The organism is Neolewinella persica DSM 23188, from assembly GCF_000373105.1.
GTDB classification, from domain to species: domain Bacteria; phylum Bacteroidota; class Bacteroidia; order Chitinophagales; family Saprospiraceae; genus Neolewinella; species Neolewinella persica.
On the sequence record NZ_KB890419.1, the window covers coordinates 1 to 57,671 of the forward strand.

At 52.4% G+C, this 57,671-nt stretch carries 54 protein-coding genes and 2 tRNA genes (1 of these 56 running past the window's edge); 35 read left to right on the plus strand and 21 right to left on the minus strand.

Translation table 11 applies throughout. The annotated features are described in order from the left end of the window. The 4 genes from B036_RS28185 to B036_RS0105550 all read left to right on the plus strand — a co-directional run. On the plus strand, positions 1-247 hold a 247-nt coding region (locus B036_RS28185), incomplete at its 5' end, for an integrase core domain-containing protein (RefSeq protein WP_020567698.1). Between the two features lie 12 nt (positions 248-259). Next, entirely contained in the window at positions 260-874 is a 615-nt protein-coding gene (locus B036_RS0105540; RefSeq protein ID WP_020567699.1) for a hypothetical protein, read from the plus strand. 27 nt (positions 875-901) lie between these two features. Then, on the plus strand, positions 902-1,108 hold the full coding sequence (locus B036_RS0105545; protein WP_157472046.1) for a hypothetical protein: 207 nt from the start codon (positions 902-904) through the stop codon (positions 1,106-1,108). A 217-nt stretch (positions 1,109-1,325) separates the two neighbouring features. Further along, the gene (locus B036_RS0105550; protein ID WP_020567701.1) at positions 1,326-1,601 is read left to right on the plus strand and encodes a hypothetical protein; all 276 of its coding nucleotides are present in this window, start codon (positions 1,326-1,328) and stop codon (positions 1,599-1,601) included. A 115-nt stretch (positions 1,602-1,716) separates the two neighbouring features. Here the strand turns inward: B036_RS0105550 and B036_RS0105555 are convergent, their stop codons facing one another. From B036_RS0105555 to B036_RS0105575, 5 genes are all read right to left on the minus strand, one after another. Continuing rightward, complete coding sequence (locus tag B036_RS0105555) at positions 1,717-2,445, minus strand: hypothetical protein (RefSeq protein ID WP_020567702.1); 729 nt, start codon at positions 2,443-2,445, stop codon at positions 1,717-1,719. Positions 2,446-2,681: 236 nt separating this feature from the next. Further along, positions 2,682-3,362: an SH3 domain-containing C40 family peptidase gene (locus tag B036_RS31685; RefSeq protein WP_052333917.1), complete on the minus strand. Its 681-nt coding sequence runs from the start codon at positions 3,360-3,362 to the stop codon at positions 2,682-2,684. A 13-nt stretch (positions 3,363-3,375) separates the two neighbouring features. After that, positions 3,376-3,924 carry a hypothetical protein gene (locus tag B036_RS0105565; protein WP_020567703.1) on the minus strand — a complete coding sequence of 183 codons (549 nt, stop codon included), beginning with the start codon at positions 3,922-3,924 and terminating at the stop codon, positions 3,376-3,378. 15 nt (positions 3,925-3,939) lie between these two features. After that, on the minus strand, positions 3,940-4,308 hold the full coding sequence (locus B036_RS0105570) for a hypothetical protein (RefSeq protein ID WP_020567704.1): 369 nt from the start codon (positions 4,306-4,308) through the stop codon (positions 3,940-3,942). A gap of 30 nt (positions 4,309-4,338) precedes the next feature. Continuing rightward, positions 4,339-4,998 (minus strand): hypothetical protein, encoded by a 660-nt coding sequence (locus B036_RS0105575; RefSeq protein WP_020567705.1) that lies wholly within the window; start codon positions 4,996-4,998, stop codon positions 4,339-4,341. Between the two features lie 541 nt (positions 4,999-5,539). Between B036_RS0105575 and B036_RS0105580 the strand changes: the two genes are divergently transcribed. The 5 genes from B036_RS0105580 to B036_RS0105600 all read left to right on the plus strand — a co-directional run bounded on the left by B036_RS0105580 (position 5,540) and on the right by B036_RS0105600 (position 8,959). Beyond that, the gene (locus tag B036_RS0105580) at positions 5,540-5,833 is read left to right on the plus strand and encodes a hypothetical protein (RefSeq protein WP_020567706.1); all 294 of its coding nucleotides are present in this window, start codon (positions 5,540-5,542) and stop codon (positions 5,831-5,833) included. 109 nt (positions 5,834-5,942) lie between these two features. Then, the gene (locus B036_RS0105585; protein WP_020567707.1) at positions 5,943-6,182 is read left to right on the plus strand and encodes a hypothetical protein; all 240 of its coding nucleotides are present in this window, start codon (positions 5,943-5,945) and stop codon (positions 6,180-6,182) included. Positions 6,183-6,221: 39 nt separating this feature from the next. Beyond that, entirely contained in the window at positions 6,222-7,196 is a 975-nt protein-coding gene (locus B036_RS0105590; RefSeq protein WP_020567708.1) for a hypothetical protein, read from the plus strand. 61 nt (positions 7,197-7,257) lie between these two features. After that, positions 7,258-7,683 (plus strand): hypothetical protein, encoded by a 426-nt coding sequence (locus B036_RS0105595; protein ID WP_020567709.1) that lies wholly within the window; start codon positions 7,258-7,260, stop codon positions 7,681-7,683. Between the two features lie 181 nt (positions 7,684-7,864). Further along, positions 7,865-8,959, plus strand: coding sequence for an HNH endonuclease (locus B036_RS0105600; protein ID WP_020567710.1), 1,095 nt, complete (start codon positions 7,865-7,867; stop codon positions 8,957-8,959). A gap of 424 nt (positions 8,960-9,383) precedes the next feature. Here B036_RS0105600 and B036_RS0105610 read toward each other — a convergent pair whose 3' ends face one another. Both B036_RS0105610 and B036_RS0105615 read right to left on the minus strand, forming a co-directional pair. Then, positions 9,384-10,526, minus strand: coding sequence for a phage integrase SAM-like domain-containing protein (locus B036_RS0105610; RefSeq protein WP_020567712.1), 1,143 nt, complete (start codon positions 10,524-10,526; stop codon positions 9,384-9,386). Between the two features lie 170 nt (positions 10,527-10,696). Continuing rightward, positions 10,697-10,771 (minus strand) — tRNA-Val (locus B036_RS0105615). 243 nt (positions 10,772-11,014) lie between these two features. Here B036_RS0105615 and B036_RS0105620 point away from each other — a divergent pair. Further along, positions 11,015-13,117, plus strand: coding sequence for a TonB-dependent receptor (locus B036_RS0105620; RefSeq protein ID WP_020567713.1), 2,103 nt, complete (start codon positions 11,015-11,017; stop codon positions 13,115-13,117). Positions 13,118-13,244: 127 nt separating this feature from the next. Here the strand turns inward: B036_RS0105620 and B036_RS0105625 are convergent, their stop codons facing one another. The 6 genes from B036_RS0105625 to B036_RS0105655 form a co-directional block, all read right to left on the minus strand. Then, positions 13,245-13,904 (minus strand): CBS domain-containing protein, encoded by a 660-nt coding sequence (locus B036_RS0105625; RefSeq protein ID WP_020567714.1) that lies wholly within the window; start codon positions 13,902-13,904, stop codon positions 13,245-13,247. 174 nt (positions 13,905-14,078) lie between these two features. Continuing rightward, positions 14,079-14,951 (minus strand): NINE protein, encoded by an 873-nt coding sequence (locus B036_RS31690; RefSeq protein ID WP_020567715.1) that lies wholly within the window; start codon positions 14,949-14,951, stop codon positions 14,079-14,081. A 150-nt stretch (positions 14,952-15,101) separates the two neighbouring features. Next, positions 15,102-16,361, minus strand: coding sequence for a PP2C family protein-serine/threonine phosphatase (locus tag B036_RS0105635; protein ID WP_020567716.1), 1,260 nt, complete (start codon positions 16,359-16,361; stop codon positions 15,102-15,104). A 22-nt stretch (positions 16,362-16,383) separates the two neighbouring features. Further along, complete coding sequence (locus B036_RS0105640; protein ID WP_020567717.1) at positions 16,384-17,079, minus strand: response regulator transcription factor; 696 nt, start codon at positions 17,077-17,079, stop codon at positions 16,384-16,386. Between the two features lie 265 nt (positions 17,080-17,344). Continuing rightward, positions 17,345-18,628 carry a sensor histidine kinase gene (locus B036_RS0105645; protein WP_020567718.1) on the minus strand — a complete coding sequence of 428 codons (1,284 nt, stop codon included), beginning with the start codon at positions 18,626-18,628 and terminating at the stop codon, positions 17,345-17,347. Between the two features lie 543 nt (positions 18,629-19,171). Beyond that, the gene (locus B036_RS0105655; protein WP_020567720.1) at positions 19,172-20,212 is read right to left on the minus strand and encodes a DUF2268 domain-containing putative Zn-dependent protease; all 1,041 of its coding nucleotides are present in this window, start codon (positions 20,210-20,212) and stop codon (positions 19,172-19,174) included. 222 nt (positions 20,213-20,434) lie between these two features. Here B036_RS0105655 and B036_RS0105660 point away from each other — a divergent pair, with 222 nt between their 5' ends. Further along, on the plus strand, positions 20,435-21,517 hold the full coding sequence (locus B036_RS0105660) for a quinone-dependent dihydroorotate dehydrogenase (RefSeq protein ID WP_020567721.1): 1,083 nt from the start codon (positions 20,435-20,437) through the stop codon (positions 21,515-21,517). Positions 21,518-21,549: 32 nt separating this feature from the next. On the opposite strand, the gene lptB is transcribed toward B036_RS0105660, so the two are convergent. Both lptB and B036_RS0105670 read right to left on the minus strand, forming a co-directional pair. Next, positions 21,550-22,290, minus strand: coding sequence for an LPS export ABC transporter ATP-binding protein (gene lptB / locus B036_RS0105665; RefSeq protein ID WP_020567722.1), 741 nt, complete (start codon positions 22,288-22,290; stop codon positions 21,550-21,552). Positions 22,291-22,349: 59 nt separating this feature from the next. Beyond that, entirely contained in the window at positions 22,350-23,546 is a 1,197-nt protein-coding gene (locus tag B036_RS0105670) for a S1C family serine protease (protein ID WP_020567723.1), read from the minus strand. Positions 23,547-23,710: 164 nt separating this feature from the next. Here B036_RS0105670 and B036_RS0105675 point away from each other — a divergent pair, with 164 nt between their 5' ends. The 5 genes from B036_RS0105675 (at position 23,711) to B036_RS0105695 (ending at position 28,717) form a co-directional block, all read left to right on the plus strand. Further along, complete coding sequence (locus tag B036_RS0105675; protein ID WP_020567724.1) at positions 23,711-24,292, plus strand: hypothetical protein; 582 nt, start codon at positions 23,711-23,713, stop codon at positions 24,290-24,292. 114 nt (positions 24,293-24,406) lie between these two features. Further along, on the plus strand, positions 24,407-24,700 hold the full coding sequence (locus B036_RS0105680) for a DUF1223 domain-containing protein (RefSeq protein ID WP_157472048.1): 294 nt from the start codon (positions 24,407-24,409) through the stop codon (positions 24,698-24,700). A 69-nt stretch (positions 24,701-24,769) separates the two neighbouring features. Next, positions 24,770-25,522 carry a UDP-2,3-diacylglucosamine diphosphatase gene (locus B036_RS0105685; RefSeq protein ID WP_020567726.1) on the plus strand — a complete coding sequence of 251 codons (753 nt, stop codon included), beginning with the start codon at positions 24,770-24,772 and terminating at the stop codon, positions 25,520-25,522. A 324-nt stretch (positions 25,523-25,846) separates the two neighbouring features. Next, positions 25,847-28,216, plus strand: coding sequence for an alpha-ketoacid dehydrogenase subunit alpha/beta (locus tag B036_RS0105690; RefSeq protein ID WP_245557444.1), 2,370 nt, complete (start codon positions 25,847-25,849; stop codon positions 28,214-28,216). Between the two features lie 429 nt (positions 28,217-28,645). Then, positions 28,646-28,717 (plus strand) — tRNA-Gln (locus B036_RS0105695). A gap of 57 nt (positions 28,718-28,774) precedes the next feature. Here the strand turns inward: B036_RS0105695 and B036_RS0105700 are convergent. Then, on the minus strand, positions 28,775-31,792 hold the full coding sequence (locus B036_RS0105700) for a VPS10 domain-containing protein (protein ID WP_044101938.1): 3,018 nt from the start codon (positions 31,790-31,792) through the stop codon (positions 28,775-28,777). Positions 31,793-32,184: 392 nt separating this feature from the next. On the opposite strand from B036_RS0105700, the gene B036_RS0105705 reads away from it, so the two are divergent. Further along, the gene (locus B036_RS0105705; protein ID WP_020567730.1) at positions 32,185-35,022 is read left to right on the plus strand and encodes a T9SS type A sorting domain-containing protein; all 2,838 of its coding nucleotides are present in this window, start codon (positions 32,185-32,187) and stop codon (positions 35,020-35,022) included. A 1,078-nt stretch (positions 35,023-36,100) separates the two neighbouring features. Here B036_RS0105705 and B036_RS0105710 read toward each other — a convergent pair. Continuing rightward, positions 36,101-36,916, minus strand: coding sequence for a 2,3,4,5-tetrahydropyridine-2,6-dicarboxylate N-succinyltransferase (locus B036_RS0105710; protein ID WP_020567731.1), 816 nt, complete (start codon positions 36,914-36,916; stop codon positions 36,101-36,103). 315 nt (positions 36,917-37,231) lie between these two features. Here B036_RS0105710 and B036_RS0105715 point away from each other — a divergent pair, with 315 nt between their 5' ends. The 7 genes from B036_RS0105715 (at position 37,232) to B036_RS0105740 (ending at position 43,620) form a co-directional block, all read left to right on the plus strand. Continuing rightward, on the plus strand, positions 37,232-40,126 hold the full coding sequence (locus tag B036_RS0105715) for a CHAT domain-containing protein (protein WP_083926145.1): 2,895 nt from the start codon (positions 37,232-37,234) through the stop codon (positions 40,124-40,126). Continuing rightward, positions 40,123-40,620, plus strand: a complete 498-nt coding sequence (locus B036_RS28200; RefSeq protein ID WP_020567733.1) for a cupin domain-containing protein — start codon at positions 40,123-40,125, stop codon at positions 40,618-40,620. Before B036_RS0105715 ends, B036_RS28200 begins: the two co-directional genes overlap by 4 nt. Positions 40,621-40,696: 76 nt before the next feature. After that, complete coding sequence (locus B036_RS0105725) at positions 40,697-41,155, plus strand: hypothetical protein (RefSeq protein ID WP_020567734.1); 459 nt, start codon at positions 40,697-40,699, stop codon at positions 41,153-41,155. 92 nt (positions 41,156-41,247) lie between these two features. After that, entirely contained in the window at positions 41,248-41,403 is a 156-nt protein-coding gene (locus tag B036_RS33435; protein WP_157472049.1) for a hypothetical protein, read from the plus strand. Positions 41,404-41,511: 108 nt separating this feature from the next. Beyond that, positions 41,512-42,534, plus strand: coding sequence for a M28 family peptidase (locus tag B036_RS0105730; RefSeq protein WP_071596758.1), 1,023 nt, complete (start codon positions 41,512-41,514; stop codon positions 42,532-42,534). 209 nt (positions 42,535-42,743) lie between these two features. After that, positions 42,744-42,929: a hypothetical protein gene (locus B036_RS0105735; protein WP_020567736.1), complete on the plus strand. Its 186-nt coding sequence runs from the start codon at positions 42,744-42,746 to the stop codon at positions 42,927-42,929. A gap of 7 nt (positions 42,930-42,936) precedes the next feature. Next, positions 42,937-43,620 carry an RluA family pseudouridine synthase gene (locus tag B036_RS0105740; protein ID WP_020567737.1) on the plus strand — a complete coding sequence of 228 codons (684 nt, stop codon included), beginning with the start codon at positions 42,937-42,939 and terminating at the stop codon, positions 43,618-43,620. Here B036_RS0105740 and B036_RS28205 read toward each other — a convergent pair. After that, complete coding sequence (locus B036_RS28205; protein WP_169435034.1) at positions 43,613-44,173, minus strand: DinB family protein; 561 nt, start codon at positions 44,171-44,173, stop codon at positions 43,613-43,615. The genes B036_RS0105740 and B036_RS28205 overlap by 8 nt on opposite strands. A 98-nt stretch (positions 44,174-44,271) precedes the next feature. Here B036_RS28205 and rsmG point away from each other — a divergent pair, with 98 nt between their 5' ends. Beyond that, positions 44,272-44,907, plus strand: a complete 636-nt coding sequence (gene rsmG, locus B036_RS0105750) for a 16S rRNA (guanine(527)-N(7))-methyltransferase RsmG (protein ID WP_020567739.1) — start codon at positions 44,272-44,274, stop codon at positions 44,905-44,907. A gap of 267 nt (positions 44,908-45,174) precedes the next feature. Here the strand turns inward: rsmG and B036_RS33440 are convergent, their stop codons facing one another. Continuing rightward, positions 45,175-45,336, minus strand: coding sequence for a hypothetical protein (locus B036_RS33440; protein ID WP_020567740.1), 162 nt, complete (start codon positions 45,334-45,336; stop codon positions 45,175-45,177). 102 nt (positions 45,337-45,438) lie between these two features. On the opposite strand from B036_RS33440, the gene B036_RS0105760 reads away from it, so the two are divergent. Beyond that, complete coding sequence (locus B036_RS0105760) at positions 45,439-46,650, plus strand: hypothetical protein (protein ID WP_020567741.1); 1,212 nt, start codon at positions 45,439-45,441, stop codon at positions 46,648-46,650. Continuing rightward, the gene (locus B036_RS0105765; RefSeq protein ID WP_264758366.1) at positions 46,634-46,981 is read left to right on the plus strand and encodes a Fic family protein; all 348 of its coding nucleotides are present in this window, start codon (positions 46,634-46,636) and stop codon (positions 46,979-46,981) included. Before B036_RS0105760 ends, B036_RS0105765 begins: the two co-directional genes overlap by 17 nt. A 64-nt stretch (positions 46,982-47,045) precedes the next feature. On the opposite strand, the gene zwf is transcribed toward B036_RS0105765, so the two are convergent. Further along, on the minus strand, positions 47,046-48,578 hold the full coding sequence (gene zwf / locus B036_RS0105770; protein WP_020567743.1) for a glucose-6-phosphate dehydrogenase: 1,533 nt from the start codon (positions 48,576-48,578) through the stop codon (positions 47,046-47,048). A 165-nt stretch (positions 48,579-48,743) separates the two neighbouring features. Here zwf and B036_RS0105775 point away from each other — a divergent pair, with 165 nt between their 5' ends. The 7 genes from B036_RS0105775 to B036_RS0105805 all read left to right on the plus strand — a co-directional run bounded on the left by B036_RS0105775 (position 48,744) and on the right by B036_RS0105805 (position 54,607). Next, positions 48,744-49,187, plus strand: coding sequence for an RpiB/LacA/LacB family sugar-phosphate isomerase (locus tag B036_RS0105775; protein ID WP_020567744.1), 444 nt, complete (start codon positions 48,744-48,746; stop codon positions 49,185-49,187). Between the two features lie 396 nt (positions 49,188-49,583). Beyond that, positions 49,584-50,213 (plus strand): HAD family hydrolase, encoded by a 630-nt coding sequence (locus B036_RS0105780; protein ID WP_020567745.1) that lies wholly within the window; start codon positions 49,584-49,586, stop codon positions 50,211-50,213. Between the two features lie 55 nt (positions 50,214-50,268). Then, positions 50,269-50,874, plus strand: a complete 606-nt coding sequence (locus tag B036_RS0105785; RefSeq protein ID WP_264758367.1) for a serine hydrolase domain-containing protein — start codon at positions 50,269-50,271, stop codon at positions 50,872-50,874. Between the two features lie 116 nt (positions 50,875-50,990). After that, positions 50,991-51,395, plus strand: a complete 405-nt coding sequence (locus B036_RS0105790) for a hypothetical protein (RefSeq protein WP_026231729.1) — start codon at positions 50,991-50,993, stop codon at positions 51,393-51,395. 278 nt (positions 51,396-51,673) lie between these two features. Beyond that, a complete protein-coding gene (gene carA, locus B036_RS0105795; RefSeq protein ID WP_044101907.1) occupies positions 51,674-52,777 on the plus strand; it encodes a glutamine-hydrolyzing carbamoyl-phosphate synthase small subunit in 1,104 nt (367 codons plus the stop codon). A gap of 118 nt (positions 52,778-52,895) precedes the next feature. Further along, positions 52,896-54,191, plus strand: a complete 1,296-nt coding sequence (gene eno, locus B036_RS0105800) for a phosphopyruvate hydratase (RefSeq protein WP_020567749.1) — start codon at positions 52,896-52,898, stop codon at positions 54,189-54,191. Positions 54,192-54,280: 89 nt separating this feature from the next. After that, a complete protein-coding gene (locus B036_RS0105805; protein WP_020567750.1) occupies positions 54,281-54,607 on the plus strand; it encodes a hypothetical protein in 327 nt (108 codons plus the stop codon). A gap of 97 nt (positions 54,608-54,704) precedes the next feature. Here B036_RS0105805 and B036_RS0105810 read toward each other — a convergent pair whose 3' ends face one another. Continuing rightward, positions 54,705-57,257, minus strand: coding sequence for a T9SS type A sorting domain-containing protein (locus B036_RS0105810; protein WP_020567751.1), 2,553 nt, complete (start codon positions 57,255-57,257; stop codon positions 54,705-54,707). Positions 57,258-57,567: 310 nt separating this feature from the next. On the opposite strand from B036_RS0105810, the gene sucD reads away from it, so the two are divergent. Next, positions 57,568-57,671: the 5' end (the start) of a succinate--CoA ligase subunit alpha gene (gene sucD / locus B036_RS0105815; RefSeq protein WP_020567752.1), read on the plus strand. 769 nt of this gene lie beyond the right edge of the window; the window shows 104 of its 873 coding nt (coding positions 1-104); the start codon lies at positions 57,568-57,570; its stop codon lies beyond the right edge, outside the window.

A 57,671-nucleotide genomic window follows, 5' to 3' on the forward strand; every position in this document is an offset into this window, starting at 1 on the left:
TGAGCTCAAATACATACAGCCGGGCAAACCTTCCCAGAATGGTTTAATGGAACGACTTAACAAGACCTTACGCGTTGAATGCCTTGATCTGAACTGGTTCCAATCTCTAGTGGAACTGAACGAGCGCATACAAGAATGGTCGGTAGTTTACAATCAGGTACGGCCACACAGCAGCATTGGATACAAATCACCCGTAAATCACGAGAAATCAAAACAGAATTTCTACTTTAGAGTGGTAGCGGCCTAGGGGAAGCGTACAATGGGATATTTCTCTAATAAGTTCAAAGTAAGCACGGCGGCCATATCGGCCAATGGCAGGTACCGGGCTTTCGCCACCGGTACGCGGATCCTCAACGGCGGGCTCACCTTTGCCTTCGGCTTTATGTGGGGCGCGTACATCATCCCCACGGGGCACCCGACCTTGTCGGCAATTCTTGGCGGCATCGCCTTCGCGCTCATCTACGACGTGGCGGCCTTCGGTTGGGATGCTGCCGGGAAGCGGAAAGGCATCAGCCCCGAGCAACGCCTGATTTCTGACAACATGGCCAGTTTCAGTATGTGGAGCAGCACGGCCATCAGTGCGGTGCAGCTGATCCTCACTACTCCCCTGGTCGACCTGTCTTCCATGCACGAGGGCATCGGTATGGCGGCGCTGGCGCTCACTACGCTCTTGTTGGCGGCGCACTTCGTCCAGGCCTTTTCCTATGCAAAGCTTTCGCCAGAAGCCGTAAAGGCCCGCATCGATGCGGAACAACTGTCTACCCTGGAGGCCATGTACCGTGCCCAGCGCATCGAGCTCAGCGAGAAGATCCAGGAGCGGGTGGCGGAGCGCATGGTCGAGAACATCGACCGCTTCGCCGAGCTGGAGACATAAAAGGAATGGAAGCGACTGATGACGGACATGGGCCATGCGCAAGATGTGGCGCGGCCGCAGGTGCAAGGAAAGGACAAGAAAGCAGGCCCCTCCACCCCGCCGCAAGACGCCATCATCGATGACGGCACCATCACTGCCACCGTAGCCGAAAAGGACATCATCGACCTGGACGACGTCTTGACGGGAAACGCCCGTGCCGCCCAGGAGCAGAACCTGAATATGGCGGCGGGGTAAGCATCGAGGGCGAGCGCATTTGCCCTCACTGTAGCAAGGATATTTCCTACCGACTAGCCCGCGCAAAGTTCTGCAGCCCACGCTGCCAAAAGAACTTCAATGATTCGGTTAAGGTCCGATGGAAATGTGCCTGACAATCAATCAACTAAAATTTTAATACCCGGTCATCGGCGGGCCATTCTTATGCCTGCTGGTGACCGACAAAACCATCTCACTGATGAAAAAGAAGCAACAATCAAAAGAGGCTCAAGGACTCAACGTACGTACGTACTTTGCCGTAGTCGCCACCATCATTCTACTGTTTTATTTGGGCCGGCAGGGCTATCAGGTGCAGCAGCCGGAGAATGATACCACTACTTTGGGGATGACGCCTGGGGCTGTTCGGGCTTTTTCTGAGGGGGCTACTGTTCTTCCGGTTGGTAGGGGTGAGGTGCCGGTGGGGGTGCTTAGGCTTAATGGGGAGACTTTTGTTGTTTATGGGGTGGGGGAGTGAAGAATCAGATAGGTCTTCTAAACCGTTGACTGTGTTTAGATTAAAATAAATTCAACTAATGTAAATTGTAGGATAAGGTTAATTAACCGCTAGCCATATTACAAATGAATGCTAACTATTGACAGACGGCAGAATCGTTAAATGGCAAGCCATTTTCTTCGCAATGTTTTTTGTACCAATCATACCATTCAGTATTGATAAAGCATGCTTTAGTAAAATCATAGTTTACACAATATTCATTATGGCTGTCACAATATGGAGCAGGGACTTCGCAATAAGTTCCTGCTCTAGTTTTACCTAGGTTTTGTGCTTCGTGAAATCCTATAATTATTAACTTGGATCCTGAGGGAATAGAGCGGTGGCAAACGAACTCTTCAAATGCGGCTCCCCCTGCCCAATAAGCCCTTGTCTTATATGGAGTGTTATCTAAGGCTCTCACTCGTTTGTTAGGCTCATCAGTTTCTGGTATATGAGGTGGTTGGTTCATCTGTGCACATGATTGCGCACTTCCTACTCCTAGAACTTCAACAAAAAAGGTCTCATGGAAGTCACAAGATAACTTAGGCACAAAAAGTACCGCTAAAGAAAATACTATAAATACAAAGAGCAGAGTCGCAAATGCACCCGCAAGTATGTTGCGAATTTTTATACTGCTTTTGCTGAAAAAATTTTCAAACAAACCCACTAAGAATATTAAAAACAACAGAACAATAAAAGTTAGAAATATTTGAGTTAGCGATGCATCGCCGCCAAAATCATTCTTGATTGCGACATATAATCCCGATATCGCCACTAAGATTTGTATGATTCGGGCAATTGTAGAGTTCGTTTCTGTACCTTTCATTTTAGATGTGGTTGATTTTATAAATCATTTTCTGTTATAAGATGGTTGAAAAGAGTATGTTTTTACAAACAAAATTGTATGGTTAACAACTTAATCGTTCTTTTTTTCAAGAATCTGTCTACAAAGGCTACGTATTTGTTTATCAGTTGGGTGGCGAAAATTGTACCCTTAGTCCTTCGATAGTTACACCTACATTGGCTATTAGAAATCAGGGTAGAATGAAGCTTCTTAAGCCCTTACGGTAGACGATAGCTAATCAATTCATAATATTTATTATTGATAGGGTAGCTACTTATTTTAACGTATCCAGGGCGACCTTGATTTCCACCCAAAACAAGTATTCTGTTTTCGTTTTCAGGGTCAGGTCCTAAATAAAAGCCTACATGCCCCCCTGCAAGCTTTCCTGATTTATCAAATCTTTTAAACACGCAAATAGAACCTCTAACAGGATCTGTAGAAACGCCCCATTCACGCCAATCTAACGCCCATGCTGAATCTGTGCCTTCGTAACCTGATTTTTCCATACACCAGTTAACAAAACCCGAACACCACGGAGTTTCATCGGAATTCTCATTCATTATGTCCAGTGATAATTCACATGATCTTAAATAGTGTAATATTCTGTAGTTCTCGTACGGGTCAGGCAGTTCTGCTGTGTTTATTTCAGCAAAAGCAATCTTCAACCATAAAAAGTCATCTGCGTCAACTAAATCAATATCAGGAATGCCGACAAAGTATTTATATGAAGACCATCCCGACTGTCCATTGCTCCGTTGGACATTAACCCAATAGTATTCACGTGAAAAATTTAATACTTCAACTACTTCGCCTAGAATTAACGCACCTATTGGATCAGAATCTCTACTAGGCGTTGGGCGAAAATTTAACTTTTGCGTATTTACTATAAGCTGCTTCATTATTCGGGTTTGTTTAGTTAGTTATTAATAAGCCTACAAGGACTCCAACGGCTAGGCCGGTCCCCAGCATATCTATCTTTTTCCAAAACGAAGCCTTTCTCGACTTGTCAATTTGGCTTAATGATAAATCTAGAGACTTGTTAGCACTTGCTAGAGATCGCTGAGTTAAGTCAAGTGTGCTTTCTAGATTAGTAAGAGAAGCCTTCATTGATTCACTAGACTTATTGTATAGACGTGACTGTTCAATAGATTTGGCCTCAAGAAGGCTAAAAAGAACGTCGTTCTCGTTTAATATTTTCTCGTACTTTAAGACTATATCGTCTAGGTTAGGAATATTTTTGTTATTCAAAGCACCTCTTATTTCTTCATAAAATTTATACCTAAGTCCATTAACCAAATAAATTCTATTTGCTTGAGAAAGAACAACCGTCCCTTTACCAATCTCTATCGGAGAGGACATAAGCGTGTCATATTGAGGCCCAATTGTAATGGTGTCGTTGTAACTCTGACTAGCGAGGTCCAAGTTGACAAATAGAAGCAATGTAATTATGATGTATTTCATATTAAATTGTGTATTTTATTCAAATTGCTTAGACTTTTCTCTAAGATGACTTAATATTTCACTTAATCTTTTCATTTCTCCTCTTAAACGTTGTCTTTCATCCCAATCTTTTGGACTTTTAAGCTTCTTAACTAGGAGGATTGAATCAATAGATGCTTGCAGTGATTTGTTTTTATGGTCATAGACTCCGATCGATTTTTTAAGCGAGATGATTTCTTCCTTTGCATTTTGCGTTAAGGTGCCTGCTGATTCCAATTCTGATTTAACATTCATTAACCCAATTTTTGCTTCCTTAAGGTGAGAGTCAAATGTGAAAACCTTAAATAAGGTAATAGCCCCAATTATGAGCAACGAAATAAAGATTCCTGATTCTATCTTCTTCATCTTTCCAATGCATTTTGTGTAAAAATATTATTATCGATCAATTTGTTTTATATAATATATTTTTCCGGAAGGATTAACCCCAATTTCTTCAGACACTTGTACTGTGTCCCTTGACTTTAACTTGTTACCTCTGGTTTCACTAACTTGTAGGAAATCGTAGAGAATAGCATGGTTTCCATCTGTTGTGTTCCTGGTATCTATTGAGTTAATGTCAATAGTAGTTTTTATTTTTCTTTCATTGTGATCTCTTATTAGGATGCTTTCTACTTTTGCGAACGTAGCCTTCTCATCCTCATAGAAGTTATGCATAGGGAAGGAGAATATTTTAGTCAATTCACGGTAGTCATTTGACCTTAAAATCCTGTGGTAATTAAGTAGTAGTTCTCTCGCTTTAACGTTAGTCATAGTACTAGAAGTAAACTCATTACATGAATCAACTGTAATCGGTTTCAACAATATCAAGATTACGAATATAACAAAAGGCCCACCTGCGGATATGATTTTCGAATTGTACTCAATGTTTCCAATAATGATTGCAGCAAAAGCTGCGCTAGCTAAAGCAAATAAAGCTGGATAAATGCCTGCGAGAGGCTCTCCTAGACATTCCTTGTTCAACGCGATTCCTAATAGGATTAGCAACAAAGCAAGCCCTGCCACAAATGAAATAAGTTTAGTCTTTGTCGCGTCCATAAATTGAAAACATTTGCCACACAAACATTTGCTTAAAAAAGCTATGTGTAAAATAAAGATAATGAAATAGTAATACTATTTAAGAATATTAAATAACATTATTTGTAATCGTCTCTATTTTAGACGATTCAAAATGCTTGAGTCAACTCCGTACAACGAAAATGTGCCATGCACAGTTCTATAATCCGGAGTTTGGTCGGACACGGAAAAAATGATATTTTAGAATTGATACTGGTGTTCTTCTATCCGAAACGCCCTGCGCATTGCGTGAATATTCAATATCCACACGACCCTAAAAAAGCCCCCCAGTTCGGCCGAACATGGGGGGCTTCATATATCGCTAGTGTACATAGCTCTCATTGCACAACGAAGATAGGGAAACGCAAGGACATAAACACAATATGTTGCATGTACTTGCCCGTTGCGCCGTACGTATGTATATTTGTAGTAATATCCTTGAGCAAAATTGAGGCGTAATTGAGGCATTATTAAAGCGAAATTCAGGCAGCATTGCCACGTTACCTCATTGTAATTAGTCCCCATGTCTTCTTCTCCCAACCTGCCGCGCGCCGCGCGGCTTCCCCGCCTCGTCACCAAGTACGATCTAATTACGTATTTCGGTGTCTCCTACAAAGTATTGTGGTCCCGTATCCTCACCGATGACCTGTTGGAAGGGTGGGGCTTCCCGTATGCGGGCCTGAAACGGTCCCGTAGCCTTCCGCCGGGCCTCACGGCGCGCATTTACCGCCACTTCAACATCACCGACCTCGATGCGGACAACGCCCTGTCGGAGGAAAAAACCACCGGTGGCCATCGCGCGCCGGAAGATTTTTGATGCCCTAAAAAGTTTGTAGCACCCGGGTTATCCCTGGTTTTCCGGGGGTGCCCTTGTTGGCTGCCGGGTTGAATTCATTGCCTCATTATTGTGGAGCAATAGAATTCGGATGGGTCAACTTCTGAAAATAGCCGCTGTCCTGGCCCTCGGGTGGAAACTCTTCGGAGACCAGGTCAGCGGTGCTATTCTCGATGGTATCGAGTATAGGTTCTCTACGCTTCGGCAACGGAATTTCCGTACGAAGCTGGAGCAAGGGGAGTTGTACGGCTTACTCCGAATTGAATTGCTGTTCAAGCAGTCCTTGGGGCTGAACCTGTCGGCGCAGCGGCTCACATTGCAGCTCAGCTAACAGGGACAACACCTGGGGAAAGTATCGGTAAACGAACCGGTGCAGCTGCCGAATGCCACCACCATTCCTATTCCGGTAGATGTGGTTATCCGTGGCGGCGCTTTTCTCGACCGGCACGAGGCTTTCCGTCGGGCCTGCGCTGACGGGATGACGGCCGAAGGTCAGGGCTTTTGTGAGATACCGGCAAAGATTGTGGATGTCGACCTGGCCACCGCCAAAAAGATAGCGCTGGAAAGCAACACCCTGAGCACCAAGGAAACTGACTTGGAGCGAGCAGTCTTTTACCGGCGCCAGCGTTCAGGGGGCGCGGACGCGGGTGCAATGATGGCTTTAGCAAAGCGCCTGGAAGGCCGGAACGCAAATACCATTCTGGCATTCTCCTACCTGAATCCAGCCGGCCGTACCTGGGCCGCATTGCAAGCCCTGGAGAATGGCCAGGCCGACAGTAAGAACGTCCTTAAATCGATCGGCCGCTGGATCGGTAAAGCCCGAATCAAATACCCGCAGCTGACCAACAGTCACGAAGACGAGCTCTACACTTGGTTGGTACCGCAAAAGGGCTACGGCTCCGCCCGTGGCCAGGTGAACAGTGAAACGAAGTTTTCCGATCGGCTGGCCAGCATCATCAACCGCCGGACCACCTTCGGCCAGCTGGAGGAACGGCTGAACATTCAGGCGAACATTACCCGGAGCCCGGTCGAGCAGCAATACAACGCGCAACTCGAAGCGGCTAAACAAGAAGTTACCGATCGGGATAAAGAACTGAAGGAGAAGATCCGGATGCTGGCCAGCCGTGGCGCAACGGAGGCCGAAGTTTCCCGAATCACCGCACCGATCGAGGTAGCCCTGCGCCGGGCCCGCCTCCAGTACCAAAACCTGATCGCCAAAGGCGACCAGGTGAGGGAAGCCGCCCGTAATGAAATATCGCTTTTTTCTGTAGGCAGTACGGCCCCTGCTTTTCCCTGGTTGGGAACTGCAGTTGTGGCGGGGCTCGTCTACGCTGCTACGAGATAGGAGTTTTGACCCGCTCCGGATCCTATTGCGAATCATTTTTTCAACCCAAAATGTATTTCGCATGAATATTTCCACCAACCGCCTGGGCTACGACGAAGTAGTCGACACCCTGGCCGATTCCATCACCGTTTACCGCAAAATCTCGGAACCACTCCGGGACGGCTTCCAGTTTCCGGATCTGCTTTCCTTATATGATGCCTACCCGCACCTACGAGAGATGTACGACGACCGGCGCACTTTCGCCGCTCAGTTCATCGATCTGACTGCAGAGGAATCCATCGCCGTGTTGGATGAGCTGTCTGTCCGCACTGGTGTACCACGTGACCGGGTCGAGCAGGTCGCATTCCGCGCCTTCAGCGTGGCTGGACGCACTTACCGTCTTGTTCGCCACAACCTGGCTGAGATCCAGGACATCCGGGAAGAGGCTAGTCTTATATTCCGTACTGAGCAGGGTGAGGGTGTTGGATTACTCAACGCTGCGGCTTAGTCTACTTTCCTATACGCATAGTTGTTATTTACGTTATGCGTTTGGGATGGCCGCTTCTCCCTTGTGGGGGAGCGGCTGTTTTGGATTTGTTCAGGTGTCGATGAGCTATGGCTGAGCTTAGACTAAGGTGTTATTAACCCCTAAGCAACTTTCTTGTGGTTGCTGGCTGTTCCTATTTTGGTTGTACATATCTCCTTATGAAGAGATAGGGACCACTCTAACCGCTTTCGCTAAAATAAAAACAGCAATTATGAACAGGTGTTACATTACAGGTGCCGAAATAACCGAGGAAAACAAGTCGGTTGAGCATATAATACAGAACTTTTTAGGAGGGAAATTGAAGTCCAGTTCAATATTATGTGAGGAGGGGAATAATAGTTTAGGTGATACAATAGATGCCGAATTGTCACGGCAAATATATCTTCCAACGTTACTTAAAATCAAGAGAGAAAATGGAAAACCTAGAAAAATACGTGGCTTCAATAAGGAAGGGAGGCAATACAACTATGTGGATACCGGGATAGCTAAAAGGGCTCCGTCGAAACCAATTATATCACAAGATGAAAATGGGAAAGAAGTTTGGGAATTCCAGGAATCTCAAGAGAAGGATGTTATCAAAGCTATTATGAAGCGCAACCCTGGAATGTCTGAGGAAGAGTTGAAAAAGAGGTTAACTTATACTCAATTGAATAAGCCCGAAGAAATTTTTTTTGAAAACCACCTTAACGTTATTTCAGGAAAAGACGCTTTTAGAGCTATTGCTAAAATTGGCGTAAACTTTTATTGTTGTAACGGGGGAGACTATGGTCAAATCAATCAATCAATCGATTTTGTTAAAGGTAATGTGGATGATGAGTTTCCATGTGTTAGGTACTACTACCCAGAGGAAGTCTACAGTAGAACAAATGAAAAAGAAATTTCCCATGTATTGAGGTTAGTCGCGGACCCTGTTGAAGGTGTTGCATACTGCTATATTGAGCTATTTAATGCGCATAATTTTTTAGTAACGCTGTCGCTGAATTACTCGGGTGAAGCTCTGGATGCTACTTATGTATTTGACGTGACCTCAACTGAGGTTCTGGATAATACAACAAGAGATCTAGACTTGACTAAGAGAGATTTAATGTTGTTGCCACATCCAGCTCCATCAGATGTAGAGCAAAAGTATTTTGAAAGGCAAGATCGGTTAGCTCAGCTTATGGGGATCGAAATAACTAGGAAGTCCGCAGATGAAGTGATGAAATTTCTTCCCAATAGTGGGAAAGGGAAATTGTAGCGTATTGCTTTGACACACACATTGGTCATGCGACGGTAAGGTTCATGCTCTGATTTTGGGTTTACATTTCCTCCTTTGTGAAGAGTCGCTTCTGTTTGTTTTTTTTAAGCTATTTTGAATAATGGAACACATTTTACCAACATGCCTAATGATCTTGTCAGGCCTTATGTTCTATATTCTTCGTCAGCACAGTTTTCGGGGGAAGGATATACAGAATCGAAGCCTCGAAAAAAAATCGTTCGTTGATGTTTTTGAAGCCGCAAAAGAGGGGGTGAAGTTACCCGAAATAGAAGAGGAGAGAGAGCAAAAAGCTTTTGAGGAAGAATGGTATACTCGAAATCAACCGTTAGTGTCATCGATCGCATTTTGCGCTTTTTTGGTTGGAACATTCTGGAATCTAATCTTAGCTCTTATGTAGAGAATTCTACTGAAAAAACGCCCGGCCCGCACTAAGCTGCGCCAACTTAATCCCCCCAGCCAATAGATACTGCTTTAGCGTAACCTCAAACTTCCACCCCCCCAACTGCATGATCTCGCTAAGCGGGACACCAGACAGAAGCAGATTGGTGGCCGCGCTCCTCCGCGCCGTGTGCGTAGTCACCATTGACGATTTGGGAATGTTCCCACCTCCAGGGCCGGCCATATTGGTCAGGATGCCAGCCATGGCCGCGATAGTCTTCAGTTTGCGGTTGGCTTCCTGGTTGGTGTCACCGCTGAGGTTGTAGTTGTTTTTCTTGATCAGGTCCAGGGCGGCGGGCTTGATGGGGACGAAGCTCACCGTCTCCGTTTTCTCGGCGATGTTCTTATAATAGTGGTGGCCACCGTGCTGGGTGATGTTGGCTTCGCAGATCCGGACGCTGTCGCCGTAGCGGAGGACCATATAATAGGATACCAGAAACCGATCGCGTTCGCGCTCCAGGCCGGGCCGGCTGCTGAGGTTCAGGTCGGCGATGGCCTCGATCTCCTGCGCCGTCAGATAAATTTTGTCGTTGGGCCGAATCCGTTCCGCCTTGAAGGTTTTGGCTTTGAAAGCTACGTTGGTGTGCAGCTCCTGGTCGAGGCCCAGCTGCATGAATTTTTTCAGGTGCTTCACGTGGTTGGCTACGCCGGATCTGCCGGTGCCGGTTTCGCGGAGGTACTTAGTGAAGTCGGCGTAAAACTTCAGGTTGATGTCTTCGAAGCCGATATCCTTCAGGTCCCGGGCTACGGAGTAAGCCTGAAGCTTATTCCGGAAGGAGATGAATTTTTTCCAGGTGCCGGGCTTCAGGTCTTCGCGGCCGGCCTGGCAGTCTTCGATGTATTGCGCTACGAATCGAATCAGGGAAGAGCTCAAGCCCAGCAGCTGGCCTTTAGCTTCCGTCTCTAGGCGGGTGAGGATTCCGTTGATCTTTGCGGCCAGGGGAGCGGTTTTCTTCAGCCGGCCCCGGCGTTCGTCCCATTCCTTGGGGTGCGCGTGGAATTCTGTTTTCTCAAATCGGCGTTTCCCGTCTGCGTAGATGGAAACTTTAATATTGCAACTCCCGTCACGTCGGGGTTTATACTTCCAGAGGATGGCGCGGACGGTCATGGTCAACAGTGTTTCAGCGGGTCAACAATAGGATAACAATTGCTCCCAAATGTACACATAAAGCCCTCGTTAAACACGAATTGTTTGATAAAAACAGGGCAAAAGAAAAGCCCCAACCCAGATTGTTACTGGATTGGGGCTGAATTGTCCAACTTTTGTTGGAAATGAAGTGGGCAGTGAGGGGCTCGAACCCCCGACCCCCTCGGTGTAAACGAGGTGCTCTAAACCAACTGAGCTAACCGCCCTTCTTTAAGGGACCGCAAAGATAATACAGTCTGACAATACTGTGCAAGTTTTTGTGAAGAATGTTTTAAACCGCCCTTCAATCAGGGTAATGTCAGGAAATCGCAGCGAAGTTGCGAAGTGCCGGGCATTGCTCTTTACATACCTTACCTTGCATCCTGCGACCGCGCCCTTACTGAGTCTGAAGTCAGGTAGTCAAGGAGTCAAACAGTCGTGTGCCTGATGTTCTACGCTTAAACACTACCATGAAGCAACACTACTTTCTCGCCCTCTCCCTTTTGTCCCTTTTCGCCCTTTCCCCCTTACTTGGTCAGGATACCCTAAGCTTCGGCGGTATCTACGAGCTACCCGGCGCGGAAGTCCGCGCCACCTACACCCCGGTATCCCCGCTGGCACAGAGCTTTACCATTGAGGAAGTCTACCGCCTGCCGGGTACCTTTTACGATCCCGCCCGACTGGTGGCCCTACTGCCTGGGGTAGTGCAAACCAACGACCAGGCCAACCACCTCAGCGTACGCGGTAACACGCCCAATGCGAACCTCTGGCGCATTAACGGCCTTGCCATCGTGAATCCCAACCACACCGCCAACGCCGGTACCTTCTACGACTTCCCCACCCTCAACGGCGGCGGTGTCAATGCCATCTCCGCCCAGATGCTCGACAATTCCGGCTTCCTGGCCGGCGGGCTGCCCGTAGAATACGGCTTCGCCACCGGCGGTACGTTCGATCTCCGCCTGCGGCCCGGCAGCAAGACCAAACGCAAATACCAGGCCCAGGCCGGCTTCATCGGCTTCGACCTGATGGCCGAAGGGCCGATTGGCGCCTCCGGCCAAACCAGCTACCTCGTCAACGGCCGCTACAGCTTCACCGGCCTGCTGGCCGATATGGGCGTCGATTTCGGCGGTGAGGAAATCCGTTTTGCTGATTTTAATGGGCATTTGCACCATCAGTGGGAAGGGGGGGAACTAAGCCTGTTCGGTATTTACGGCAATAGCAGCAACAATTTTGCCGCGCCGGATCCGGCCGAAGAGGACCTGACCGAGCAGAAAGAACTGTTCAATATTGATTTTACCAGCCAGTTGTCCATTGTTGGCCTCAGCGCTAGTCAGCAAGTCGGCGCGGGAACGGTTACCGCTGGCTTTTCCTATTCGGAGACTGCGCCGGAAAGAGATCAATCTTTTCGGGAAGAAGATAACGGTACTGCAGATTTGCTCGCTAAATACAGGTTCGTCAACGCCAACTTGCAATACCGCCAGGCCATCAGTGATAAAAGTGAAATTCGGGTTGGTGCGGAGTGGTTGGAGCAATCGGCGCAAAATAATTTTTCCTTTAATCAGTTTGGGTTCAATGGAGGTACCGAATTTTTTAATTTCTTTACCAGTTCTTCCGCCATTAGCCCTTACGTTGGACTGAAGACCATCATTGGCCGTACGACGCTTGACGGTGGATTGCGCTACGAGCGCTACTCCGGGACCATCGAAGGATCCGTCATCGCCCCAAGGTTAAACGCGAGCTTTGGGGTCGGGAAAAGTCAAATCAACCTGACGGGGGAAGTACTTAGTCGTGCGCCTCTGCTAACCGCTGGCAACTGCGACGGTTGCTTCGGAAGCCGGAAGCCGATTGCTACTTACCAGCTTAGTGCCGCTTACGGCACAAAACTCGGAACGATCAATACCAGAGCAACGGTATTCTACCAATATTCCCCGGATGATCTCGCCGCCAACGTAAACGGTTATTTGGTGAGTGCTTCTTCCGTCCTGGAACCTGATCCCAACCTCAATTTTTCCACCGAGGCACAGAGCCAGCGTTATGGCCTCGAACTGGAGGCAAGCGGTGGCCTGAAAACTAAGGGATGGTACTACCGGGGTAGCATCACTTTACTCAACGCCGAGACTTTTCAAACCAACGGAGGTTACCAAAAAGACCGCTATGCCGTAGATTTTATCACCAAACTGACGCTGGGCCGCGAATGGCCGGGGATGGACCGCAAAGAACGGCAGCGAAGTTATGGACTAAACTTAGCCCTCGTCGCTCATGGTGGAGAACGCTATGGTACCGTAAATAATGGAGGACGACCATCCCCTATTAATATCCGGCGCTACTTTACTGGACAGTCCCTCTCCGCCGGATTTGTAAACGACCTCGGCACCTACTTCCGCCCCGACCTCCGCCTCTACAAAACCAAAACCCGCGCCAAAACCACCACCACCCTTGCCCTCGACCTCCAGAACGTCGCCGGCATTGAGAACGTCGGTAACGTCTACTACGATGCTTTCCTGGAGCGGCCGAATGAGCGGTTGCAGTTGGGGTTGATTCCGGTGCTGAGCTATCGAATAGTTTGGCGATGAGAGCTCGTCGGCCGAGGCGGGAGGTACGACCTGACTCGTCCGCCGAGCGGGTGGTTGCAATCCGGTCGGCGGACGAGTCAGGTAACGATTCCGCTCCGCTCCATCGTTTCCGCCTCGGCCGACGACCTTAAACATCAAGATAATTCATGAGGTGATCAAACCGCTCCCGCAGCCCATCAGTGAGCTGCTTCTCGTTGAAGCTGGCCATCACTTTATAATTGAAGCGTTCCAGCGTAGCCAGGATGGCTGCAATGTTCTGGCTGTTGACTTTGATGGTCACCTCCAGCCGGTTGGTCCCCTCGAAGGAGCGAACGAAGCTGCTCAGGATCACCGCCCCTTCACTTTCCACGATGCGGGAAATTTCGGAGAGACTGTAATCGTGCCGTAGTACTTCCAACATAACGATGGAGCCTTCGCTGGAGAAAGTGCTGGACTCTCCGAAGTGCCGCAGCAGGTCCTCATTGGTGATCATACCGAGGTAACTGCCTTCGCGGTCAATGACCGGTACAACCGTCAACTTGTACTCCGTCAGGATGCGCATCACATCGTAGAGGTGATCGTCGGGGAAGACCGAAGGGGGATGCACCGGCAGGCGGTAGCTGCTCACGGGCTCGAGCGCATCTGAATCCAGAATGTCATCTTCTGAAATGACGCCAATAAGCTCTCCGGCATCAACGACGGGGAGGTGGCGAATGTAAAATTCATTCATCACGCCAAGGGCTTCCTCGCCGGTATCGGAGGGGGTGAGGGGAACCAGGGCGTCGGAGATAAGGGATTCAGCGGTCATGGTTAGTTTTCAGTTTTCAGGTGTCAGTTTCAGTAGTCAGGATTCAAGGGGCGGAATCCTGACAGGATAGCTTTCAGGGGTGATTAATAGCGAGGAGTTGAATGCTGAATTCTGAACGCTAAGTACTGAATCCTAAACACTGAACCCTGAGTGCTGACCCTTGAATCCTGACCCTTATCCGAGAAGTCGTTTCTTCTGTGTAGCGAACTCTCCTTCGGTCAACAGGCCTTTTTCCCGCAGGGTAGCGAGGCGCTGGAGTTGTTCGAGGAGGTCGTCATTAATTTCGGGTAGTTCAACCAGGGCTTCCTGCTTGATGGGGTTTTCCAGTACCACTTCCTCGGCGGTCAGGTCGGGGGAGAGACGGAAGCCATTGGCTTCAAAGGCTTCGTAGCGGGCTTGTACGCGGAGGAAGGCGAGGCTGTCGTGGGTGCGTACGCGTTCGAAATCGGAGAAGCCGAGGGCTACCGCGCGGTCGAGATGGTAGAAGGCCTTGTCGGCGTCCTCCTCACAGGAGTAGGAGCAGGCGACGTTGAAATGGGAGGCGACGTCGGAGGGGTTTTTCTCCAGCGCCCGCTCAAAGGCGATGATGGCGCGGTCGTATTCGAAATCCTTAAAGTATCGGAGGCCTGCCTGGCGTTCGGCCACGCCATCATTGGGAACCTGGATGGGGCGGGGAGCCTGAAAGGGGGCCGGGGTGGCTGACGGTCCGCGGTTGGATCGTTGTGTTTCCCGACGGCGTTGTTCGCGCATCTGGCGTTCGCGCTGGCGCTGTTCGTGGCGGCGCTCCCGGTCAGTCATCGGCTTTTGATGGCGGGTTTCCTGCCGGGTCGGCTGCGTAGGGTTGTATTGGGCCTTATTGTACTTAGCGTCAAAGGTCTGCTGGTCCATGCTCAAAAAAGAGATGGCATCGATCACGCCCAGCACCAGGCCGAGCGGTGGAATGATGAGGTATAGAATACCCAGGCCTACCTGACCAAGGTAAAAGCGGTGTAGCCCAACGGAGCCACCAAAGAATGCGAGTACGGCCGAGAGATTTTTTTCCTTCATGTGTCACGAGTAAACGACTAAAGAGGCACTTTCGTTCTGAAACTTACGGATTTTCGACGGTTGGGTGACAGAGGTCGTTGAATGGATGCTTTTCAGGGCGCGGCCGCAGGTGCAATTTAGGACTTTAAAAGCAAAGGGCAGCACTACCCACTACCCAGTAAACTCTTCCCCGAAAATCCGACAAGTAAGCACCGTAAGATCATCCGGGAACTCATTGTGCTGCCGGAAGTCGTTGAGCTTCGCTACCAGGGAATCGTTGAAAGATTTGGCCGAACGCCCGTGCTGCCGCCTGACGTAATCGTAGAGGATTTCCTCATCAAAATTCTCCCCGGCGGGGTTCTGCAGGTCCGTCAGCCCATCCGTATAGGTAAGGATGAGTGCCTGATGCGGCAGGGTAACGGTGCCAACCTCCAGCATCGGTAATTCATCGATGGTGCCGAGCACCATGGTGCCCTCCGTGAGCAGTTTGATGCCGCCTTCGTGCACCAGCACCGGAGGAGGGTGTCCGGCGTTAACGTACGAAAGCTCGTGCTTCTCAATGTCGTACTCGGCCACAAAAAAAGTGACGAAACGCTCCCCGTTGGTGATCTTGTAAACGGCGGTGTTGATCTCTTTTACGAAGTCGTAAAGGCTGGTTCGCTTCTTGATCAGCGTGTGGAAATTGGCCTGAAAGTTGGCCATCAACAGGGCGGCACTTACACCCTTCCCGGTGAAGTCACCGATACAGAACACCAGCTTCTTGTCGTCAAATTCCTGAAAGTCGATGTAGTCACCTCCAACCCCCAACTTCGGCTGGTAGATGGTGCTGATCTCATAAGCGTCCCGCATCGGAAACCGCTCAGGGATGAGCATTTTTTGGACTTTGGCGCCCAGGTCCATGTCTGCCTCCAGCCGCTCCTGCTCGATCTGCCGGCGGAAGAGCCGCTTGTTCTCAATGGCTACGGCGATCACGTTGGTAATGGTGGTGATGATCTGCACCCGCTCAAACATGTCCTCCTCTTCCTCGAATTCGCCGATGAGGATGTAGGCGATGGGCCGCTCTTTGTGCAATACTGGCACCACTTGAACGAAGTTGGCGAAAAACGAACCTTCCGGCTCGCCGTCGATCAGCCCCGCCCGGGTAAAACGCTGCATTTCTACACCGAAATCAATCCGGGGAACTTCAATGTCGTCTAACCCGATGGAGGTGGCAATCAACCATTGTTTGTCATCCGTGCTGTTTCTTACGAACAGGGCCATCCGCGTCAGGCGAAGTTCCTTGCGCAAAAAGGCGCTGTACATGTCAAAAAGATCCTCCGCCGCAACGTTGTTGTTGATCGCCTGGGTGATCTGCAGCAAGCGCTGCACCTGCAGCTGGCGCAGGTGTAGTTCACGTTCTAGACTTTGTAAGCGGGTAACTGGTTGAATCATGTGCGGGCGTAAATATAGCACACTACTCAATGATCAGACTAAAGCCCACCCCATGAATGTTCTCGATCCGGATGCGGGAGTCCTCTTTAAGGTACTTCCGTAGCCGACTGATAAATACATCGAGGCTTCGTCCCAGGAAGTAATCGTTCTCCCCCCATATTTTTTCGAGGATGTCCCCGCGTTCACTGACTTCGCCCCGGCGGCTGCCGAGGTAATTGAGCAATTCCGCCTCCCGGCGGGTGAGGCGCCGGGGCGCTTCGTTCTTATAGGTCAGTTGCAGCTTGTCGAGGTCAAAGGTGTAATCCCCGATCCGGCGCGGATCGAAGGCCGGTGAAGACGGCCGGACCTTGTTTCGGCGCAGGAAAACTTCAATCTTCAGAATCAGCTCCTCGATGCTGAAGGGCTTGGTGATGTAGTCGTCAGCCCCCAGGCGCAGGCCCTGCAACCGGTCTTCTTTCAGGCTCTTGGCCGTGAGGAAAAGAATGGGTACGTCCTGGTTTTTATCACGGATACGCCGGGCCAACTCAAACCCGTCAATGCCGGGGAGCATCACGTCGAGCAGACACAGGTCGTAAGGGAAGTCCGATTTGCTGATTTCCTCCATCGCGGTGTGGCCATCTGAGCAATGCGTGACGGTAAATTCACTCAGTTCGAGGTTGTCACGGGTGACGAAGCTCAGGCTTTCGTCATCCTCAACGTAAAGGAGATGGGCTTTCATGGGGAGTGGTTTGATGGATGTTAACTTGATCAACGGTGAAACCCCCTCCCGAACCCCTCCCCACGGGGGATGGGCTTCTTGAAAACGCTAACGCGTTTTAGACTGCTGGCGCTAAGCGCCGATTTGCTTCCCTCCCCCGTGGGGAGGGCTAGGGAGGGAGTTTCTAAAGGGGCGAAGTCAGAATAATTTGTGATTAGTTTTTAGCTTCTAAGTTAGTGGTAGGTTCTTATTTGGTGGGTGGGGCGAGTTGATCATTTTAGCATTCCTAATTATCCAGCAGGTTAATTTTTAAGTGAAACGTCGTCCCTTGCCCGGGTTTGCTCTCTATCCGGATCGGCCAGCCGTGTGCGCGGCAAATCTGAGCAACGTAGAACAGTCCGAGCCCGAAGCCTTTGACGTCGTGTACATCACCGGTCGGCACCCGGTAGAACTTTTCAAAGAGGCGCTCCTGGTGCTCGGGTTGGATGCCCGGGCCTTTGTCCGCAACGTAGAAGTGAAGTTGTTTGCCCTTGCGCCGACCGCCGATGGTGATGTGCGGAGGGGTGCCGCCGTACTTCACGGCATTGTCCAGGAGGTTATGGATGATGTTGGAGAGGTGCACCGGATCGGCAAGCAGCAGTAAGGGGCCCTCAGGCATGCGGGTGTTGAGCTGGCCACCGAGCTCGTCCGTCCGGGCAGCGATGCTGCCGGTGAGGGAAGGCAGGAGGTGCTGAAGGTCTATTTTCTCCCTTTTGATCTCGAAGTTGCCCTTCTCGATCTTACTGATCTGCAGCACCTTTTCCACCTGTCCGTTGAGCCGCTCGTATTGCTCGTGGATCAGGCGCGCGTAGCGCGCCAGGCGATCATCGCCGGCGATCCGCTCATCGCGCATAAATACGCTGGCGGCAATGCGGATGGTTGACAGTGGCGTTTTAAACTCGTGGGTCATATTGTCGATAAAATCCTTCTGCATCGAGGCCAGCCGGCGTTGGTTCAATATCACAACCAGCGAGTAAATGAAGAAGGCCACGGTGAGCAGGAGAACGGCAGAAAAAAAGACCACCAGCTGCATTTTTTCCCAGATGTATCCCGTGCGTTCGGGGAATTTGACGCCGAAATAGTAGAGCAGGTTTTTGTCGGGGGCCAGGTAGCTTTCCATCTCGGCCGGCTCTTCTGGCTGGGGGTCGGTGGTGGGTTCGCAACGGGCACCGTAGGCCATTTCGTCGTTGGCACAGTCGAAGATGGCGTACTCGAACGGTACGTCCAGGCCCAGACGGACGAGCTCCTGCTGCATCAGGATTTCCAGGCGGAGGGCGTCGATCTCGCTTTCGATATTTACGATGAAGTAGTTGCTGGAGCGCTGGCGGACAATGTCACGGCTCGGCAGGGCGCTGTTGTTCTCCGCAGCAAGTTGGCGGGCTACGCCGTACAGCGCGAGCTGTACCTTTTGGTTGAACTCCGTGTCGTTGAGGTTCCACGTCGTCGCTACCCAATACGATTGCATCCCGACAATGCCCAAAATGGCAATGACGCCCAGGATGATGACCCGGTTGATGATGTGCTGCTGCATGGATAACAGGTTGCAAGTTACAGGTTGCAGGTTGCAGGTGGCAGGTTGGCCCGAACTGCTGCAAAAGGGGTTAAAACACTGCTGTAAGAATGGGGATAACTTCCGGCTTCTTATGCCGTTTCTCTTCGTTAACAAGGCATTAACCAAGCAGGTTGCGTTTTTCTTCCTTCAGGGCGAGTGGGCTGCGCGCCGAGAATTCTCGGCGCGAAGCCCACTCGCCCTAAGGGAGGTGCCGCCTTGTTAAGACTGGAACCAACGAGCATTTAAGGCGACATTTTTGATCTGATAGCGCACTAAGTTAGCTTGCCATTTCCCTTTTTTTGGGCGCGACCGCAGGTGCAAATCAAGGTGTAAAAAGCAAGCAGGCCAACCATGGTGACTTGTTTTGCAGAAGTTGGCCTACGCCAGTCGCAGGACAGTGCCAGTACCTTTGAACCATGGAAGCCCCGCTCACCAACTTCAAATACTCCCGTGCCGACATTAAGGACGCCCTGGCCCTCTCCCTGCTGGCCGAATGCTCTTTCCGCGCCACCGAATTAATTATCACAAGCGCTGGACGTACTCAGCGTATCCGCTTTGCTCATAAAACACTTTAAAAGGAGTGGTGTAAAGGTCCTTCCATGCGTCAGGGCCGTGTCGTTCCACATACTGTTCAATGATGCGGAAACCGAGAAAGTAACAGAGTTCGCCTTCAAGTTTTTCCGGAAGACCTTCAATCAGGGGTGGGCATTCGTTGGTGCGGCCGCAGTGTCTGAAAATGGGGCAGCCTTCTTCACTTGTTTTGAAAAGATATGGCTGCAGCTTTTCGAAGATCTCTTTTTCCCTTTGCATCAAGATGGCGGTGTTTTGTTGGTAGAGTGCTTCTTCGCGACTTTGATTGAGGTATTTGTAAGTGTAGTACACCGCCAGGCCTTCGTCAAGTGTAATGCCCAGACCGGTTGCGCCGTGAACATCTTTTTCTGCGATCGGGCCAAAGATCAGGTGTTCCAATTCATGGGCGAATAGATCGTTGATGTCGGCCGCGTTCCAGCTGTCTCCAAACATATCCAAAATCATGGAGTTATTGTCACACCCTCCGAATATTTGGAAATCTGGTGGACCGAAGTAAACCATCCACCGACCATGGCCTCTACGTTCGGTCAGGGTTTGCAGCGCAGTCAGGTGACTGGTGAAAAGCTCGTTTAGGTTGACGGTGTCGAGAAGGCTTAGTTTTTGCGCCATTAGTTTCCCGTGGTCTGTGTGTAAGGTTTTGTTCCAGGCATACATCCCCGGTAGCTGGAATTTGCCGGCGTTTTCTTCACCGAAGATCATGCTCAGGCAATTGTCGAAAGCCTGGCGGTTGGGGGCGTAGAGTTTGTCGCGGATCATCAGGCTATCGAAACCGCCTTCGGCCCGCCCGGCCAATACCTGAAACTTAAAGCCGTTGTGGATCACCATGTCCCCTACCCGGATACTGTCCGCAATGGTTTCTACTGCCGCAAAGGGGTTGGGTGAGGTTACTTCGGTATCAATCGAAGTGGGCCGATCGCAGGCTATTAATAGTAGCATCGGGATCAAATAGACAAGGACAATGAAATCACGCATGGGGAGAATGGATTATCTGATCGAAAATGAGTCGAAAAATAACCTTGCTTTGGAAATCAATAGGCAATCAGAGGGATTAAAAATTAGTTAAACCATGCTTTTCTTTAAGCTTGTTTTGCACCTGCGGCCGCGCCTTATTCGTCAAGCAGTCAGATAGTCAAAGAGTCAAGGAGCGCGGCTGTGGACTATTTGACTATCTGACGCCCTAACTATCTTTACCCCATGTACCAGCTCCTCAAGCCCCTCCTCTTCCAATTAGCGCCCGAAAAAGCGCACCACCTCACCGTTTCCGGCCTGGCCGCCACCCTGGCGATACCGGGGGTGAGTGCTGCCTTCCGTGCGACGTACAAACTGGAAGACCCCAAGCTGGAACGAACGGTCTTCGGGCTGCCGTTCCCCAATCCCGTCGGCCTGGCGGCCGGCTTCGATAAAGACGGTAAATACTACCACCACATGGCCAGCCTTGGTTTCGGCTTCCTCGAACTCGGCACCGTTACCCCCCTGCCGCAGGCCGGGAACCCGCAGCCGCGTCTCTTTCGCCTGCCGCAAGACCGGGCTCTGATCAACCGAATGGGCTTCAACAACGAAGGTGTGGAAGCCCTCGCCACGCGGCTGCTTCAGCAGGGCCGCCCCGGTAAAACGATTCTGGGCGGAAACATCGGTAAGAACAAGGTGACGCCGAACGAGGACGCCGTGAGCGATTACGTCAAATGCTTCGAACGGCTCTATCCGCTGGTGGATTATTTTGTGGTCAACGTCAGTTCACCGAATACGCCCAACCTTAGGGCCCTGCAGGATAAAGAGCCGCTTACGGCCTTGCTCTCCACGCTCCAGGAGCTCAACGTTAAACTGGCGCGCCCATCCGTAGCCATGGTCGGTGCCCCCCTCGGCAAGCCGGGAGAGTTGTGGGCCGAAAAGCCCATCCTTCTAAAGATTGCGCCGGACCTGACCGATGGCCAGCTCGACGATATCCTCGGCATCGTTTCCGCCACCGGCATCGCTGGCATCATTGCCACCAATACGACCATTGCCCGTAAGCCGTTAATCACGGACTCCGACGAAGTCGCGGCCATCGGGAACGGTGGTCTCAGTGGCTCACCCGTCCGCCAACGCTCCACGGAAGTCATCCGCTACCTCTACGAAAACTCCGGTAAAACCCTCGACATCATCGGCGTCGGTGGTATCGACAGCCCGGCCTCCGCCCGGGAAAAACTGGACGCAGGAGCGAAGCTGATTCAGGTGTACAGCGGGATGGTGTATGCCGGGCCGGGGTTGGTGCGGGATATTAAGCAAGGGCTTTTATAGTCAAACATTCAGGGAGTCGTACTATCTGACTATTAAAAATCCATCACCTTCCGCCGCAGCTCAAAGTTCTTACCGAGGTAGACTTTCCGGACCATCTCGTCCGCCGCTAATTCCTCCGCCGTGCCGGCTTTTAGGATGCTGCCTTCAAACATGAGGTAGGCGCGATCAGTGATGCTGAGGGTTTCCTGAACGTTGTGGTCCGTAATCAGGATGCCGATGTTCTTGGTCCGCAGCTTTGCGACGATGTATTGGATGTCTTCTACTGCGATGGGGTCAATGCCTGCAAAGGGCTCATCGAGTAGGATGAACTTGGGATCGGTGGCCAGGGCACGGGCGATTTCGGTGCGGCGGCGTTCGCCGCCAGAGAGGGTGTCTCCGTGGCTCTTGCGCACTTTATCCAGGTTGAATTCATCGATCAGACTCTCCAGCTTGTCGTGGATCTCGGTCTTGTTGAGGTCCGTCATTTCCAGCACGGCCGCAATGTTGTCCTCTACCGTAAGTTTGCGAAAAACGGAGGCTTCCTGTGGCAGGTAGCCGATACCGAGTTGTGCCCGGCGGTACATTGGCATTTTTGTAATGTCCCGGTCGTCAAGAAGGACCCGACCGGCGTTGGGCTTGATGAAGCCTACCGTCATGTAGAAGGTCGTTGTCTTACCCGCCCCGTTGGGGCCGAGCAGTCCGACGATCTCCCCCTGATCTACAAACAGGGAAACGTCTTTTACCACGGTCCGGGAACCGTATTTCTTGATGAGGTTTTCGCTTTTTAGACGCATATTGGGTTGTCTGGTTATCGGGGTGTCGAGTTGGCCTGTAGTTCCTATTTCCCCGGTTCCTAATCTCTGGCCTCCTCGGGTAACATAAGGACGATGACTTCCAGCTCCACTCCGTTGCGTACGACGGTCAGGTTTAACTTTTCGCCAACCTTTGCCCGGCCGATGAGTTCGGTGAGTTCGGGCAGGTCACGGATGGTACGTTTACCAACACGGATGACGAGGTCATCGATTTGGAGGCCAGCGGCTTCGGCGGAGCCGCCGGCAAAGATAGCGTCGATTACGACTCCTTCCGTAAGATCGGTCAGCCCAAGTCGTTGCCGGTCGGCGCGGGTGTAGGTGGAGATCTCGACCCCGAGGAACGCCCGGCGGTAGGCTCCGAATTCGATGATGTCGTCGGCAATGCGTTGCACAAGGTTGATTGGAATGGCAAAACTGTAACCCTGGAAACGACCGGTTTTAGAGGCGATGGCCGTATTAATCCCTAGCAATTTACCATCGGCAGTTACCAATGGGCCACCGCTGTTGCCGGGGTTGACGGCTGCGTCGGTCTGTAAAAAACTTTCGATGGCATCGAGGTCGTTCAGCAGGCTGATCGACCGGCCCTTGGCGCTGATGATGCCGGCGGTCACCGTACTGGTAAGGCCGAGGGGGTTGCCGACGGCCAGGACCCAGCTGCCCGGCTCTGCCAGGTCGCTGTCGGCAAGTTTAAGGTAGGGTAGGTCGGTACCCTCAATGCGGAGTACGGCGAGGTCCGATTTAGGATCCTGGCCAACAAGGCTGGCCGGGAAGACCTTCCGGTCGGAGGTTGTCACCGTAATGTCTTCGGCACCCTCCACCACGTGGAGGTTGGTGATCACGTAGCCGTTGGAGGTGTAAATGACGCCTGAGCCTTCGCCCTCCTGTGGGCCACGGCCCGGGGATTTATTGCTGAACAGAGCTTTGATGGCTTCGCGGCTGCGGCCTTCCGTGCTGGCTTTGATGTGAACGACGGTGGGGATGGCCTGCCGGGCGGCGGCGCGCAAATCGACCGGAGCAGGCAGGCTTTCAGGCACCGCAGCCCGGGGCAAAGCTGCAAGTGTGGGCGTGGGCGGACCCTGCTGGCCAGCGAAGCCAGCCGCAAAGTGCACTGCAGGTGTAGAGAAGGGTGACGGAGCCGGGAAAGGCTGCCGCCATTCGCTGGCTACGGCGAGCACCAGTATGGCGGCCGTTAATCCGCCGCCGAGGGCGGCGGCCACAAGTTGTAATAATCGATTCATGATGGTTTACTTCGCAATTCCTGAAGGGTAATGTAAAAGATCAGGCTTTAGTTGATAGAACTAACAAGCAGGCAGCGCATTTGCCACTACTCTACAACTTCCCATTGCCACAGAACGTTGTACCTTGCCAACTATAAAACCATCCACCCTCTTTCACCGCGGCTTTGACTTCCACCGAACTAAAAGATTTCCTTAAGCCTGAGACCGCCCTCGAAGCCAGCTTCCTGGAAGACGCAGAATTCTGTCGTGGCTTACAGTGGGGGGTTCCGCGGTACGGCCATCCCGAAGGTACTATCATGGCCCACATCATCGAGGTCAACGCTAATATCGATCGCCTGCCCGTCGACGCGGAAACCCGCCGCCTCCTGCGAATTGTCTGTTGGGTGCACGATACTTTTAAGCACATCGAAGATAAGGGGTCTCCCCGGGACTGGACAAAGCACCATGGCGTGTACGCCCGGAATTTCCTGGCCCGTTACCTCGATGACCAAAAGTTGCTGAACCTGGTGGAAATGCACGATGACGCGTATTACGCCTGGCGCCTGGCCCACCTCTATCATCGCCTCGCTGAATCGGAAGAACGCATTGTTGCCCTTCGCGAAGCCCTCGGAGATTACTGGCAACTCTTCTACCTGTTCTTTAAATGTGATACCTCCACCGGCGATAAAAATCCCGCCCCCCTCGTCTGGTTCGAGGATACGATGGAAGACATTCAGGTCACGGACTTTCTTGGAGAAACTGTTTGATTGTGGCGGTAGGCGATGTGTCAGGTTACCAGGTTGTCGCCTTATCCAAGGCTTCCGACAACCCGACAACCCGACAACCCAACATCCTGATAACTGGTCTGATAACCCGGCAATTTGACACCTTGCCCTGGCCCTCCCCCTGCACCTGCGACCGCGCCCGAAAATGTTCCTGCTACTATCGAGCATGACGCTGAAATGGCCCCGCTCGCCGTCCCAAAGCTTTTTACCAGCCAGGGATGCAGCAGTTGCCCGCCAGCCGATAACCTGCTGAGGGAAATCAACGAACGCTCGCTGTCCGGAGAAAAGATCATCCCTCTTTCTTATCACGTAGACTATTGGAACTGCCCGGGCTGGAAAAACCCCTACAGCAGTGCCGATTATTCCGCGCGGCAGAAGGACCATACCTAGCGCATCGGAGCCCGAACGCACACGCCCCAACTGGTCGTTTCCGACAGATAACCGTTCTTTGCCGAAGATATGGCCATTTATTTTGCTTCAGATTTTCACCTCGGCGTCGCTGCCCGCCTGCCCAGCCGGGAGCGGGAAGACCAGATCGTTGCCTGGTTGGACGACTGCTGGCGCAAGGATGCGGAGGCCTTTTACCTGGTCGGCGATCTTTTCGAGTTCTGGTTCGAATGGGCCGAGGTGGTCCCCCGGGGCTACGTCCGCTTCTTTGGCAAACTGGCCGAAATTGCCGATGCAGGCATCCCCGTCCACGTTTTTACCGGCAACCACGATATGTGGTTCAACGACTACCTCCAAAAGGAAATTGGCGCTATCCTCCACCGCAACCCCATCCGGGTCAGCCTGCTGGGACATCAACTCTTAATTGGCCACGGTGATGGCCTGGGGCCCGGAGATTATGGCTACAAACGGCTGAAACGCCTTTTTCAGGCGCGCTGGGCGCGCTGGTGCTACGCCCGCCTGCACCCCAACCTGGCCATGAACCTGGCTTTTTTCTTCAGTGGCAAAAGCCGATCCGGCCAACCACCCGAAACTGAATTTCTTGGACCCGATCGGGAGTGGCTCGTTGCCTACAGCGAACGCAAACTGAGTGAGGACCCTGCGCTGGACTACTGCGTGTTCGGGCACCGCCACCTGCCCATCGACCACCTCCTGAGCAACGGCCGGTCCCGGTACCTCAACCTGGGAGAATGGCTTCATTATCAGTCTTATGCGAGGCTGGACGAAACGGGGTTAAAGCTTCTTTTTTGGGGGCAAAACGAGTAATTCCTGATAATCAGAATAAAAATTTTATTCCCCAAAGCTGACTTAGTTCCGTTAAATAATTCGTATCTAAGGGAATGTCCGCAATTCACATAAAACGGTAAAGAACTTTTCGCGTTTGAACCATTGGCTACTTTTGTCCGTATAATCAATGTTAAGAAAATATTATACTGTTTCCCTTACTTTTGTAACAGTTTTAAGCGGCTAATGAGCCCGGACTTTAGATGCCTTCTGACCTGCTGATTGACAAATTGCCCATCACCAAATTTGCGGACTTACCACCCGCCCGAATTTTCGCGGCCCGCCCGCGAGCAAACCATTGATCCATTGCCAATCCCCGAATCTGAACTACCTCTGGTTGCGAAAAATAAACCTGCGGACATCAGCTCCAAGCAGGCCCTCAAGGATTACTTCATCTGCCGTAAAAGCAGGGAGCTCAGTAACATCATCAGGCGTGATGTACTGACGGGAAGAGCGAAGTTTGGCATCAGTGATGATGGTAAAGAATTGTACCAGATCGCCATGTCCCGTGCCGTAAAGAATGGAGACTGGCGGGCCGATTATTATCGGGGCCACACCCTCTTGCTGGCCATGGGCATTGCTTCCGTAGAAGACATTCTCGCTCAATTATACGCCGATAGCGCACAGGACCCCTTTAGCTCCGGTCGCCAGATGGTCGGGCACCACGCCACGGCCACCATCGACGAGAACGGCAACTGGCTGGACCACACCAAAGGCTTCAACATCAGCAGCGCCACCTCTCCTACGGCCGGGCAGATGGCCCGCGGCCTCGGCTTGGCCTTCGCCTCAAAGCAATACCGGGCGAGTAAAGACCTTTCAAAAGGCTTCAGTAACAACGGTAATGAAATTTCCTGGGTAGAAATTGGCGACGGTTCCACCTCCGAAGGTGTTTTCTGGGAATCGATGAATGCGGCTGGCGTCCTGCAGGTGCCGATGATCACCACGGTGGTCGACGACGGCTACGGCATCTCCGTTCCCGTCGAGAAGCAAACCATTAAGGGCAGCATCAGCAAGGCATTGGCTGGCTTTGAGGCCGACGAGAACAACCAGGGCTTTGCCATTTACCGCGCTAAGGGCTGGGACTACCCCGAACTTCTGGAGCTGTACCCACGGGTAGCGGCCAAAGTCCGGGAAAACCACCAGCCAGCCCTGATTCACGTCTCCGAACTTACCCAGCCCAACGGGCACAGCACCAGCGGCAGCCACGAGCGCTATAAAAAGCCCGAACGGCTGGCCTGGGAAAAAGAATGGGACTGCCTCGCGCAGTTCCGCCACTGGCTGATCGCCACCGGCGTAGCCGAGGCCGATGAGCTGGACCAGTTGGAAAAGAAGGCGAAGAAGGAGGTAATGGCCGCCCGTAAGAATGTTTGGGACAATTTCGTCGGCCGCCTGGCTGCCCGTCGCGAACAACTGTTTGCACTCTTCCCCACAAACGGTGCTGGCAACGGTCTGTTCGAAAAGCACCGTGAGGAGCTTTCCCAACTTGAACTGCCACTGCTCTCCGAGCAAATCGACGCCGTACGCCGCCTCCGCCTCGAACTCGGTGATGCGGGCCTGCCCGACACAATGAAGCGCTGGTTGCGGGATACCACGGAGGAACTGAAAAGATCCGTCGGCAGTCACCTGCTGAGCGAGACGGAGAAATCCCCGATTCGCGTACCGCACATCGCTCCGGTATTTTCCGAAGAGCGGAAGAAATTCCCGGCCTTCCAGATATTGCAGCACTACTTCGATGAAAAATTCACCCGCCACTCCGACCTCTTCGCCTTTGGCGAAGACGTAGGGGAAATTGGCGACGTCAACCAGGGCTTTGCCGGCCTGCAGGAGAAACTGGGCAGCCTCCGCGTGTTCGACACCGGCATCCGGGAATGGACCATCGTGGGCCAGGCCATGGGGATGGCCATGCGCGGGATGCGGCCGATCGCCGAAATCCAGTACCTCGACTACATCTTCTACGCCATGTCTGTCCTGACCGACGACATCGCCACCCTGCGCTGGCGTACGGGCGGCAGGCAGGCCTGCCCCATCATCATCCGCACCCGGGGCCACCGCCTCGAGGGCGTTTGGCACAGCGGCAGTTACCTCGCGCCGCTGATCAACAGCCTTAGTGGCATGCACCTCTGCGTTCCACGCAATATGGTGCAGGCCGCTGGTATGTACAATACTTTGCTGGCCGGAGACGACCCGGCCGTAGTCGTTGAAGTACTCAACGGGTACCGCCTGTACGAAGAGCAGCCGGAGAACCTGGCCGACTTTACCGTTCCGTTGGGTGTGCCCGAATGCCTGCGGGCCGGCACCGACCTGACCATCGTTACCTACGGTGCCTGCGTGACCATCTGCCTCAAGGCCGCCGCCTTGCTGGAGGCCCGGGGCGTAGATGCGGAGATCATCGACGTGCAGACGTTGATGCCCTTTGACCTCGAGCACCGCCTGGTTCGCCACCTCAGTAAGACCAATCGCCTGCTCATCGTTGATGAGGACGCGCCGGGAGGAACTTCGGCCTACATCCGCCAGCAGGTGCTGGAGGTGCAGGGCGGGTACCAATACCTCGACGGGGCGGTGAAGACCCTCACCGCAGCTGGTCATCGCCCGGCCTACGCCGACGAAGGCGACTACGCGAGCAAGCCCCAGGTCATGGACGTGGTGGAGGCTGCGTTGGAGGTGGCGGCCTTTTGAAGTAAGGGAGAAAGGAGTAAAGGAAGTTCAGACAATATTTACGAGCGGAAGCGAGCCCAATCGCACTCCCTGACTCTCTGACTCCTTGACTAATGAGGCGCGGCCGCAGGTGCAGGGTCGCTACGCTCCGGTTGCAGGGGTTGCAGGGGTTGCAGGGTCGCTACGCTCCGGTTGCAGGGGTTGCAGGGTCGCTACGCTCCGGTTGCAGGGGTTGCAGGGTCGCTACGCTCCGGTTGCAAGGGTTGCAGGAGTCGCTGCGCGCTGGTTGCAGGTGCAGGGTCGCTCGCTCCGGTTGCAAAGGTTGCAGGCACACGCAAGTCCGATTTCAAAAAAAAACACCTCCCGCTGCGAAAAAAACGTCAAGTACTTGTACAAAGATTATAGCGGTAGTATATTTGCGGCCGCTTAGGGATTTATCCCTCCTGGTTTAGACCTATGGTGTAATTGGTAACACAACAGTTTTTGGTGCTGTCGTTCAAGGTTCGAGTCCTTGTGGGTCTACAAAGCAACTACGGTCAATCTCTTTTGGGGGTTGGCCGTTTTTTAGTTTTGTAGACTTTAATCCATTATCGCCCGCAGCGCTGCCTTCTCTGCCTTAAGCGTTTGCAGACGCTGGGTTACATCCCGCCCCGGCACCTGATCAGCCCGACGAACAATGCCATACAAGTAGTTGACCTGGGCGATAAGCATCGGCTGCATGTACGTTCCTTTAGCCGTAACCAACTTTTTCTCTAATTCCTGAAGTTGCTCCAGCTGTTTTTGTTGATCCGCCGTCAGTTCATCCTTCTCTTTCAGGGCCTTCTGCTTTTCTTTGACCTCCTGGGCCATCTTTTTCACCTCGGAAAGTAGCGCGATGATGTCCAGCGCTACGGACTCCTGCTGCTGCACGTCAGCCAGGGTTACCCCATTGGCGGCGACTTTCGGGTCGAGTATTAGTGTGAAGGATTCTTCCATGGTCTTTCCGTCCACGGTAAACCGAACGGTATAGGTGCCGGGGCTGACCATGGGGCCGCCGGAGTACCTCCGGCCCTCGGCGGCATCCCAGCTTCCGTGGTGCCGCATGTCCCACCGGAAACGGTGGAGCCCTGGCTTGGTGCTCAGTTTACTGTTCAGGTTGTAGGCCACATCGTTAGTCGCCATGTCCCGCACCACTTTAGTAGCTACGCTGTCCTGGCTACCGCTCACCAGCGTACGCACCATTTTTCCGGAGGCATCCAGGAATTCCATCTTTATCGGTTCCGTCACGCCTGCGGGGAGGTAATAATCAATGTCCATCCCCGGCAGTGGATAATCGACGTGCTCACTGCCACTGCGCTCCTGGTAGCGATAGCGGATATGGTCACGGGGCCGGAACAACCGGGCAGCCGACGCCTCCAGCTGCTCGGCGCCCTGGTGCAGGCTCGAGAGATTGTCCATCACCCAGAAGGAACGGCCCATGGTGGCCAGCACCAGATCCTTCCGGTGGACCTTGATGTCGCTGATGGGGGTAACCGGCAGGTTACGTTGGAAGGACTCCCAGTTTTTGCCGTCATCAAAGGAGATGAACAGACCAAACTCGGTCCCGGCGTAGAGCAAGCCTTCCCGGTCAGGATCTTCCCGCACCACCCGTACCGGATAATCCGCCGGGATACCATTAGTCCCGCTCGTCAGTAACTCCCAGTTTTTGCCGTAATTAGTCGTTTTATAGAGGTAGGGCTTCCAGTCGCCCAGTTGGTAACGCATGGAAGTGAAGTAGGCTTTCCCAGCCTGGTGGGGAGAGGGTTCCACGCAGTCGATTCGTCCGCCTCCGGGGAGATCGTTGGGACTTACATTTTTCCAGTTGGCACCGCCGTCCCGGGTGACGTGCACCGGACCGTCGTTTGCACCGACCCAGATTACGCCTTTCTCGACCGCAGACTCGCGGATCGCATAAATCGTACTGTAAAACTCCTCCCCGGTAATGTCCCGGGTAATGGGGCTGCCGGAAATAACCTGCTTATCTTCCTCAAAGGCCGTGAGGTCCGGAGAGATGATCTCCCAGGTCTTCCCCTCGTCCATAGTCTTATGGACAAACTGAGAGGTATGGTAAACGACGTTCGGATCGTGCGGAGAAACGTGGATGGGCGATACCCGCTGGAAACGGAATTGTAATTCTTTAGGGTTGTGCCCGTACATGTAGGCGGCGCCCACATCGTAGCTCTGCTCCTGCCCCGTTTTCTTGTTGTAGACACTGAAGCGCCCCTTGCAATTTGAATAAACGATATCGGGATTACCCGGTTTGGGTACGGCCGGCCCCGTTTCGCAACCCCCGGTATTCATCACCAGTCCTATCGCACCGGCCTGATGGCTGTAGGGCGGCAGGCTGGGCACGGAGATCGTGGTGTAATTGTCCTGCTGCCCGGCGTAGAGCCAGTAGGGGTACTGATCGTCTACTTCCAGGGTATAGAGTTCCGCCGTTGGCTGATTCAGTTGGGTTGACCAGGTTTTGCCACCGTTATGCGTGACGTTGGCGCCGCCGTCGTTCGCCTGGATGAAAAGCTGGGGATCATCCGGATTGATCCACATGTCGTGATTGTCGCCGTGGGGCGGGTTGAGGCGCTTCCAGGTTTTACCGCCGTCGGCTGACTTCAGATAAGGAGTAGACATTACGTAGATGATGTCGGTATCCTGTGGGTCGACGTCAATATTAGTGTAGTAGAAGGGACGGATGGAGAGGCTTTTGTCCTTGGAAACGTGGGTGAAGCTTTCCCCCTGATCACCGGAGCGGTACAAACCGCCCTTGTCGTCGGGGGCTTCCACCAGTGCGTAGAGCAGGCTGGGATTGGCCGGGCTAACGGCCAGGTCGATCTTCCCAACGATGCCGGAGGGGAGTCCCTCTTTGAGTTTAGTCCAGGTGTCGCCACCATCGACGGATTTATAGATCCCGTGTTCTTCTCCCCCACTAATGATGGTCCAGGGTTTCCGCTCGGCCCGCCAGACGGTCGCATAGATGATGTCCGGGTTGCTGGGCATGAATTCCAGGTCCGCCGCGCCGGTTTGCTCCGAAATGAACAATACTTTTTCCCAGCTTTTGCCACCATCCTTTGTACGGAACACCCCCCGTTCCGGGTTGGGCGCAAAGGCATTCCCAATGGCTGCGACAAAAACGACATTGTGATTGGTCGGGTGGATCTCGACGGCGCCAATTTGTCCGGTTTTGTCCAGGCCAATATGCCGCCAGGACTTTCCGGCATCGACGGACTTATACACTCCTTTTCCGGTGATCACGTTGGAACGCAGTCCGTCCGAGCCCGTACCGACATACACGATATTCGGGTCATTTTGTGCTACCCTTATTGCGCCGATCGACGGGGTGTTAAAAAAACCGTCGGACACATTGGACCAACTCGTCCCGTAGTCCTCGGTTTTCCACACTCCCCCTCCGGTAGCCCCCATGTAGAAGACGTTGGGTTGGGTACGTACGCCGGCCACGGCCGTGGCACGCCCGCCCCGGGTAGGGCCGACGTTGCGGTACTCCAGGTGATCTAATTTTATTTGGGCGGGCACTTCGGCGACCGCCAGGAAGCAAAATAGAAGTAGTAAAGTCGCTTTTTTCATTACAGGAAGGCTTTTGAGGTTCTCCAAGGTAAATATACCCGTTCCGAAATGATTTGTCTTTGCTTCTCTTTCCGCCCGTGGCGTCATTCCTAAAAGCCAACCGCTGCGCAGCAAACAATACTTTAACTGCCTGCGAGCCGACACTTGGCGTTAACAGTACAGACTATTGTCCTACCATCTTTCCGGTAATTTTATATCTTTGTTCTTTCCTAAAGCCCAAAGAAAATTACCGTTCCCGTTTTGATGCCGGAACCATTGTTTGGCTATTACTACCAAAAAGGTTTGCTTTCATCGAACAAGATCGGTTGATCTACGTACAATAATACGCCTCCTACCTGTCGCTCGGGTAGAGGTTTTAGCTCTTAATCAATTCTGTATAAACCAAAACATTCATGAAGCAATTCTTACTTCTTCTTTGCCTGGCCGTATTTACTGGCGGTCTTAGCGCACAGGTCTTCGTTAACGCTGCTGCTGCCCCTGGTGGCGACGGTACTTCTTGGGCAACTGCCTACTCTAGCCTCAGTGATGCCCTTACTGCAGCATCTACCGGTGATGAACTCTGGGTTGCAGCCGGTACCTACACCACACCTGCTGACTCTTCCTTCTACATCGACAAAACACTCTCCGTATTGGGTGGTTTCGCCGGTACTGAAACAGCTGCCGGTGCTGCTGATCCTGCAGCCAACGTCACCATCCTATCCGGTGATGTTATGGGGAACGACGGAGCTACTTACGACAGCCTCTCTTACGTCGACAACCACAGGGTACTCGTAGTTGTCGACACTAGTGCTATGGGTGGCCTGATTACGGTTACGCTCGACGGCATGACGATTACCAATGGTGGTGTAGCCACTGAAGTTACAGCCGCTGATCCTTCAATTGTACCATTTTCCGGTGGTGGCCTCTTCAGCTCTGCGAAGCTTGTTGCCAGCCGCCTCACTTTCAATAAAAACCGTGCCAACTATGGTTCTGCTGTAGCACTTATAGCAGCTAGTGAATCTGTGCTAGACAGTTTATCCTTTGACGACAACTACTCCAGCATCAACCGCTGGGTTTACGTGAACGGATCTGATGACGTAGTCATTAAAAACTCAACGTTTAACAGTGATCCTGACGTAGTTCAGGAAACTGGGTTCATTCGGGTATTTGGGTCTAACAGGTTTACTGTCGAGAATTCTGACTTCTCCAACATGAACTGTGCCGTATCCGGTGCCGGTGTTCGTGCCGAGCAATCTGATGACATCGTTATTCGTGGCTGTACGTTCGACAACCAAATCGCGCCAAGAGGTGGAGCCGCTTATTTCATTCAGGCGGATGATTTCGTACCGGAATCAGGTGTAATGGACGGTGACGACTTCATTATTGAAGATTGTACGGTCACTGGCTCTATCGCTTCTTCTATTGGTAGTGTTGTTGGCATATTCAACACCAATCTCCAGGTCAAGAACAGTACCATGTCCGGTAATTCTGGCGGCGCTGCTGGTGGTGTGATTTTCCATCAAATAGCCGATTCACGTAGCTACACCACCATCCTGGACAACTCCAACTTCACCGATAACGTCGGTGGTGGTTCCGGCGCTGCTTACTTCTTAGGTGTATTTGGTGCTGCTTCTATGGAAGGAACAGTGGACAACTGTCTTTTCAATCAGAACACGAACGGCAGCAGTAGCGGCGGTGGCATGTACCTTCAGGGTGTCAACAATTTTACGGTGTCTAATTCGCGCTTTGAAGAGAACATGTCAGGTACTGGTAGCAGTATTCTAACGAATGGCTTTGCTGGTCTCACGGTCAACAACTGTGAGTTCTCTAATAACGGTAACAGTACCGACGCCTTCCGGGGAACTATTTCAACTTTCTTCGACGATGATTCTGCTGGCCTCATGGTCGATAGCAGCAGCTTTTCCGATAACAGTGTAACGGATCGTTCCGGAGCCCTTTCTGGTGGAGCCGCGATGTACTTCTTAGGTGGCGACACCAAGGCCGTTCCGTTGATCATCAAAAACTCCACTTTCAGTCGTAATGGTGCTAATGCAGATAGGTCTGGTGGTGCTTTACTCCTGGCCGGTAGTGTTGATCTGCTGATCGATAACTCCGAGTTCATCGACAACAGTGCCGCTGGAGATGGAGGTGCGATCAACGCAACAAGTGGCGTTTCCAGTCGTGACACCGTTGATGGTGTAGAGACGATGGTCAACTACGATGTATGGTTTGCTGAGATACGCAACAGTAAGTTCATCAACTCTACTTCTGGAAGTCAGGGCGGTGCCATTTCCACCCAGCGCATTGGTATCGATTTGACCAACTGTGTATTCGTAAACAACATTGTAGGTGGTGCAGGCTCCGGTGGAGCCATCATTTTCAACGGTAACGCGCCCGGCATCGATGATGACGGTAACGTAGTAAACGTCGGTGGTGTACAGATCAACGCTACGCTCGCTAACAACACTTTCGTCGACAACGCGAAAGGAGACGGTGAAGGTGCCGTTGGTGCCAGCCTCGCACTCTTCCAACCAGGTGATACTGAAGACGCGGATTCTAACTCCATGAAGATCACCCTGACGAACAACGCATTCCTCAGTACTACCGGCGATCCTGCGATCGAGGTGGAACTTGGTGCTGACGAGCCCGGTGGTTTTGTACCAGTAGGCAACCTGTTCTTCGAATCCCTTGGTGGTAACTACTTCAATGCTGAAAACGGCCCGGAAGTAGAGCTTGGTGACAATGGTGACGTCTTCAACGAAGACCTTGAAGGTGATGACGTGACGGATCTTTTCGTTGACATCCTCAACGATAACGATGAAGGCGTTAACGCTCAACTTAGCGTCGGTATGGACCTGGGCGCCAGCAACCCACTGATTGACGGTGGTGTGATCAACGCCCTTACTCCTGACACTGACCTCGACGGTTTCCCCCGCGGCATGACCTACGATATTGGTGCTTACGAAGTAGACGGTAACCTTACCGAAACTAATGAGCCAGTTGAGAACAGCGGTCTTGAATTGTCATTCTACCCGAACCCAACCATGGGTGAACTTAACATCCAGAACGACGATGCTTCTATCTCTACTTTCAGAGTAATTGTATCTGACCAGGCCGGTCGTATCCTCAGGGCTACACGCTTCAACGGCGTAAGCAACCGGATGGACTTCAGCAACCTGCCAATGGGTGTATACAACCTGCAGCTCTACGTAAACGGCAGCGTTTACAGCAAGCAGATCGTAAAGCAGTAAGCTAAAACTTGTCAGGAAACCAGATTTCCTGACAAGCTCTACGGCTTACACCGCGTCCCTAAGGGCGGAAGGCGGGCGATGAATCTCCTCTTTACCGAGGGTTCATTGCCTGGCTTCCGCCCTTTTTTTGTGCCCCGGCCTAAGGGCGCTCCGCGCCCGGTCGGTAGCGCTTGTCTCCGGCAACGCGGCGTTGGTCATGCAAAACCGGGGGGAGTTGTGGCCAGGCCGTTACCTTAGACGATCGGGTAGGTGGCTTTTGCTCTTTTACCTTCTTTTGCACCTGCGGCCGCGCCCATATTCATTAAATAGTCAAGCAATAGTTGACGCTCTGACTTCTTGCTGATTAACGAAAACGAGGGGTTCCGCTAGATCCTGCGGATCGGCGCTCACCCCTCGCAACGAGAGACGGCCCTCCGGGCCTGCCCAAGCATATGCTCGCTGCCGCTCGTGACGGCTACCGCCTTTATCGTTAGTGGATCAACCAGTTAACGGCAACCTTGCAACTCCTGCAACCGGAGCGCAGCGACCCCGCAACCCCTGCAACCGGAGCGTAGCGACTCTGCAACCCCTGCAACCGGAGCGCAGCGACCCTGCAACCCCTGCAACCGGAGCGTAGCGACTCTGCAACCCCTGCAACAGAAGCGCAGCGACCCCGCAACTATTCAGGCAACGAAAACGAGGGGTTCCGCTGGATCCTGCGGATCGGCGCTCACCCCTCGCAACGAGAGACGGCCCTCCGGGCCTGCCCAAGCATATGCTCGCTGCCACTCGTGACGGCTACCGCCTTTATCGTTAGTGGATCAACCAGTCAACGGCAACCTTGCAACCCCTGCAACCAGAGCGCAGCGACCCCGCAACTATTCAGGCAACGAAAACGAGGGGTTCCGCTAGATCCTGCGGATCGGCGCTCACCCCTCGCAACGAGAGACGGCCCTCCGGGCCTGCCCAAGCATATGCTCGCTACCGCTCGTGGCGGCTACCGCCTTTGTCGTTATTGGATCAACCAGTCAACGGCAACCTTGCAACTCCTGCAACCGGAGCGCAGCGACCCCACAACCCCTGTAACCTGCAACTTGGTTTAAACCGCCACGTCATGCTCCCGCAAAGCAGCATTCAGGCTGGTTTTCTTGTCCGTACTTTCCTTTCGTTGCCCGATGATGAGGGCACAGCCGACCTGATAGTCTCCGGCGGGGAAGGACTTGGTGTAAGTGCCCGGAATGACGACCGAACGCGGAGGCACGTAGCCCCGATGGGTGACCGGTTCGCTCCCCGTGACGTCGATGATGTGGGTGCTTTGGGTTAGTACAACGTTGGCGCCAAGCACGGCTTCTTTGCCCACACGAACACCTTCAACGACGATGCACCGCGAGCCGATGAAACAGTCGTCCTCAATGATGGTCGGCGTAGCCTGTAATGGCTCGAGGACGCCACCGATGCCGACGCCACCACTGAGGTGTACGTTGCGGCCGATCTGTCCGCAGCTACCTACGGTAGCCCAGGTGTCCACCATTGTCCCACTGCCTACCCAGGCACCAATGTTGACGTAACTGGGCATCATGATGACCCCCTTTTCAAGGTAGGCACCGTAGCGGGCAATGGCGTGTGGTACCACCCGAACGCCCTGAGCGGCATAGTCTTTTTTCAGGGCCATTTTATCGTGAAACTCAAATGGCCCCACCTCGATGGTTTCCATTTTACGAATTGGGAAATAGAGGACCACTGCCTTTTTTACCCACTCATTCGCCTGCCAGCCATCACCCACCGGTTCAGCTACCCGCAGACGGCCTTTATCGAGTTCTTCGATCACGGCTTCAATGGCTTCGCGGGTACGGGTTTCTTTGAGGAGTTCGCGCTGATCCCAGGCGGCTTCGATGATGGCTTTTGCGTCTTGCATCTGATGGTTGAGTTTTGGAAGGCCAAAGATGGTGATTTTAGCGGGTAGTCATAGCTGCTTTTGGCGGTTAATTACGTCACAATAAGGAGTAATTGAGTCGGAGGGTCACCTCAGGTTACTGTAGGTGTTTGATTCTTTGACCGCTTGACTCCCTGACTAAATAAGGCGGGGCCGCAGGTGCAAGGAAAGGGGTAAGGGCAGAAAAACCGGGCCCCGTGAGCTGGCAGGTGCGGTAGCAATTCATGCATTCCTTCCTTCTCTAATTCTCTAGTCTTATCTTAGGGCTTCCCTTACACTTGTTCTCATTCCATATTTATGTCCCTTATCCTCCGTTGCACCGGTTGGCCAATTTTATTAATGCTGCTTTGCGCAGTCAGCTCCATACTTGGTGCGCAGAGCGCTGAGGAGCTGCTTACTGCCGAGAATTATGTGGCGGCGGCCCAGGCGTTTGAAGCACGTGGAACACGAGCTGATGACCTCAAAGCAGGGCTGGCGTGGTACCAAGTGGACAGCCTCGATCGGGCCCGCGCAGCTTACCACGCTGCTACGCTCAATACACAGGGTGGCATAGTCGTAGATAGCATCACCGGATTAGCTTTACACAAAACCGGCGTCATTTGCTATGACGAATACGACGATGCCGGTGCCATAAAATACTACCGTAAGGCTATTGCCATACGCGATCAGATCTTCCCCGAGGCACATAATGACCGGGCCCATAGCCGGACCAACCTGGCGACCTGCCTCCGCTTCGTCGGCCAGCTCGACTCGGCGGCGCTGGTTACCAGACAAACCGTTGCCCTGTACGAGCAACTCCCCCACCCGGATACCATCAACTGGCTGCGTTGTTTGAACGAGTTGGCGGATATTGCCCTGGAACTGGAGGATCGCCAATTGGCCTACAGCTCCTTCGCTTCCGCCGAGCGTCTGCTCAATGCCCACGGGCGGGTAAGCGATGGGGATGCCTACAACAGCTATTACCTCGGGGTCAGGACTGCGCTGAATTTTGAGGACTATGACCAGGCCATCCATTACGCCGAACGTGCGATCTCCATTGCTGAACGCGCAGAACAAGACGCCTGGCTGGCGGATGCACTGGCGGCTAAAGCGAGTGCTTTTAATGGGAAGGAAGATTTTACGGCTGCGGAGGCCGACTTCCAAAGAGCCCTGGCCCTGGTAAGCCATCAGAACCCTCAGTCTACCAAGCTGATCGCTTATTACCTCAACCTGGCCGTCATCGCCATTGAGGGAAAACCTAATTATCCGATGGCACTCGCCTATTGCCGGCAGGCAGAAAAACTGATAACGCCAGAAAACGCGCAAATGCGCTTCGAACTGGTGATCAGGAAGTCCGCCATCCTCACCAAAGCAAAACGCTACGAGGAAGCACTTTCAACGTTGGCCGAAGGCTTTGGTATCCTGACGGGGCAACCTCCCGTAGGTGACCTCCCGGTGTTTGATCCCGATAGCCTGAGCTCTGGCGTGTACAACGAAGCTGCTCGACTGGTGAATGAGCGGGCGGAAGTACTGGTATCCCTCGGGCGAAAGGAAGCTGCCCGAGCCGATTATGAATGCTTGTTTCAACTACTTGAACTACTGCGTGGGCGGGTGAATTCGGATGATAGCCGGCGCTACATCAGCAAAGGGATACGGGCAAACTTTGATCTGGCCATCAATCTCTTTTTGTCCGATGACAACCCCGCAAGCGCCGTTGCCTCTCGCTGGCGCGCTTTCGAGCTCAGTGAACAGGCCAAAGCATACAGTCTGCTGGCAGCCTTGCTGCAAAACCGCAACGCCATGCCACAGCAGGAAGCGGCCCTGCGTACAAGAATTGCAGAGTTGGAGCGAAGTGCCGTCAATGATGAAACGACTAACGGACAACTGGAAGCCGCCCGGCTGCAACTTGACCGGATCCTGGAACAAGGGAAGGTCGACCTTGCTTTGCCAAATCATGCGTTAGACCGGGAGGCCTTACAACAACTGCTCGCCGAGAAAAAATCAACCTTGCTGGCCTACCACATCGGCAGAGACGCAGGGTATTTATTTTATTTGCCTCCGGGCGGAGAATTGGTGGTGAAGCAATTGGATCCAGCCAGGGTCCTGACGGGCTACTCGGACCAATGGCGGTCTGCACTGGCTGCTGGTGCCTACCGACGGAAGAGCTTAAGGCCTGTGGCCGAACAACTTACACAAGACAGCATTTTCCTTGAGCTGGGGCTTTTGCTTACGGATAAATTACTGCCAGATGAACTGCCTTCCGGGCACCTCACGATCATCCCCGATGGGCCGCTGAGTTATTTGCCCTTTGCTGCCTTACCTACCAGCCGGTCTGGCTTTCCTTTGCGCTACCAGGACCTGAATTACCTGCAGGACGGCCGTAAAATCACCCATGCCTATTCTGCCAGGTTCCTGTTGGAATTAGAGGCGTTGCCAGAGAAGGCTTACGACTACAACATACTGGCCTTTGCGCCGGAGTTTCGGGGGGAAGAGAACCTGGGCGCCGACCGCGCAATATCCGGTGATGAACTACGGTCATTACCTGGCCTTAGCCCGTTGTACCACAATAAGGAAGAGGTAGAAGAGATTTCCCGAATGATCGGCGGCTCGCTGTCCTTCTACGGCAAGAATGCGAGTCGTCAACGCTTTCTGGACTACGTTGGCCATGCCAGAATCGTTCACCTTTCCAGCCACGGCATGGTCAATACAGAATCACCCAAACTAAGTTTTGTGGCCTTTTCTCAAATGGGGAATAACCTCGAACTTGAAGAACTATTGTATTTCAATGACCTGTCGGCCCTGCCGCTCACGGCAGAGCTGGCCGTGCTGTCTGCCTGTGAAACCAACTTAGGGCAGTACGTTGCCGGAGAGAACGTGCTTAGTCTGGCCAGTGCTTTCGCGGCCGCCGGTGCCCGCAGTACCCTCACCACGCTGTGGTCGGTAAACGATGAAGCAACTAAGGAGTTGATGGTGGTTTTCTACCGGTCATTGACGGAAGGCAAAAGCCGAAGTGAAGCCCTGGCTGCTGCGCAAGCGGCTCACCGGGCTAACCTGGATTTTGCCCACCCTTATTATTGGTCAGCCATGACACTTTATGGAAATGATGGCGTGCTCGCATTGCCGCCGGCAAAACAGCGTCAGTGGTGGCTGGTTGGCGGGGCAGTGCTATTGGCTGTACTGGGCATATTCTTGTTTTTCAGGAACAAATCATGAAAAAAGTCCGTTTTAAGGGCAACACCAATGAAACGCATACTATGGGAAAACTAACGGAACAACCAACCATTTCTTACTGGCACGTTTTTACGGATCAGGATGGAATCTCCACCCAACAGCTTCGGTACCTGACCAGGTTTAAGGAGAAAAGCATGGGCGGCAACTCGGGGACGCAGTGGAATAATGAACTCTTGAAGGGAGCTGCCAAAGTAATTATCAGCGAATTGCCGGCAGATTTTGACGGAGACTGGCACGAGAATCCACATCCGCAATGGATCATCCCTCTGAGCGGCGGCTGGTGGGTGGAAACTATGGACGGAAAACGAACGGAAATGCGGACCGGAGAACTTTCTTTCGGTGCTGATCAGGGGACAAACGGTCAAAAAGGACATCGTTCCGGCGTGCTGGATAATAAACCCTGCCGTATGATGATTGTCCAGTTTCCAAAGGATGACCGACTGATTGGCGGTAAGCTGGCCCCGGACGAATTATAAGATTAACAGAACCTTACGCATCCCAAACTCCCTTTTTGCGTTCTTATCTTTGTACCAACTAATACAAAACATCACCATGCGCGCCCTCCTCATTATCTGTGCCCTTTTCATTTTTTCCGGTTCTGCTCTGCAGGCGCAGGAAAATCTATGGAAAACCCTGTCTAAGATCACCTACGAAAAGAAATTTGACGAGCTGCTCGGTTTCAAGGTCGACGTTCCGGTTTTCGGCGACGAAACCAAAGCGCTGGAAGGTAAAATAGTGGAAGTAAGCGGCTACATAGTACCGGTGGAAGGCTATAAGAGCCATACCGAATTCGTTTTCAGTGCCTACCCTTACAACATGTGCTTTTTCTGTGGTGGGGCCGGTCCGGAAACCGTCATGGAAGTAACGAGCAAAGAGCCCGTCAAGTACAGCACCGAGCGTATCAAGCTGCGGGGTAAATTACTCCTGAACAGCGATGACATCAATCGGCTGATGTACGTGCTGGTCGATGCGGAAATTGTTAAAGGGACAATGGACAGCTCGGGGAAGTAGTATTCAGTATAAGAACATTGTGCGCTGAACCCTGATTCCTGAATACTTCATAGAGGGGCGGGGCCGCAGGTGCAAAGGAACGTTTGAAAGCAATGTTCGTACTACTGACCAGGTCGTTGTTACAGCCGACAGGCAAACTTCTGCCCGGCTTCGCCAGGCCGGAAGAATTTGTCGGACGGCCGGAGCATCCGTCCGACGGATTCTTTCCTGTTTGCGACGAAGGAGCAATAACGGGAAAGTCCGTCTGACGGGTTGTAGAGCGAATGCTGGCCACTAATCCCTACAACCATATCCCTATCTTAGCCCCTCTTTTCGGAGGCTCCTGGCCTTTTACCCAAACCAACTAAACTATAAACGTGCGTTTACCTTATCTAATCCTTGCCGTGGCACTTTTGTTGGCGGGTTCGGTTGTTTTCAGCGGTTGCGAAAACGATGTCAAAGATCCTGCTACATCACCCGTCACTGCACCTGCGACCCCGCCCATGCCTAAAGAAGACCAGGTGCCGGTGCCTAAATTCGATATGGACAGTGCCTATGCTTACGTGGCCGCCCAGGTAGCCTTCGGCCCCCGCGTAATGAACACCCCGGCCCACGATGCTGCGGGCGAGTGGCTGATCGGAAGGCTGGAGGAATTTGGCGCGACGGTGGAAAGACAAACCTTTACCGCTACCGCCTACGACGGGACGGCGCTGAAAAGCATGAACATCATCGGCCGGTTCAATCCGGAAATGGAAGACCGCATTTTACTGGCCGCCCACTGGGATACCCGGCACGTGGCGGACAGTCCGCTGGAAACCAGTCCTACTGCGGTAGTTAACGGCGCCGACGATGGTGCCAGTGGCGTGGGCGTGCTGCTTGAAATTGCCCGCCAGCTTGGCAAATCAGCCCCGCACATCGGGGTAGATATCGTACTTTTTGATGCGGAGGACTACGGCGACACCGGCGGCGGAAACACGAATTCCTGGGGCCTGGGCGCTCAGTATTACTCCAATAACATCAGTGGCATCCGGCCACGCTACGGCGTGTTGCTCGACATGGTAGGCGCCCGCGACGCGGAGTTTGCGATGGAGCAATACTCTCTTCGCTTTGCCCCTGATGTCGTCCGCAAGGTATGGAAGCTGGCTGCTGACATGGGCTTTCCACATTACTTCCCTAAGCGAAATGGCGGCGGTATTACCGACGATCATTACTTCGTCAATACCATCGCCAAAATCCCCATGATCGACATCATCAACCACCGACCGGAGAACAAGACCAGTTTCGTGGCACACTGGCACACCGGCGAAGACAATATGGACAAGATCGATAAGCGCACGCTGCGGGCTGTGGGGCAGGTGATTACAGCTTTGGTCTATCGGGAAGGCAACGGAACAATATAGCCGCACGTAGCGCGGCTTGTAGATTGATAGACGCTCCCAAATGGCTCCGCTCTCGCTGTTCGTATGGCAGGTGACTTTACGAACGCAGCGAGCTGCCCCATGCGGTAGCCAATCGCATATCAAGTATTGAATATCCTACGAGCGAAGCGAGCAGAAACATACGCCTGCCAGACTATCAGAGTACTGAACTACTAGACTATCTTTGTACCATGGACATCCTCATCACCATAGCATTAATCTACTTTGCTTACCGCGGGTACAGCTGGTACACTTCCATGCAAGAACAAATCAAAGGTTCCACGCCCGGTGAAGTGGAGGACGAAGAGATCGTTGTCAACCCAAATCCGCAACCGGGGTCAGAGGATGACTTTATCGATTACGAAGAAATCAAATAAACAAAATATGGCGGATCCAACCCGTTTCAACGGTCGTATCAGCGACTGGATCCTGCATAAGGAAAATCAACTTATTGTTTTCAATAAACCGGCAGGACTGCCCGTGCAACCCGACAAAACGGGGGACGCTAACCTGTTGAGCATGGGGGCCGCTTACGTGCACCATGATTTGTACCTGATCCACCGGTTGGATCGTCCGGTCTCCGGCGTAGTGGTATTTGGGCAAAAGCCTGCGGCGCAGACGTCCCTTACCCGCCAGCTTAAGGCCGGAACCGTCGAAAAGCATTACCTGGCCATTGTAGCCAACCGACCCGAAAAAGATGCCGACACGCTTAAGCATTACCTGCGCAATGCGCCGGGGAACCGCTCAGCCATTGATGAAACACCAAGTGAAGGCAGCAAACTGGCTGAACTGGACTATAAATACCTCGGTAGCAGCGACCGGTACCACCTACTGGCGATTCAGCTGAAAACCGGTCGGAAGCACCAGATTCGTTGCCAGTTGGCGGCCATCGGTTGTCCATTACGCGGAGACACCAAATACGGCTTTAAGCGTGCCAATCCCGATGGAAATATCGACTTGCACAGCTACAAAATCGCCTATGATCACCCGGTAACGGAGGAACGGGTAACGCATGTGGCACCGCTGCCGGAAGGGGCAGTTTGGGAGGCGTTTAAAGATATTATTTAGGCAATTCGTTAAGCGTTTTCCGGATTTGGGTTAGATGTCGCTCAACGTGTCGGGCCAGAAAATCTATGTACTCGTATACGTTTAGGCGACCAAGATTATCCACCGTCATCGTTGTTGTGTGTAGTAAACCTGCCCCATCCTCCAGGTCCTGTAAGTGATTGAGGCAACGTTGGAGTTGATCAACTAACTGGTCTTGTACATTTTGCAAGTCGGCTAATCCATTTGGTTCCATATGCTCGGGACGGCTCCACGCAAAAGACCTGTGCCGGCTGATATTCTGAAGTCGCTCCGGATTCGGATCGGCTGCAGCGACTGTCTGAGCAAGGTTGGTACCCGATGCTTTTCGACGAGCCTTCAGTGCGGACTTATCGATAATGATGAGCAAATAATGGCTGGTGAGTCCGATGTGTTCGAGGATTTCAGCTACCGTCCAGCCACCAGCTTCCGGCCTGTAATCCAGGCGTTCTTGCGGAAAGGCGAAAAACGGAAGGACCGCTGCATGAGAGGTGATAAGCCTGAAACGGACACTTCGTAGATAATCAGAAAAGGTCATATTTTTCTCATTGGCTACCATTGGAATGCAGGATAGTACTTGATTAGTTGCATGCAATCACTTGCTCTAATCCCGTACCTTCGCACAAAATTTTGATTATGACCGCCGACATCATCTTCCAGCATTTTCCCGACCTTACCGATAAACAGCGGGAGCAGTTTGAGGCCCTGGATGGCCTGTACCGCGACTGGAACGCGAAGATCAACGTCATCAGCCGGAAAGACATTGATAACCTTTACGTGAACCACGTCCTGCACAGTTTGGCAATTGCTAAAGTGATGAGATTCCTGCCCGGCGCCAAAGTACTGGATCTGGGGACGGGCGGTGGCTTCCCCGGTATACCACTGGCCATTATGTTCCCGGAAACGGAATTTCACCTGGTGGATGGGATTGCCAAAAAAGTACGGGTTTGCAACGAGGTGATCAATGGCATCGGCCTAACGAATTGCCGGGCGGAGCAGAAGCGGGCGGAGGAAATTAAGCAACCGGGGTACGACTTCATCGTTACCCGGGCGGTGGCGAAGATGGAAAAACTGGCAGAATGGAGCATGCGGCTGATCTCCAAAAAGCAGCGCCATGCGCTGCCCAACGGCATCCTCGCGCTGAAGGGGGTAGGGTTGAAGGAAGAAATGGCGGCCTTCCCGAAGGGTGCTTTAGTGGAATACCCCATCGCAAAATATTTTCCCGCACACGACTTCTTCGAAGTGAAGGCGGTGGTTTATTTGCAGTATTGACGTTATCGCAGGCTCGCTCACGCTAAGTGATGTTAGCCATCAGGTCCACTATTTGTGATCAGCCGGGGACACAACCAAAGGGTTTTGCTACTTTTTCCCATGAAAAGTAGGCCCCCGGCAGGGAGGTTAAACGGTCAACGAATACCAAATTTGCAAATATCGAGGGATGAATACTTCATTTTAGTGGCAGAAGTAATCGGGGAAGGGTTAAAACTTGGGATGACTCATGTTTATTGGCGGGGCGCGTTGCCTCGTGTGCCGATCGGCTTACATATAGTCCAGTGCCATCACCAGGTAAGTAAGCATGAATGGCATCGCCACCCAAAACCACTGGTTCAGGAAAATCAGCATCAACATAAAGATGACGAAAGAGATCAGGAAGTAGAGCCAGTATTTGCCGGTGCCGTTGGATGTAATGGTAGTGGCCATGAGTTAATATTTTTGAAAGGGCAAAGATAGAAAACGTTGGGGAGGCAGGAAAATTTTTGACGAAACATAACGTCATGGACTAAATCAGTACATTCGCACATCATGAGCAAAAGCTACCAAATTACCGAAGTAACCGATTTTAAGCACTTCCACGCTGTCCTCAATGAGGTTTACCGGGGAAATGATCAATATGTTTTTCCGCTACGGGGAGACATCGAGACGGTGCTGAGCGACAAGAATAGGGTGTACGACGGAACCAATCTGAAGCTTTGGGTCGTCCTGGAAGAGGGCAAAAGGCCGGTTGGCCGGATAGCAGCCTTCATTGACCGGGAACGCAACGAAGAAATGGACCTGCCGGTTGGTGGCATCGGCTACTTCGAGAGCATTGAAGTAGATGCTGTAGCCGAATTACTGTTCAACGCTGCCGAAGGTTGGCTGAAGGAGGAGGGGATGCATGCCGTAGACGGACCCATCAACTTTGGCGAGCGCGACAAATTTTGGGGGCTGCTGGTCCGTGGCTGGTACCGGCCTATTTACCAGGAGACTTATAATCCGCCCTACTATCAGCGGATGTTCGAAGACCGGAGCTACCGCCCCCACGAGCAATGCTTTACGATGCGTGGCATCGTTTCCCAATTCCCTGCCGAAAAGCTCAAGAAGCTTGCGGGGCTTGTTCGGGAGAAGTACGGACTATACACCAAAACGCTGGATAAGAACAACCTGCTGGAGGGAGCTGAAGATTTCGCAGCGGCCTACAACTCTGCTTTTACGCACTTGCCTTACTTCAAACCTCTTTCGAGTGACGATGTCTACCCAACCTTTAAGCAGATGAAGCCAATTATGGACCCTTATCTGACTTCTCTGGCGTATGACAAGAATGATAAGCCAATTGGTATGGCCGGACTTATCCCCGATATAAACTGCTTCATGAAGGGCGTCAACGGAAAAATGGACTGGAAAGGTCTCCCCCGTTTTCTCTGGAGGCTTAAGTTTCAGAAAAAGCCGCGCAACTGCAAGGGCGTCGCTTTTGGTATTGCAAGCAAGTATCAGGGAATGGGCGTCTACCCCCTAATGATCGATGCGATGTACCAGGGTGGGGACCAGCACAACCGGAGGACCTACAAATACGTCGACCTGGCCACCATCCGTGGTCACAACGATGTAATGGTGTCTACCTGTCGGAGGATGAGTACAGAGGTTCACCGCGTGCACATCGCTTACCGAAAAGCACTGGTCTCCGGCGCTACCTGGGAGGCGTTTTCTATGATGGATGTGGAACATGTGGAGATGGGGGTTTATGGGCAGGGAGAGTAGTTGTGCGCAAAAAATCCTAATGTGTACCTTCCTGATCTCCGAAGTCCACCCCTTCGAAGACGGAAACGGCCGCGTTGCACGGCTCATGATGAATGCCGAACTAACCGCCAGTGGCCAGGCGAAGATCATTATCCCCACCGTATATCGGGGCGACTACCTGCTCAACCTCCGCCTTCTTACCAGAAAACACGATACCACCGCTTACATCCGTATGATGGACCGCGCTCACGCCTTCAGCTACTGGCTCGAACCAGGGAACTATCCCGATCTCAAGGCTCAGTCCAAAGGAAGTAATGCGTTCGAGGAGGAGGGGACGGTGTTGGTGTTTTAGTCTTTTGGTGCTGTTGGTCCCATACCCTAACAGACCAATAGGACCAATAGACTAATAACACCAATTACTGCTTAGTATAATGCTTCTTATCCGTAAGGGAGTCCACCGGATTCCGCCAGCCAGTGCCTACGCCACTCCAAAGGGCATCCGATTGCAGCGGCCCCCAGGTGCCGGCAGTGTAGCTGTACAGAGGCACTTCGTTGTTCTTCCACGCCTCCAGAATGGGGTCGATGAATGCCCAGGCGGCCTCGACACTGTCTCCACGCGCATACAGGGTCGGTTCTCCCTTCATACAGTCTAGTAGCAGGCGGGTGTAGGCGGCGGGTACATCGTTTTTGGTCAGGTCGCGGTAGAAGAAGTCCATGTCTACGTTCTTGACACGGAACCCTTCACCGGGTACTTTCATCCCGAACTCGAGGGCCATACCTTCGTCTGGTTGAATCCGGATGATCAGTTGATTGTCGCAGCTCAGCGCAAAATCGTCGTATTCGGAGAACAGGGCCTGGGGCGGATTCTTGAAGGTGATGACGACTTCCGTCAGTTTGAGTGGGAGGCATTTGCCCGTCCGGACGAAAAAAGGAACGCCCGCCCAGCGCCAGTTGTCGATGAAAAACTTCATGCCAACGTAGGTTTCCGTCTTGCTGTCGTCTGGTACGCCCGGTGCGTCGCGGTAGGAGACAACGTCTCCGGTCTTGGTGCGCCCTTCGGTGTACTGAGCCCGGATTACCTGGTTCTTGACGTCCTTTTTGGTGATGGGACGAAGGGACTTGAAGAGCTTGAGTTTCTCGTCGCGGATAGATGGCGCATCGGCTCGAATGGGCGGTTCCATCGCTACGTGAGCAAGTACCTGCAGGAGGTGATTTTGCACCATGTCCCGCATCGCTCCGCTCTCGTCGTAGTAGCCGCCACGGCTACCAACGCCAACGGTCTCGGCAGCGGTGATCTGGACAGATTGTACGTAATTGCGGTTCCACAGCGGTTCGAAGAAACCGTTGGCAAAGCGGGTCACCAAGAGGTTCTGGACCGTTTCCTTGCCGAGGTAGTGGTCGATCCGGTAAATGCTATTCTCCGGGAAGTTGGACTGGATGTCTTGATTGAGCTTGATGGCCGAAGCTTCATCGTAGCCAAAAGGCTTCTCTACAATAATCCGGGCCCAGCCGTTCTTATTGTCGTTCAGGCCTGCCTTCGCGAGGGCACCGGGGATGGTGCTGTAGAGCTTCGGTGGGGTAGAGAGGTAGAAAATATAGTTCTGACCAACGCCCAGGTCTTTGTCTAGTTTTTTCAGACGCTTGGACAGGTTGTTGATGTCTTTTTCACCGTCGTAAGTGGCGAGGTCCTGGTAAAACAGTTTTTTCGCAAATGCTTTTACGTCCTCGTCTGTAGCGTCCTTTTTATCGAAATGCTCGTTGTTGAAGACCACTTTGTCGCGGAACCCTGCGTCCGTAAAATCGGTGCGGGAGGCACCGAGCAGGGCAAAATTCTTAGGGAGGTAGCCACCCCGAAACAGGTCAAAGACGGCAGGTACCAGCTTACGTTGGGCTAAATCGCCGGATGCGCCGAAGATGACGAGTACGTGAGGGTCTAAACTATTGGGCATTCTTGATGAATTTTGTTGTCTGGGGCAAGACTATTGTACGCAGGTAAGGGGAAGCTCGTTAGAAAACGGTTCTTATCAAGCTCTTATTAACAAAGGTGACAACTTTTAGTAAGGTTTACGGCATGAGCGAAGTAATTTTAGCCCACACTAATAAATCAAGCTACGATGACCATTGGCATCGCCACCGACCACGGAGGCATTGAACTAAAGCAACAACTCCAGGAATACCTCGTAAAAAAGGGCTTTGACGTTAAAGATTTCGGAGCTTACGAATACGACGCAAAGGATGACTTTCCCGATTTCGTAGTGCCGCTGGCCCGGGCCGTCGGTGCCGGAGAGATAGACCGGGGGATCGCCTGTTGCGGTAGCGGCGTCGGTGCCAGCATTGCTGCCAACAAGATAAAAAATGTCCGGGCCTGCCTCATCAACGAAACCTACTCAGCGCGCCAGGGGGTCGAGCACGACGACATGAACATGATCTGCCTCGGTGGCCGCGTCATCGGCATCGCCCTGGCCGAGGAACTGGTCAATAATTTCCTGGGCGCCAATTACCAGGGCTTGCCCCGGCAATTGCGACGGATGGGGAAGATTGCGGACCTGGAGAAGTAGGCAAGGCTCAGGTTTTAGCATTCAGGGCTCAGGGCTCAGTATTTAGGGTTCAGGTTTCAGATTCTTTCCGCGGCTAAAACCTGAACACTGATCCCTGTAAATGAGCCCTGAATGCTGCATCCTGCACACTACAATGAGGCGCGGCCGCAGGTGCAGGTACCGGTTGAGGGCTTGTGGCCCGACCTGAGCAAGGGAGCGCAGCAACTTCGCTCAGTGTGAGGCCGGATACCATCATCACGCCGACACTCCGGTAGCCTGCCGGCCCCGTTGGCGGTTGGGGAGTATGCCCTTAAACCCTTCCCATTGCACCTGCGGCCCCGCCCGGAATAAACTCACCATATTTACGCAATGGGCGGGCGGGCTATACCCCGAGAATTGTCGCCCCAACAGACCAACATGACCAACAGCCCCACCCACACCATCATCTTCGACATCGGCAACGTCCTCATCGGCTGGAACCCCTTGCTGCTCTATAATAAGGTCTTCGATACGCAGGAGGAAGCGGCCTGGTTTGTCAACAACATCACCCACCTGGACTGGAACGAAGAACAGGATCGCGGCCGGCCTGTTGCTGAGGCGACGGAACTGCTCGTGGCTGAGCACCCCAAATGGGAACGGGAAATCAGGATGTACTACGACCGCTGGACGGAACACTTTAGCGGCCCTATCCCCGGTACGGTAGACATATTGAAAGCCCTCCACGCCAGCGGAAATTATCGCCTGCTGGCCCTCACCAACTGGAGTGCTGAACTCTTCCCCTGGGCCCGGGAAAACTTCGACTTTTTGCAGCTCTTCGAAGACATCATGGTCTCCGGAGAGGTGAAAATGAAAAAGCCCAATCCGGACATTTACCTCCACCTGGCGAAGACTTACGACCTGGGGGATTTCTCCGGCTGCCTGTTTATTGACGACAGTGAGCGCAATGTTGTTGCGGCGCGGAAGCTGGGGCTGGATAGTATCCGCTTTGTGGGGGCGGAGGGGCTGAAGGCAACCCTGGTTATCGAAAAGGGATTGGTTTTTGGTTAGTGCTTTGTCAGGTCGATAGGGCGACCTGACCAGCAATTCACAGTGCAACCACCGCCTGAAGAAGTTATATGGGTACTCCGGCGAGGGTTTCGAATACCTGAAGAAGGTTGTTGTCGGTGGGGTGGGAGATCACTTGCCCGACAGCATCCAACGATTACTCGACGAGGAAGTACTTGAGCCCTTTGGCATGAGCAATACCTATTTCAAGCGTGATCCTAAACTGAGTGAGCGTGGCATCTCCGGCCACCTGCATCTCCGGCCGACCGTCCAGGAGTACGGCCTCTGGCCGGGGATGGCTTTCAGTATGCACACCAACGCGCAAGACTTTGCCCCCTTCGCCATTGCCCTGCTGGAGCGGAAAGGGCTCCGCCCGGAACAAGCCGAAGACATGTTTTCTTACCATACCTTACAACCCGAAGAGAATTTTATGGAAGGGTATAAAGCTGGTTTCGGCCTGGGGATAGCCTTGAGGGATTCCCCGTACGGACTAGTATTCGGCCACGGTGGGAATAATGGAGATTTTCGCTGCCAGTTTGAGGTTTATGACGAGCTGAAGATGGGGTACATCATTTTTACCAATTCCAGTACTGGCGGGCCATTGAACTTTGATTTGTTTCGTTTTCTGGTGGAAGGCGAAGGGAAGCAGCTGAGTAAAGAATAAGTGGAGTGTTAAAGCCTTTAACACCCTGATCACCAACGATATAGTCGTCGATTCTCGTCTTACAGGTTGAAAGGCTCTTCGGGGCCAAATTGACAATTTAAATAATCCCCTGTACTATGAAAACGTTTCTCTTATTCCCTGTTTTATTCATGGCTTTTGCCCTCTTGTCTTGCGAAAAGGACAATGAGCTGGCCACTCCGCTAAGTGGCGAATGGCGTTTGGTGGAAGTCTATGCTGATCCCGGCGACGGCTCCGGGTCGTTTGAGCCAGTCACGAGTAATAAGACCATTACTTTTGGCGAAGATGGTGCTTACACCGCAAAGGGTGACCTCTGCACGATGAATGAAGCCGCTGACACGGAAACCAGCGGTAAGTTCTGGAGTGAAGACCAGAACGTGGAGCCAAATGAATGTATCTCGCTAGCCCCCCGCTCGGGTATTACCTACGAGTTTGTAGGAGGCGAACTCATTCTGTCCTACCCTTGTATTGAGGCTTGCCAGCACAAATACCGTAAGCAGTAGTGGGTTTTCCGTAGCGCATAGAATGCACCTACTTGCCTTCTGAAAGAAGGCTGTATGCTTTAGACTAACTAAATACTAAGTTGCCTCTCCCCTGTTTTGAACAGTTGGGAGAGGCATTTTTTTGCGGAGGACCGAATGCTAAGGTGCTCTCTTCGCTTCCTGTATATACGTTAGCCATCGGACAAAATCTGCAGGTTAAGCAAACATAACCTTGCCCACCCTTTAGCCTCCCGCCGAGTTTCCTATCTTTGCGTGAATTTGACCCCGCCCAAAAAATCATGGATCAACCACGCGCCATCCTCCTCTTAGCCGACGGAACCTTTTACGAAGGGAAAGCCGCCGGTAAAACCGGCACAGCGACCGGAGAAATTTGTTTTAACACCGGAATGACCGGCTACCAGGAAGTCTTCACCGACCCCTCCTACTTCGGCCAGTTGTTGGTAACGACCAATGCCCACATCGGTAACTACGGTACCATGAAGGCAGACACTGAATCTGACAGTGTCAAAATAGCCGGCCTTATCTGCAAAAATTTTACGGTTCCCTTTAGCCGGCACATCGGAGAGGCTTCCATCCAGGATTACCTGGAAGGAGAAGAACTAGTTGGGATCAGCGATGTGGATACCCGCCAGATTGTTCGTCATATCCGCACTCAGGGCGCCATGAACGGTATCATCTCCAGCGAGATATTCGATCTGGATGAATTGAAAAAATTGTTGGCCAAGGCACCCAATATGGACGGCCTTGAACTGGCGAGCAAAGTCACGACCGACAAGGCCTACACCCTCGGCGAAGAAAATGCCAAATACCGTGTTGCCGTGCTTGACCTGGGGACGAAGAAAAACATCCTTCGGAACTTCGTTAAACGAGACTGCTTCGTGAAGGTCTTTCCCGCCAAAACGAGTATGGACGACATCCGTGCCTTCAACCCCGATGGCCTCTTCCTCTCCAACGGCCCCGGAGATCCTGGCGCGATGGACTACGCCGTAGATACTGCCAAAGCCATGCTGGAGGAAGAAAAACCATTGTTCGGCATTTGCCTCGGTCATCAGATCCTGGCACGGGCCGTAGGCATTCCAACTTACAAAATGCACCACGGTCACCGTGGCATCAATCACCCGGTGAAGAACCTGGTGACCGGCAAATCAGAGATCACCAGCCAGAACCACGGCTTCGGCGTTTCTCCTGAAGCCATTGAGAAAAACCTGGACGTAGTAGAAGTTACACACCGTAACCTCAATGATGATACCATCGAAGGCATCCGCATCGTTGGAAAGCCAGCCTTTAGCGTACAGTACCACCCCGAGGCCAGCCCCGGTCCACACGACGCTGCTTACCTCTTCGATCAGTTCGTAGATCTGATCGCTGAAAAGAAAGGCTAACGCCGCATCCCGCATGATCCCAGCGGGATCGAATCGTTTTAACCCCGGACGTAGCAAGATGCGCAGCATCGAACGAAGTCCGGAGACATCACCCCCACCCAAGAAAAATTATACATACATGAGTAGTATCCTAGACGTAAGAGCCCGCCAAATCCTCGACAGCCGTGGTAACCCCACTGTAGAAGTGGAAGTGATCACCGGCGACGGTGCCGTAGGCCGTGCGGCAGTTCCAAGTGGTGCGAGTACCGGCAAATATGAAGCAGTGGAACTGCGCGACAACGATAAAGATGTGTACGTCGGTAAAGGTGTCCTTAAGGCCGTAGCCAACGTAGAAGAAAAGATCGCCGAAGAATTACTCGGCGTTGACGTGACCGACCAGCGTTACATCGATGAGACGATGATCGAACTGGACGGCACCCCCAATAAAAGTAAGCTAGGTGCCAACGCCATCCTCGGTGTTTCCCTGGCGTGTGCCAAGGCAGCTGCCATTGAGCAGAACATGCCCCTGTACCGCTACGTCGGCGGTGTGAACGCTCATACGATGCCCGTACCGATGATGAACATCCTCAACGGCGGTAGCCACGCGGACAACAGCATCGACTTTCAGGAATTTATGATCATCCCGCTGGGTGCCGATACCTTCAGCGAGGCCCTGCGGATGGGCGTGGAGACCTTCCACCACCTCAAGAATGTGCTGAAAAGCAAGGGGTACTCTACGAACGTAGGCGATGAAGGCGGCTTCGCCCCCAACATTAAAAGTAACGATGAGGCGATTGAAATCGTCCTCGAATCCATAGAGAAGGCCGGCTACAAGCCTGGTGATGATATGATGATTGCAATGGATGCCGCTGCTTCCGAATTCTACGACAGCAAAGAAGGGGTTTACCACTTCCATAAGTCCGACGGTCGTAAGATCGAATCTGCCGCAATGGTCGATTACTGGAAGACCTGGGTCGACAAATACCCAATCTTCTCCATCGAAGACGGCCTGGACGAGGACGACTGGAAAGGATGGGCCGCACTCAACCAAAGCTTTGGTGACCGCTGCCAGCTGGTGGGCGACGACCTGTTCGTGACCAACACTGAACGCCTCAGCCGGGGTATCAAGGAAGGCAGTGCCAACTCGATTCTGGTAAAGGTTAATCAGATCGGTTCCCTTACTGAAACGATCAATACCGTTAACATGGCCCACCGGGCTGGCTACACCAGCGTAATGAGTCACCGCTCCGGCGAAACTGAAGACGTTACCATTGCCGACCTTGCCGTTGCCCTGAACTGTGGCCAGATCAAGACCGGCTCCGCCAGTCGCTCCGACCGGGTCGCTAAGTACAACCAACTTCTTCGTATTGAGGAGGAATTGGGCAGCACGGCTTACTTCCCGGGACGTGATTTGCTCAAGAAACTCGGACGATAGTAATTTGGACTATTGGGGCTATTGGTCTGTTGGTGCGTATCTTGCGAAACTAACTGACCAATAGCACCAACAGACCAATAGCCCCAACTATGGCTCGCAAAAAGAAATCCGACCCCATCGCCGACCTCTGGAACAAGGTTCCGCCCTACCTGCGGAATCGCTATTTCCTGGCGCTGGTGGCCTTTACCTTTTTCATGGTCTTTATTGACCGGCACGACATCGCTACGCAATTCCGTTTGCACTCCACCGTAAACCGGTTGGAAGAAAGCCTGCAGGGATACGATGAGTTGATCGACAATGCCGAAGCCGAGAAAATGGATATGGAAGCTAATCGGGAAACCTTTGCCCGGGAGGGATACTTCATGCAGAAGGATGATGAAGATGTCTTCATTATCGTAGAGGAAGAGGAGGAGTAAGTTCCCCGGACTGATTATTTGAACAGCCTGATTTAACGCGTAAGCCCCGATTCATTAGATATGGATCGGGGCTTACTCGTATTAACCTTTGGCTCTTTTACCTGGTACCGATTATGAGGCTCCGAACGCCGTATCCCGTATTTGTTACGACGCGGAGGTAATAGGCTCCGGTAGGTAGTGAGGAGAGGTCCAGCGTTAGCTGGTTACGCCCCGGAAGGGAGCGCAACTCGCGACTGAGCACGTGCTGGCCGTTAGCAGAAATAACACTAATACTTGCCGTCTCTGCCTGAAGACTTTCCCAGCTGAGCGTAGTAAAGCCATTTGCGGGGTTTGGCGCGAGCTGTAATGCGGTTGGCTCCGGTAATGTAGGGTCCGGTCGGACCGCCACCGGTATGTCTCCGCTTATCCGTGTCCAAAACACTTTGTGGTGGAAATCGGTAAAGTCCATGTAAGTTCCGGCAATGACGGTTTGTCCTTGCTCATCAAAGGAGAGGCTATTGAGAACGATCGGGCTTAAGTAATTATTGAGAACGACCCGCTCTGCGAGTGGCGTACCATCTGCGTCAAAGGTGTGATAGGTTACCCGGTTGTCGTAGCCCCTGAAATTAATGATCCGGTTGCTTTCACTGGTAATAACCGTAATGGAATCTGATTCGGGATGAAACGCTGCGATAGCACTCACCAGATTGAAATCATACTGCCTGCTTTGTTTCCAGTTCAATTCTCCGGTTGCTGCATCTACATTCAGTATGGACAATTGATCTCTGTTATTCACTCCAATGATGGAAGTGGATCGGCCACTTATTAGGAGGCTGTTATCAGTAGCACGATAGTCCAGTTTAGCCAGCCGGAGCCGGTCAGTTACTTCTGGTTCATTGAGTAATGCTGAATACAGTTTGTTCCCCGCTCCATCAGTTTTAATGAGTAATGTCTGAATCCTATCCGGATTATAATTGTTGGCAAAGTAGAGATTACCTTCCTGGTCAAAAGTGATACGGGTGGGGCGGAAATCGATAAAGTCTGCCGAAATTAAAGTGTCAAAACGAATCAATCCTTCGGGGGAAAGACGGGTCAGGTGCAACCCACGATCATCAGCTCCAAACTGGCTAAGGAAGTAGACGACGGCGTAGTCTCCATCTGGGAGGCGTACCGTCTGGTTACGACTGGCGTAACGAATGATCCTCGTCTCAATGGTCACGGAGTCAGTTGTCCGTAACGCTTCGTCCAATTGTAGAAATTGCAACCGCTCCCGAGGGCCACTTCCGTTGAGCTGACTGGTAATATATCCACCATCTTCTTTTGGGTATAACTGGCCAAAGAAGAAGTCCTCTCGCTCGGTAAAACGGTTAGCTATGAGATTACCAGCGGTATCGGTAACGTGTATCGAAGGATACCAATCGTCAAAAGAACGTTCCTCATCGACACTGAGGGTTACGCGCTCTTCATTTACAACCATCTGTGACACCAATACATCGGTTTGCTCACTACCCGCACCGATTGTAATGCGATTATTGTCCGTAAAACCACTATTGAGATTTACCCGAACCAAGTCACTTCCATCCGCACGGCCCAGACCCCCATCCGTAACCAGGATTTTACCTTCCCTGACGGGTGTTCGGACTTTTTGGAAATTACTGAGTTGAGATGATCTGCTTTCATCCAATGAAAAGAAATCTTCGAAAAAGTAGGAGTACTCCGATGAAGCGGTTAACGCAATAAAGCGATCTTCGGAAAAGAAAAATTCACCTACCGGATATTTATCGTTCAAGAAACCGGACATTCTATAGTAGTACTCCTGAATTTCGCCACTTGCACTGATTTCAAAAAAACGAAAACAACTGTTTACGGTAAAATAGGTTCCACGCGCGGGAATGTAGACCAACCTGCTCAATCCGGGCAGTTCCACTAGATTTCCTTCGCAGGAAGTTTCCTGATCAACGGCGATAGAAAAAACCTCTTCGCCCGTACTACCGGTAAACGCTTTGGCCACCCACTGGCCGGGGGTGGCCTCATAAGTCGTGGCGACCTGAGCGTTAAGTCCGGGTTCAATACGTCCCCCTCCTTCGGTAAGTTGGAAAGCTGGCAGACTTACGGACCAGGAGGTCGTGAGTGTAGCAGGCTCAATGGCCATGATTTCGAGTTGCGGGGTGGCCGCAAGGTTGTCATCATAGCTAACGACGAGCGTTCCGTCGGGCAATACCACGAAATCGATTACCCGTTCGGCCACTCCGGGAGTAGGGAGACTAAATGCTTCGATAAACTCGAGGTCGGCACCGAAGCGCAGGAACTGCAAGTCTGGATAGCTGGCCTGGTCAATAGGGATGGATTCGGCCAGTACCCAAATGGTGCTGTCGGCTCCGGCCCGAACGCCTCGCACAAATTGATGATCCGGGAGTTGTACCCGTACGGAGTCGGTCAGCGTGTCTTGCTCGGACTCAAGCAGGTAAACAACAACATCAAGGTCAAGATTGTCGGGGTTCGTTACCTGGCCTGCGGCCAAAAAACCGTTGCCAGGAAAAGTGTCGAGGGCCGTAATTGTTGAGAAGTCGTTGCGTATGCCTACGGTCGTTTCAAAAGAAGCATCAAATTGTAGCTGCGCGTGGAGGTAAGTGGAGCAAAGTGCTACACAAAGAAGACAAAGGTGTCTCATGATTTTTCAGGTTAATAAGGTTTGTAAAAGGATCTTTATAAAGGTCAGAAGGTGTTTTAGTAGCGACAAATATAAATCTATTCACTACGAAGTATTTCCATTGGGTCCATCTTTTGACTACTAAACTCATAATTCTTACCTTCGCGGACGCTTAGCTTCCGGGTTGTTGCCTACACGCTTTTTTGGGCGCGGCCGCAGGATGCAAGGAACGGTTTTAAAGGAGCAAAGTCCGCTGGCGGGCACCAGTTCTTCAGGACCTTCCAAAGCCTCAATCTGCAATCAACAATCAACAATCTACAAATAGCACCACATGGCAGTTCTTGTAACTAAAGATTCAAACATCATCGTCCAGGGAATCACCGGAAAGGAAGGTGGTTTCCACGCCGGACAGATGAAGGAATACGGTACCAACCT

Excerpts from the sequence above, each read along its gene's own strand:
- B036_RS0105540 (WP_020567699.1), top strand. The coding sequence starts at position 260 with ATGGGATATTTCTCTAATAAGTTCAAAGTAAGCACGGCGGCCATATCG.
- B036_RS0105545 (WP_157472046.1), top strand. The coding sequence starts at position 902 with ATGGGCCATGCGCAAGATGTGGCGCGGCCGCAGGTGCAAGGAAAGGAC.
- B036_RS0105550 (WP_020567701.1), top strand. The coding sequence starts at position 1,326 with ATGAAAAAGAAGCAACAATCAAAAGAGGCTCAAGGACTCAACGTACGT.
- B036_RS0105555 (WP_020567702.1), bottom strand. The coding sequence starts at position 2,445 with ATGAAAGGTACAGAAACGAACTCTACAATTGCCCGAATCATACAAATC.
- B036_RS31685 (WP_052333917.1), bottom strand. The coding sequence starts at position 3,362 with ATGAAGCAGCTTATAGTAAATACGCAAAAGTTAAATTTTCGCCCAACG.
- B036_RS0105565 (WP_020567703.1), bottom strand. The coding sequence starts at position 3,924 with ATGAAATACATCATAATTACATTGCTTCTATTTGTCAACTTGGACCTC.
- B036_RS0105570 (WP_020567704.1), bottom strand. The coding sequence starts at position 4,308 with ATGAAGAAGATAGAATCAGGAATCTTTATTTCGTTGCTCATAATTGGG.
- B036_RS0105575 (WP_020567705.1), bottom strand. The coding sequence starts at position 4,998 with ATGGACGCGACAAAGACTAAACTTATTTCATTTGTGGCAGGGCTTGCT.
- B036_RS0105580 (WP_020567706.1), top strand. The coding sequence starts at position 5,540 with ATGTCTTCTTCTCCCAACCTGCCGCGCGCCGCGCGGCTTCCCCGCCTC.
- B036_RS0105585 (WP_020567707.1), top strand. The coding sequence starts at position 5,943 with ATGGGTCAACTTCTGAAAATAGCCGCTGTCCTGGCCCTCGGGTGGAAA.
- B036_RS0105595 (WP_020567709.1), top strand. The coding sequence starts at position 7,258 with ATGAATATTTCCACCAACCGCCTGGGCTACGACGAAGTAGTCGACACC.
- B036_RS0105610 (WP_020567712.1), bottom strand. The coding sequence starts at position 10,526 with ATGACCGTCCGCGCCATCCTCTGGAAGTATAAACCCCGACGTGACGGG.
- B036_RS0105620 (WP_020567713.1), top strand. The coding sequence starts at position 11,015 with ATGAAGCAACACTACTTTCTCGCCCTCTCCCTTTTGTCCCTTTTCGCC.
- B036_RS0105625 (WP_020567714.1), bottom strand. The coding sequence starts at position 13,904 with ATGACCGCTGAATCCCTTATCTCCGACGCCCTGGTTCCCCTCACCCCC.
- B036_RS31690 (WP_020567715.1), bottom strand. The coding sequence starts at position 14,951 with ATGAAGGAAAAAAATCTCTCGGCCGTACTCGCATTCTTTGGTGGCTCC.
- B036_RS0105635 (WP_020567716.1), bottom strand. The coding sequence starts at position 16,361 with ATGATTCAACCAGTTACCCGCTTACAAAGTCTAGAACGTGAACTACAC.
- B036_RS0105640 (WP_020567717.1), bottom strand. The coding sequence starts at position 17,079 with ATGAAAGCCCATCTCCTTTACGTTGAGGATGACGAAAGCCTGAGCTTC.
- B036_RS0105645 (WP_020567718.1), bottom strand. The coding sequence starts at position 18,628 with ATGCAGCAGCACATCATCAACCGGGTCATCATCCTGGGCGTCATTGCC.
- B036_RS0105655 (WP_020567720.1), bottom strand. The coding sequence starts at position 20,212 with ATGCGTGATTTCATTGTCCTTGTCTATTTGATCCCGATGCTACTATTA.
- B036_RS0105660 (WP_020567721.1), top strand. The coding sequence starts at position 20,435 with ATGTACCAGCTCCTCAAGCCCCTCCTCTTCCAATTAGCGCCCGAAAAA.
- lptB (WP_020567722.1), bottom strand. The coding sequence starts at position 22,290 with ATGCGTCTAAAAAGCGAAAACCTCATCAAGAAATACGGTTCCCGGACC.
- B036_RS0105670 (WP_020567723.1), bottom strand. The coding sequence starts at position 23,546 with ATGAATCGATTATTACAACTTGTGGCCGCCGCCCTCGGCGGCGGATTA.
- B036_RS0105685 (WP_020567726.1), top strand. The coding sequence starts at position 24,770 with ATGGCCATTTATTTTGCTTCAGATTTTCACCTCGGCGTCGCTGCCCGC.
- B036_RS0105700 (WP_044101938.1), bottom strand. The coding sequence starts at position 31,792 with ATGAAAAAAGCGACTTTACTACTTCTATTTTGCTTCCTGGCGGTCGCC.
- B036_RS0105705 (WP_020567730.1), top strand. The coding sequence starts at position 32,185 with ATGAAGCAATTCTTACTTCTTCTTTGCCTGGCCGTATTTACTGGCGGT.
- B036_RS0105710 (WP_020567731.1), bottom strand. The coding sequence starts at position 36,916 with ATGCAAGACGCAAAAGCCATCATCGAAGCCGCCTGGGATCAGCGCGAA.
- B036_RS0105715 (WP_083926145.1), top strand. The coding sequence starts at position 37,232 with ATGTCCCTTATCCTCCGTTGCACCGGTTGGCCAATTTTATTAATGCTG.
- B036_RS28200 (WP_020567733.1), top strand. The coding sequence starts at position 40,123 with ATGAAAAAAGTCCGTTTTAAGGGCAACACCAATGAAACGCATACTATG.
- B036_RS0105725 (WP_020567734.1), top strand. The coding sequence starts at position 40,697 with ATGCGCGCCCTCCTCATTATCTGTGCCCTTTTCATTTTTTCCGGTTCT.
- B036_RS33435 (WP_157472049.1), top strand. The coding sequence starts at position 41,248 with ATGTTCGTACTACTGACCAGGTCGTTGTTACAGCCGACAGGCAAACTT.
- B036_RS0105735 (WP_020567736.1), top strand. The coding sequence starts at position 42,744 with ATGGACATCCTCATCACCATAGCATTAATCTACTTTGCTTACCGCGGG.
- B036_RS0105740 (WP_020567737.1), top strand. The coding sequence starts at position 42,937 with ATGGCGGATCCAACCCGTTTCAACGGTCGTATCAGCGACTGGATCCTG.
- B036_RS28205 (WP_169435034.1), bottom strand. The coding sequence starts at position 44,173 with ATGACCTTTTCTGATTATCTACGAAGTGTCCGTTTCAGGCTTATCACC.
- rsmG (WP_020567739.1), top strand. The coding sequence starts at position 44,272 with ATGACCGCCGACATCATCTTCCAGCATTTTCCCGACCTTACCGATAAA.
- B036_RS33440 (WP_020567740.1), bottom strand. The coding sequence starts at position 45,336 with ATGGCCACTACCATTACATCCAACGGCACCGGCAAATACTGGCTCTAC.
- B036_RS0105760 (WP_020567741.1), top strand. The coding sequence starts at position 45,439 with ATGAGCAAAAGCTACCAAATTACCGAAGTAACCGATTTTAAGCACTTC.
- B036_RS0105765 (WP_264758366.1), top strand. The coding sequence starts at position 46,634 with ATGGGCAGGGAGAGTAGTTGTGCGCAAAAAATCCTAATGTGTACCTTC.
- zwf (WP_020567743.1), bottom strand. The coding sequence starts at position 48,578 with ATGCCCAATAGTTTAGACCCTCACGTACTCGTCATCTTCGGCGCATCC.
- B036_RS0105775 (WP_020567744.1), top strand. The coding sequence starts at position 48,744 with ATGACCATTGGCATCGCCACCGACCACGGAGGCATTGAACTAAAGCAA.
- B036_RS0105780 (WP_020567745.1), top strand. The coding sequence starts at position 49,584 with ATGACCAACAGCCCCACCCACACCATCATCTTCGACATCGGCAACGTC.
- B036_RS0105790 (WP_026231729.1), top strand. The coding sequence starts at position 50,991 with ATGAAAACGTTTCTCTTATTCCCTGTTTTATTCATGGCTTTTGCCCTC.
- carA (WP_044101907.1), top strand. The coding sequence starts at position 51,674 with ATGGATCAACCACGCGCCATCCTCCTCTTAGCCGACGGAACCTTTTAC.
- eno (WP_020567749.1), top strand. The coding sequence starts at position 52,896 with ATGAGTAGTATCCTAGACGTAAGAGCCCGCCAAATCCTCGACAGCCGT.
- B036_RS0105805 (WP_020567750.1), top strand. The coding sequence starts at position 54,281 with ATGGCTCGCAAAAAGAAATCCGACCCCATCGCCGACCTCTGGAACAAG.
- B036_RS0105810 (WP_020567751.1), bottom strand. The coding sequence starts at position 57,257 with ATGAGACACCTTTGTCTTCTTTGTGTAGCACTTTGCTCCACTTACCTC.